The 54,823-nt window shown below is 68.7% G+C and carries 55 protein-coding genes and 4 pseudogenes (1 of these 59 only partly in view); 36 read left to right on the top strand and 23 right to left on the bottom strand.

The window, feature by feature from the left end; all coding sequences use genetic code 11:
• Positions 1-33 precede the first annotated feature (33 nt).
• Positions 34-567, top strand: a pseudogene (locus tag DES41_RS17870) (transposase); the annotation flags it as partial.
• 30 nt (positions 568-597) lie between these two features.
• Here the strand turns inward: DES41_RS17870 and DES41_RS17865 are convergent.
• A pseudogene (locus tag DES41_RS17865) lies at positions 598-1,780 on the bottom strand (IS3 family transposase).
• An 83-nt stretch (positions 1,781-1,863) separates the two neighbouring features.
• Between DES41_RS17865 and DES41_RS37810 the strand changes: the two are divergent.
• Positions 1,864-2,118, top strand: a complete 255-nt coding sequence (locus tag DES41_RS37810; RefSeq protein ID WP_147282875.1) for a hypothetical protein — start codon at positions 1,864-1,866, stop codon at positions 2,116-2,118.
• A gap of 128 nt (positions 2,119-2,246) precedes the next feature.
• On the opposite strand, the gene DES41_RS17860 is transcribed toward DES41_RS37810, so the two are convergent.
• Positions 2,247-5,858, bottom strand: coding sequence for an indolepyruvate ferredoxin oxidoreductase family protein (locus tag DES41_RS17860; RefSeq protein ID WP_425466370.1), 3,612 nt, complete (start codon positions 5,856-5,858; stop codon positions 2,247-2,249).
• A gap of 192 nt (positions 5,859-6,050) precedes the next feature.
• Here DES41_RS17860 and DES41_RS17855 point away from each other — a divergent pair, with 192 nt between their 5' ends.
• Both DES41_RS17855 and DES41_RS17850 read left to right on the top strand, forming a co-directional pair.
• Positions 6,051-6,833: a GntR family transcriptional regulator gene (locus DES41_RS17855; protein WP_114468973.1), complete on the top strand. Its 783-nt coding sequence runs from the start codon at positions 6,051-6,053 to the stop codon at positions 6,831-6,833.
• A gap of 95 nt (positions 6,834-6,928) precedes the next feature.
• A complete protein-coding gene (locus DES41_RS17850; protein ID WP_170168204.1) occupies positions 6,929-7,705 on the top strand; it encodes an AraC family transcriptional regulator in 777 nt (258 codons plus the stop codon).
• A gap of 82 nt (positions 7,706-7,787) precedes the next feature.
• On the opposite strand, the gene DES41_RS17845 is transcribed toward DES41_RS17850, so the two are convergent.
• The 3 genes from DES41_RS17845 to DES41_RS38445 all read right to left on the bottom strand — a co-directional run bounded on the left by DES41_RS17845 (position 7,788) and on the right by DES41_RS38445 (position 9,621).
• Positions 7,788-8,150: a cupin domain-containing protein gene (locus tag DES41_RS17845; protein ID WP_114468971.1), complete on the bottom strand. Its 363-nt coding sequence runs from the start codon at positions 8,148-8,150 to the stop codon at positions 7,788-7,790.
• 241 nt (positions 8,151-8,391) lie between these two features.
• Positions 8,392-9,126, bottom strand: a complete 735-nt coding sequence (locus DES41_RS17840; RefSeq protein WP_114468970.1) for an SDR family oxidoreductase — start codon at positions 9,124-9,126, stop codon at positions 8,392-8,394.
• A gap of 183 nt (positions 9,127-9,309) precedes the next feature.
• The gene (locus DES41_RS38445) at positions 9,310-9,621 is read right to left on the bottom strand and encodes a hypothetical protein (RefSeq protein ID WP_170168184.1); all 312 of its coding nucleotides are present in this window, start codon (positions 9,619-9,621) and stop codon (positions 9,310-9,312) included.
• On the opposite strand from DES41_RS38445, the pseudogene DES41_RS17835 reads away from it, so the two are divergent.
• A pseudogene (locus DES41_RS17835) lies at positions 9,503-10,069 on the top strand (pyruvate dehydrogenase (acetyl-transferring), homodimeric type); the annotation flags it as partial. The gene DES41_RS38445 and the pseudogene DES41_RS17835 overlap by 119 nt on opposite strands.
• A gap of 26 nt (positions 10,070-10,095) precedes the next feature.
• Here DES41_RS17835 and DES41_RS17830 read toward each other — a convergent pair.
• The 4 genes from DES41_RS17830 to DES41_RS37805 are packed head-to-tail and all read right to left on the bottom strand — an operon-like array spanning position 10,096 to position 11,898.
• Positions 10,096-10,479 carry a hypothetical protein gene (locus DES41_RS17830; protein WP_114468969.1) on the bottom strand — a complete coding sequence of 128 codons (384 nt, stop codon included), beginning with the start codon at positions 10,477-10,479 and terminating at the stop codon, positions 10,096-10,098.
• Positions 10,476-10,814, bottom strand: coding sequence for a hypothetical protein (locus tag DES41_RS17825; RefSeq protein ID WP_114468968.1), 339 nt, complete (start codon positions 10,812-10,814; stop codon positions 10,476-10,478). The genes DES41_RS17830 and DES41_RS17825 overlap by 4 nt, the downstream gene beginning before the upstream one ends.
• 28 nt (positions 10,815-10,842) lie before the next feature.
• Positions 10,843-11,418 (bottom strand): HAD domain-containing protein, encoded by a 576-nt coding sequence (locus DES41_RS17820; RefSeq protein ID WP_114468967.1) that lies wholly within the window; start codon positions 11,416-11,418, stop codon positions 10,843-10,845.
• Positions 11,419-11,454: 36 nt separating this feature from the next.
• Entirely contained in the window at positions 11,455-11,898 is a 444-nt protein-coding gene (locus tag DES41_RS37805) for a hypothetical protein (protein ID WP_147282874.1), read from the bottom strand.
• 169 nt (positions 11,899-12,067) lie between these two features.
• Here DES41_RS37805 and DES41_RS17810 point away from each other — a divergent pair, with 169 nt between their 5' ends.
• Entirely contained in the window at positions 12,068-12,346 is a 279-nt protein-coding gene (locus tag DES41_RS17810; protein ID WP_114468965.1) for a helix-turn-helix domain-containing protein, read from the top strand.
• 156 nt (positions 12,347-12,502) lie between these two features.
• Here DES41_RS17810 and DES41_RS17805 read toward each other — a convergent pair.
• Positions 12,503-12,715, bottom strand: a pseudogene (locus tag DES41_RS17805) (magnesium chelatase domain-containing protein); the annotation flags it as partial.
• 207 nt (positions 12,716-12,922) lie between these two features.
• Between DES41_RS17805 and DES41_RS17800 the strand changes: the two are divergent.
• The 5 genes from DES41_RS17800 to glcF all read left to right on the top strand — a co-directional run bounded on the left by DES41_RS17800 (position 12,923) and on the right by glcF (position 18,003).
• Positions 12,923-13,669, top strand: coding sequence for a TorF family putative porin (locus DES41_RS17800; RefSeq protein ID WP_114468964.1), 747 nt, complete (start codon positions 12,923-12,925; stop codon positions 13,667-13,669).
• A gap of 23 nt (positions 13,670-13,692) precedes the next feature.
• On the top strand, positions 13,693-14,031 hold the full coding sequence (gene glnK / locus DES41_RS17795) for a P-II family nitrogen regulator (protein WP_056671108.1): 339 nt from the start codon (positions 13,693-13,695) through the stop codon (positions 14,029-14,031).
• Between the two features lie 32 nt (positions 14,032-14,063).
• Entirely contained in the window at positions 14,064-15,479 is a 1,416-nt protein-coding gene (locus tag DES41_RS17790) for an ammonium transporter (protein ID WP_114468963.1), read from the top strand.
• 161 nt (positions 15,480-15,640) lie between these two features.
• Positions 15,641-16,762, top strand: a complete 1,122-nt coding sequence (glcE, locus tag DES41_RS17785) for a glycolate oxidase subunit GlcE (RefSeq protein WP_114469046.1) — start codon at positions 15,641-15,643, stop codon at positions 16,760-16,762.
• Complete coding sequence (gene glcF / locus DES41_RS17780; RefSeq protein ID WP_114468962.1) at positions 16,762-18,003, top strand: glycolate oxidase subunit GlcF; 1,242 nt, start codon at positions 16,762-16,764, stop codon at positions 18,001-18,003. Before glcE ends, glcF begins: the two co-directional genes overlap by 1 nt.
• Positions 18,004-18,006: 3 nt before the next feature.
• Here glcF and DES41_RS17775 read toward each other — a convergent pair whose 3' ends face one another.
• Complete coding sequence (locus tag DES41_RS17775; RefSeq protein ID WP_114468961.1) at positions 18,007-18,492, bottom strand: glutathione peroxidase; 486 nt, start codon at positions 18,490-18,492, stop codon at positions 18,007-18,009.
• Between the two features lie 10 nt (positions 18,493-18,502).
• Positions 18,503-19,783, bottom strand: coding sequence for a lysophospholipid transporter LplT (gene lplT / locus DES41_RS17770; protein WP_114468960.1), 1,281 nt, complete (start codon positions 19,781-19,783; stop codon positions 18,503-18,505).
• A 149-nt stretch (positions 19,784-19,932) separates the two neighbouring features.
• Between lplT and alr the strand changes: the two genes are divergently transcribed.
• Positions 19,933-21,033, top strand: coding sequence for an alanine racemase (gene alr, locus DES41_RS17765; RefSeq protein ID WP_114468959.1), 1,101 nt, complete (start codon positions 19,933-19,935; stop codon positions 21,031-21,033).
• A gap of 7 nt (positions 21,034-21,040) precedes the next feature.
• On the opposite strand, the gene DES41_RS17760 is transcribed toward alr, so the two are convergent.
• Positions 21,041-21,958 (bottom strand): LysR family transcriptional regulator, encoded by a 918-nt coding sequence (locus DES41_RS17760; protein WP_114468958.1) that lies wholly within the window; start codon positions 21,956-21,958, stop codon positions 21,041-21,043.
• Positions 21,959-22,047: 89 nt separating this feature from the next.
• On the opposite strand from DES41_RS17760, the gene DES41_RS17755 reads away from it, so the two are divergent.
• The 11 genes from DES41_RS17755 to rutF all read left to right on the top strand — a co-directional run bounded on the left by DES41_RS17755 (position 22,048) and on the right by rutF (position 33,165).
• Entirely contained in the window at positions 22,048-23,406 is a 1,359-nt protein-coding gene (locus DES41_RS17755; RefSeq protein ID WP_245965753.1) for an acyclic terpene utilization AtuA family protein, read from the top strand.
• Between the two features lie 62 nt (positions 23,407-23,468).
• Positions 23,469-23,840, top strand: a complete 372-nt coding sequence (locus tag DES41_RS17750; protein ID WP_114468956.1) for an AtuA-related protein — start codon at positions 23,469-23,471, stop codon at positions 23,838-23,840.
• A gap of 28 nt (positions 23,841-23,868) precedes the next feature.
• Positions 23,869-24,861 carry a Bug family tripartite tricarboxylate transporter substrate binding protein gene (locus DES41_RS17745; RefSeq protein ID WP_114468955.1) on the top strand — a complete coding sequence of 331 codons (993 nt, stop codon included), beginning with the start codon at positions 23,869-23,871 and terminating at the stop codon, positions 24,859-24,861.
• Positions 24,862-24,994: 133 nt separating this feature from the next.
• Positions 24,995-26,605 carry a tannase/feruloyl esterase family alpha/beta hydrolase gene (locus tag DES41_RS17740; protein ID WP_114468954.1) on the top strand — a complete coding sequence of 537 codons (1,611 nt, stop codon included), beginning with the start codon at positions 24,995-24,997 and terminating at the stop codon, positions 26,603-26,605.
• 24 nt (positions 26,606-26,629) lie between these two features.
• A complete protein-coding gene (locus tag DES41_RS17735; protein WP_114468953.1) occupies positions 26,630-28,747 on the top strand; it encodes an alpha/beta hydrolase domain-containing protein in 2,118 nt (705 codons plus the stop codon).
• Positions 28,748-28,976: 229 nt separating this feature from the next.
• Entirely contained in the window at positions 28,977-30,098 is a 1,122-nt protein-coding gene (gene rutA / locus DES41_RS17730; RefSeq protein ID WP_114468952.1) for a pyrimidine utilization protein A, read from the top strand.
• Positions 30,095-30,835: a pyrimidine utilization protein B gene (rutB, locus tag DES41_RS17725; protein ID WP_281277211.1), complete on the top strand. Its 741-nt coding sequence runs from the start codon at positions 30,095-30,097 to the stop codon at positions 30,833-30,835. Before rutA ends, rutB begins: the two co-directional genes overlap by 4 nt.
• A 30-nt stretch (positions 30,836-30,865) precedes the next feature.
• Positions 30,866-31,258, top strand: a complete 393-nt coding sequence (rutC, locus tag DES41_RS17720; protein ID WP_114468951.1) for a pyrimidine utilization protein C — start codon at positions 30,866-30,868, stop codon at positions 31,256-31,258.
• 5 nt (positions 31,259-31,263) lie between these two features.
• Positions 31,264-32,067 (top strand): pyrimidine utilization protein D, encoded by an 804-nt coding sequence (gene rutD, locus DES41_RS17715; protein WP_114468950.1) that lies wholly within the window; start codon positions 31,264-31,266, stop codon positions 32,065-32,067.
• On the top strand, positions 32,064-32,654 hold the full coding sequence (locus DES41_RS17710) for a malonic semialdehyde reductase (protein ID WP_114468949.1): 591 nt from the start codon (positions 32,064-32,066) through the stop codon (positions 32,652-32,654). The genes rutD and DES41_RS17710 overlap by 4 nt, the downstream gene beginning before the upstream one ends.
• Before the next feature lie 10 nt (positions 32,655-32,664).
• Positions 32,665-33,165, top strand: a complete 501-nt coding sequence (rutF, locus tag DES41_RS17705) for an NADH-dependent FMN reductase RutF (RefSeq protein ID WP_114468948.1) — start codon at positions 32,665-32,667, stop codon at positions 33,163-33,165.
• 6 nt (positions 33,166-33,171) lie between these two features.
• Here rutF and rutR read toward each other — a convergent pair whose 3' ends face one another.
• A complete protein-coding gene (gene rutR / locus DES41_RS17700; RefSeq protein WP_114469044.1) occupies positions 33,172-33,912 on the bottom strand; it encodes an HTH-type transcriptional regulator RutR in 741 nt (246 codons plus the stop codon).
• 197 nt (positions 33,913-34,109) lie between these two features.
• Here rutR and DES41_RS17695 point away from each other — a divergent pair, with 197 nt between their 5' ends.
• The 8 genes from DES41_RS17695 to DES41_RS17660 all read left to right on the top strand — a co-directional run bounded on the left by DES41_RS17695 (position 34,110) and on the right by DES41_RS17660 (position 41,899).
• A complete protein-coding gene (locus tag DES41_RS17695; RefSeq protein WP_114468947.1) occupies positions 34,110-35,117 on the top strand; it encodes an isopenicillin N synthase family dioxygenase in 1,008 nt (335 codons plus the stop codon).
• Between the two features lies 1 nt (position 35,118).
• Positions 35,119-35,511 (top strand): VOC family protein, encoded by a 393-nt coding sequence (locus DES41_RS17690; RefSeq protein WP_114468946.1) that lies wholly within the window; start codon positions 35,119-35,121, stop codon positions 35,509-35,511.
• A 14-nt stretch (positions 35,512-35,525) separates the two neighbouring features.
• Positions 35,526-36,617 carry a BMP family ABC transporter substrate-binding protein gene (locus DES41_RS17685; protein WP_114468945.1) on the top strand — a complete coding sequence of 364 codons (1,092 nt, stop codon included), beginning with the start codon at positions 35,526-35,528 and terminating at the stop codon, positions 36,615-36,617.
• Complete coding sequence (locus DES41_RS17680; RefSeq protein ID WP_114468944.1) at positions 36,614-38,131, top strand: ABC transporter ATP-binding protein; 1,518 nt, start codon at positions 36,614-36,616, stop codon at positions 38,129-38,131. Before DES41_RS17685 ends, DES41_RS17680 begins: the two co-directional genes overlap by 4 nt.
• Positions 38,124-39,233 (top strand): ABC transporter permease, encoded by a 1,110-nt coding sequence (locus DES41_RS17675; RefSeq protein WP_114468943.1) that lies wholly within the window; start codon positions 38,124-38,126, stop codon positions 39,231-39,233. The genes DES41_RS17680 and DES41_RS17675 overlap by 8 nt, the downstream gene beginning before the upstream one ends.
• Positions 39,234-39,237: 4 nt before the next feature.
• Complete coding sequence (locus tag DES41_RS17670) at positions 39,238-40,173, top strand: ABC transporter permease (protein WP_114468942.1); 936 nt, start codon at positions 39,238-39,240, stop codon at positions 40,171-40,173.
• On the top strand, positions 40,173-40,853 hold the full coding sequence (locus DES41_RS17665) for a cysteine hydrolase family protein (RefSeq protein WP_114468941.1): 681 nt from the start codon (positions 40,173-40,175) through the stop codon (positions 40,851-40,853). Before DES41_RS17670 ends, DES41_RS17665 begins: the two co-directional genes overlap by 1 nt.
• 71 nt (positions 40,854-40,924) lie before the next feature.
• On the top strand, positions 40,925-41,899 hold the full coding sequence (locus DES41_RS17660) for a Bug family tripartite tricarboxylate transporter substrate binding protein (RefSeq protein WP_114468940.1): 975 nt from the start codon (positions 40,925-40,927) through the stop codon (positions 41,897-41,899).
• 1 nt (position 41,900) lies between these two features.
• Here DES41_RS17660 and DES41_RS17655 read toward each other — a convergent pair whose 3' ends face one another.
• The 3 genes from DES41_RS17655 to DES41_RS17645 all read right to left on the bottom strand — a co-directional run bounded on the left by DES41_RS17655 (position 41,901) and on the right by DES41_RS17645 (position 44,420).
• Positions 41,901-42,890, bottom strand: a complete 990-nt coding sequence (locus tag DES41_RS17655; protein WP_114468939.1) for a 2-dehydropantoate 2-reductase — start codon at positions 42,888-42,890, stop codon at positions 41,901-41,903.
• Positions 42,890-43,879: a Bug family tripartite tricarboxylate transporter substrate binding protein gene (locus DES41_RS17650; RefSeq protein ID WP_114468938.1), complete on the bottom strand. Its 990-nt coding sequence runs from the start codon at positions 43,877-43,879 to the stop codon at positions 42,890-42,892. Before DES41_RS17650 ends, DES41_RS17655 begins: the two co-directional genes overlap by 1 nt.
• 133 nt (positions 43,880-44,012) lie before the next feature.
• Positions 44,013-44,420 (bottom strand): 5-carboxymethyl-2-hydroxymuconate Delta-isomerase, encoded by a 408-nt coding sequence (locus DES41_RS17645; RefSeq protein WP_114468937.1) that lies wholly within the window; start codon positions 44,418-44,420, stop codon positions 44,013-44,015.
• 164 nt (positions 44,421-44,584) lie between these two features.
• On the opposite strand from DES41_RS17645, the gene DES41_RS17640 reads away from it, so the two are divergent.
• From DES41_RS17640 to DES41_RS17630, 3 genes are all read left to right on the top strand, one after another.
• The gene (locus tag DES41_RS17640) at positions 44,585-44,776 is read left to right on the top strand and encodes a hypothetical protein (protein ID WP_114468936.1); all 192 of its coding nucleotides are present in this window, start codon (positions 44,585-44,587) and stop codon (positions 44,774-44,776) included.
• A 133-nt stretch (positions 44,777-44,909) separates the two neighbouring features.
• On the top strand, positions 44,910-46,349 hold the full coding sequence (locus tag DES41_RS17635) for an NAD-dependent succinate-semialdehyde dehydrogenase (RefSeq protein ID WP_114468935.1): 1,440 nt from the start codon (positions 44,910-44,912) through the stop codon (positions 46,347-46,349).
• A gap of 38 nt (positions 46,350-46,387) precedes the next feature.
• Positions 46,388-47,356 (top strand): Bug family tripartite tricarboxylate transporter substrate binding protein, encoded by a 969-nt coding sequence (locus DES41_RS17630; RefSeq protein ID WP_114468934.1) that lies wholly within the window; start codon positions 46,388-46,390, stop codon positions 47,354-47,356.
• A gap of 38 nt (positions 47,357-47,394) precedes the next feature.
• Here DES41_RS17630 and DES41_RS17625 read toward each other — a convergent pair whose 3' ends face one another.
• Positions 47,395-48,858 carry an aminotransferase-like domain-containing protein gene (locus DES41_RS17625; protein ID WP_114468933.1) on the bottom strand — a complete coding sequence of 488 codons (1,464 nt, stop codon included), beginning with the start codon at positions 48,856-48,858 and terminating at the stop codon, positions 47,395-47,397.
• 198 nt (positions 48,859-49,056) lie between these two features.
• On the opposite strand from DES41_RS17625, the gene DES41_RS17620 reads away from it, so the two are divergent.
• Positions 49,057-49,380 (top strand): hypothetical protein, encoded by a 324-nt coding sequence (locus DES41_RS17620; RefSeq protein ID WP_114468932.1) that lies wholly within the window; start codon positions 49,057-49,059, stop codon positions 49,378-49,380.
• A gap of 6 nt (positions 49,381-49,386) precedes the next feature.
• On the opposite strand, the gene DES41_RS17615 is transcribed toward DES41_RS17620, so the two are convergent.
• The 5 genes from DES41_RS17615 to DES41_RS17595 all read right to left on the bottom strand — a co-directional run bounded on the left by DES41_RS17615 (position 49,387) and on the right by DES41_RS17595 (position 54,067).
• Positions 49,387-50,229: a hypothetical protein gene (locus DES41_RS17615; protein ID WP_114468931.1), complete on the bottom strand. Its 843-nt coding sequence runs from the start codon at positions 50,227-50,229 to the stop codon at positions 49,387-49,389.
• Positions 50,230-50,233: 4 nt separating this feature from the next.
• Positions 50,234-50,848, bottom strand: coding sequence for a hypothetical protein (locus DES41_RS17610; RefSeq protein WP_114468930.1), 615 nt, complete (start codon positions 50,846-50,848; stop codon positions 50,234-50,236).
• A gap of 153 nt (positions 50,849-51,001) precedes the next feature.
• Complete coding sequence (locus DES41_RS17605) at positions 51,002-51,328, bottom strand: hypothetical protein (protein WP_170168203.1); 327 nt, start codon at positions 51,326-51,328, stop codon at positions 51,002-51,004.
• 106 nt (positions 51,329-51,434) lie between these two features.
• The gene (locus DES41_RS17600) at positions 51,435-52,880 is read right to left on the bottom strand and encodes an MFS transporter (protein ID WP_114468929.1); all 1,446 of its coding nucleotides are present in this window, start codon (positions 52,878-52,880) and stop codon (positions 51,435-51,437) included.
• A 137-nt stretch (positions 52,881-53,017) separates the two neighbouring features.
• A complete protein-coding gene (locus DES41_RS17595; RefSeq protein ID WP_245965752.1) occupies positions 53,018-54,067 on the bottom strand; it encodes a Kelch repeat-containing protein in 1,050 nt (349 codons plus the stop codon).
• A gap of 75 nt (positions 54,068-54,142) precedes the next feature.
• Between DES41_RS17595 and DES41_RS17590 the strand changes: the two genes are divergently transcribed.
• Positions 54,143-54,823, top strand: the 5' portion of a protein-coding gene (locus tag DES41_RS17590) for a LysR family transcriptional regulator (RefSeq protein WP_114468928.1). 228 nt of this gene lie beyond the right edge of the window; 681 of the gene's 909 nt are visible here — the first part of the coding sequence; its start codon is at positions 54,143-54,145; its stop codon lies beyond the right edge, outside the window.

The following is a 54,823-nucleotide window of genomic DNA, read 5'->3' as shown; positions in this document are numbered from 1 at the left end:
ACACCCAACCCATCTCACCGAAGGCCAGCCAGCATGGATCGGAGGGCGCGAGACGAGATACATCAACGCCGTCGGCGCATCGCCCGACGCTCCGAGCGCACCGAGGCGGTGGAGTTCTTCAACATGCTGACCAGCCAGGAGATGCTGCAGGCCACCGAGGCGCTGCTGCCCGAGCACCGCGAGCGGCTGTACCCGCCCACGGTTGCGCTGTCCATGTTCATGCGCCAGACGCTGGAGGCTGACGGGTCGTGCCAGAAGGCGGTCAACGGCTGGGCCGCGCAACGCGCCGCCGATGGTCTGCGCGCGTGCAGCGTTCGCACCGGCGGGTACTGCCGGGCGCGTCAGCGCTTGCCGCTGGCGATGGTCAGCGGGCTGGCCCGGCACACCGGCCGGCTGCTCAGTCAGAAGGCGCACCAGCGTTGGCTGTGGCGCGGGCGATCCGTTAAGCTGGTGGACGGCACTGGGCTGTCCATGCCCGATACACCCGAGAACCAAGCTGCGTATCCCCAACCCAGCACGCAGGCGCACGGTGTGGGGTTCCCATTGGCGCGGCTTGTCGTAGTGATCTGACCCTGCCTCGTTTCCACGTACACCAAGTCATGCAGCCAAACGAGCGTTCTCCCAGGTCACTGGGGGCAGGAAGCCGTTGGCCGAGTGCAGGCGCTGGCGGTTGTACCAGCCCTCGATCCAATCGACTATGTCCAGCCTGGCCTGCGCTCGCGTGTCGTAGCGTACCTGATGGATGCGCTCGACCTTCAGCGTCTTGAAGAAGCTCTCCATCGGCGCGTTGTCCCAGGCATTGGCCTTCCTGCTCATGGACATCGTGATGCCCAGCTCGGCGGCCAGTGCCCGGTAGCGCCCGCCGGCATACTGCGACCCGCGGTCGGTGTGGACCAGCAGCCCCTTGGCAGGTTTGCGCAGCCACCATGCCGACTTCAAAGCGGAGCACACCAGCGTGGCGTCGATGGTCTCGGACATCGACCAGCCGACGATGCGCCGACTGGCCAGGTCCAGCACGGCGGCCAGGTACAGCCAGCCCTCGCAGGTGGGCACGTACGTGATGTCCGCCACCCACGCCTGGTCGCTCTGCCAACCATCAAAGCGCCGATCCAGCAGATTCGGCGCCACCGGCAAACGGTGCGCCGAGTCGGTGGTCGTCACGAACGGCTTTCTGTACACCGGGCGCAGGCCCTGGCGCCGCAGGCTCTTTCGCACTCGCTCGGCGCTGACGACCTCTCCCTGCTGGCGCAGCTTGTGAACGATCCGAGGGCGGCCATAGCTTCGACGGCTGGCATCGTGGATGGCCGCCACCTTGGCGTCCAGAGCCTGGTTGGCCAGCGTGTTGGGACTGGGCGGGCGCACGCGCCATTGGCAGTAGCCGCTGCGAGACACCTGCAGCACGCGGCAAAGCCGACTGACGGTGTATTGTCGCGATGCTCGTCGATCCAGGCGTACTTCATCGCGACCCCCTGGCGAAGTACGCCGTCGCTTTTCGAAGGACTTCCACATCCAGCTTCGCGTCGGCCAGTTCTCTGCGCAGGCGGCTGTTCTCCGCCTCCAGTTCACTCACGGGGCGGCGCGCAGGCGCCTCGGTGGGCGGCACAGCCGCGCCACTGCCGCCGCTCGCTGCGACACCTCGCCTGGACCAGTTGCCCAACGTTGCCACCGGCACGCCCAGGCGACGTGCTGCCTCGTGTCCGCCGACTGACGCCGCGAGTCTGACGGCCTCAGCCTTGAATTCCTGTGTGTACTGCCGCTTGGGCAGCTTGCCTTCTTTCATTTCGATTCTCCGTACCTCTGAAGTTATCAACTTCTTGCTGTACGTGAAATCGAGGCAGGGTCAATGCTCAAGATGAACGCGTGGTGGACGACGAACTGCGGGACCTCGGCGACGGCAACGTCGCCGAGATTCGAGAATTTCTTCAAGGCTGGCTAGAGCAGTCGCGCTCTATGCTTGCCGGCATCAATCGCTGGATGGGGCTACGAAATCTGTCCTGCGTTGAAGCGCAGCGCGGCGATGCCGCACCACCACAAGGCCGAAACGAACATCTGAACTCTCAAGATACTGAACAAGCTAAGGTCGTCCAAGCGACGACCAGTCGAGCAGAAACTTTCTAGTGAGGTAACGAACTGACTTTATATTCTAGGCCGCGCAAGACCGGCGTCGCGGAAGCTCAACGGTAACCGGAACCCGCTTTCCTGTGGCGCGCTAACCAAGCCGCAAACCCACTTGCCCCTGAGCCGCATTACGCAGCCTTCTGCAAGCTGATAACGCGACGATTCAGCGCCTCAAGAAGCTCCCCTTCCTGCGGTTTGGCCGCCTCGATGCTGCGGGCTCGAACGTGGCCGTAGCCGCGGATGTGCTCGGGAAGCGTCGCCAGTTTCAACGCCGTGTCGTGGTGGCCTGCGTCGCGCGACGCGGTCAGTACCTTCAAGGCCTGGGCGATGTTGGACTCGTAGCGCTCAATCAGGTTGCGTTCCATCCGCCGCTCTTGCGAGTAGCCGAACACATCGAGGGCGGTCCCACGGAGGAAGCGTAGTTTCGCGAGAAACCGCAAGGCGGGAAGCAGCCATGGACCGAACTCTCGCTTTTGCGGCTCGCCGGTCTCGCGGCCTCGCTTGGCGAGCAGGGGAGGTGCGAGGTTGAAGACCAACTTGTACTCGCCTTCGAAGTTGCGCTCCACGCTCTTGAGGAACTCTGTCTCGGTGTAGAGGCGGGCCACCTCGTACTCATCCTTGATGGCCAGCAGCTTGAAGTAGTACTTCGCGACGGCCCGCGTCAGTTCAGTTCGGCCTGGGAAGCTGCTCTGCTCGGTGGCACGCACGCGCTCCACAAGGGCAAGATAACGCTTTGCGTATCGCTCGTCCTGATACTCCGTCAGGAAGGCTCTCCGCCAGGCAATGGCCTCGTCCAGGTCTGCGATTGCAGACGGTGCCAAGGTCGAGACCAGCGAGGCCTGCGTCGAGCTGAGCGCCCGGTCAACGGCCTTGGGGTCAACGGCTGTCCGGCGCCCCCAGAGGAACGCCTCGTGGTTCATTTGCGGCTGTGACCCGTTCAGTTCGATGGCCTTCTCGATGGCCTCGCTCGCTAACGGAACCAGGCCCTGCTGGTAGGCATATCCCAGCATGAAAAGGTTGGTCGCGATGCTGTCGCCCATCAACGCTGTGGCGATGCGTCCAGCTTCGATGAAGCGCGCATGGTCTTCGCCGACGGCGTCTACAACGTTGCGTTGAAGGCTGCCACGCGGGTACTGCATGTCGGCCTTCCGGGAGAACTCTCCGGGCATGGTCTCCTGCGTGTTGACCAGCATGTGCGTACGCCCGGAGCGCGCCGCAGCCAGCGTCTTTGAGTTGCCCGCGACAATCATGTCGCATCCCAGAATCAAGTCGGCGCCACCCGCAGCGATGCGGATTGTCTTGATGGCGCCCGGCGTCGCTCCGAAGCGCAGGTGGCTCCACACGGAGCCGCCTTTCTGGGCAAGTCCCGCCATGTCCAAAATGCCGCATCCCAGGCCCTGGAGATGCGCTGCCATGCCAAGGATGGCGCCAATCGTGACCACGCCGGTGCCGCCCATGCCCGCGACCAGGATGCTGTAGACACGACCGTCGAGAGACGGGAGCGCTGGCTCGGGAAGCGCCACGAACAGTCGGCTCTGGTCGCCGGCGCGCTGTGGCTTGCGCAGCTTGCCACCCACGACTGTCACGAAGCTCGGACAAAAGCCTTTGACGCACGAGAAGTCCTTGTTGCAGGACGACTGGTCGATGGTGCGCTTACGACCGAGCTCCGTCTCAAGGGGTTGCACCGACACGCAGTTGGATTTCGCCCCGCAGTCGCCACAGCCTTCGCAGACCAGGTCGTTGATGACGACCCGCTTTGCGGGGTCAGGCATCACGCCCCGCTTGCGGCGGCGGCGCTTCTCGGCCGCGCAGGTCTGGTCGTAGATGAGAGCCGACACCCCCTGAACCTCCCGAAGCTCGCGCTGCACCACATCGAGGTGGTCACGGTGGTGGACCGTCACTCCATTTGGCCAGTCGATGTCCTTCGGGTACTTCTCGGGTTCGTCAGTGACCACAGCAATGCGCTGGATGCCCTCCGCCCGGACTTGTCGCGCGATGGTCGGCACATCCAAGGAGCCGTCGTGTCGCTGCCCACCGGTCATGGCGACCGCGTCGTTGAACAGAATCTTGTAGGTGATGTTGGTCTTCGCGGCGACGGCAGCGCGAATGGCCAGCAAGCCCGAATGAAAGTACGTCCCGTCGCCGATGTTCTGGAACATGTGCGTTCGCTTCGAGAAGGGGGCCTCCCCAACCCACGCCAGCCCCTCAGCGCCCATCTGCGTGTATCCGGTGGTCGAACGGTCCATCGATTGCGCCATCCAGCTACAGCCGATGCCCGCATACCCCTTGCTGCCTTCGGGCAGGACCGTCGACGAGTTGTGCGGACATCCGCTGCAGAAGTAGAAGCTGCGAGACAGGATATCGATGACCCCCTTGGGAGAACGCATAGCGCGAATTTGCTCGATGCGCCGCTGGAGAGATTCAAGCCCGCCGTTGTGGAGTTCCAGCAGCCGCTGGCCCAGGGCAACGGCAATCTGATTGGAGTCGAGGGCGAGCTCCGACTGGAACAGGGTGCCCCCTTGTTCATCGCGCTTGCCGATGATGGTCGGGACACCTGGCTTGCCGTACAGCTGCTCTTTGAGCTGCTGCTCCAACAGGCTGCGCTTTTCCTCGACGACGATGACCTTGTCCAGGCCCTTCGCGAAGAGCGCGGCACCGGTGGGCTCGAGCGGCCAAGTCATGCCAACCTTGTAGATGCGCAGGCCGAGCTTGCCCGCCTGCTCCTCGCTGAGGTCAAGGTCATGCAATGCTTGAAGCACATCCAGGTAGCTCTTGCCGTGCGTGATGATGCCGAGCTTGGCGCCCTCCCCATCGACGACGGTGCGGTCGATGGCGTTTACCCTGGCGAAGGCCTTCACAGCCTCCAGCTTGTGCCGGTGAAGCCGCGCCTCCTGCGCATGCGGCGTGTCTGGCTGCCGGAGATTCAAGCCGTCCGCAGGCATCTCAAGGTCCTCAGGCAGGTTGATGCGCACACGGTCGATATCGACTTCAATCGACGCGGTCGCCTCCACCGTGTCCTTGACGCACTTCATCCCAACCCAGCACCCGCTGTAGCGCGACATCGCCCAGCCCACTACGCCGAAGTCGAGGATTTCCTGGACGCCAGCAGGACTGAGCACCGGAATCATCGCGTCGACCATTGCGAACTCGCTCTGGTGGCAGGTCGTCGACGACTCGCACGTATGGTCGTCGCCCATCAGGACGAGGACGCCGCCATTCTTCGATGAGCCGGCCAAGTTCCCATGTCGGAACGCATCGCCCGTGCGGTCGACGCCAGGGCCCTTGCCGTACCACATCGCAAAGACACCGTCGTACTTGCCTTCCCCGGCGGCTTCGGCCTGCTGAGAGCCCCACACCGCCGTCGCGGCAAGGTCCTCGTTCACCCCAGGCACGAACACGACGTCGTGCGCGCCGAGGTGGCTGGAAGCCTTGGTGATTTGCTCGTCGAATGTGCCAAGCGGCGACCCGCGGTAGCCCGTGATGTATCCGGCGGTGCTCAGACCTGCAGCTCTGTCGCGCAGCTGCTGCGTCAAAGGCAGCCGTACCAGAGCCTGCGTTCCCGTGATGAAAACACGCCCGCTGCGCAGCGTGTACTTGTCGTCAAGGCTCACCGTACGAAGGTTCATTTGCAAAGTCCACAAAACAGGGCGCAGTGCCCGAATCGGCTGAGCGGCAATGCCGCTCGGTGCCGGCCTGACTCCCACTCGCGGCAGAGACCCCACCCCAGGGAAACCACGCACTTGAACCGCAGCCGGAGCGGTTCTATAACTCTATGCCGGCAGAAGTGTCGACACTTATCTTTCCGGCTCACCAACGTTCTAAGGACCTCATGGAAATCCCTCGGTTGCTCGCGCCAATGGACTGGTCACACCCGAACCGCACGAGCGTGCGCGCGGTCCCGCCGGTGACCGCGGATAGGCAGGCGTGGGACCATGCGAATAGCCAGCCCTAGAGCCTCGAAGAAGCTGCCAACCGTTCGCGACGAAAGCAGCGTTGAGCGCCTCTACTACGAGCTGCGTGACCGCGCCATGCGGTACGACTTCAAGCCGGGGTCGCGCATCAACGAGAAGGGCCTCAGCGAGGAGCTTGGCGTCGCCCGTGCCACGCTGCGAGAAGCCCTGAACCGACTCTCGTCGGAAGGCCTCTTCGAGTTCGTGCTGAACAAGGGTTTCTTCCGCAAGGCCATCAGCGTGGACGAGGTGTTTGACCTCTACCAGGTCCGAATCGCACTGGAGCGGCGAGCAGTCCATCTGGCGGTTTTGCGTGCCTCGGACGCGGACATCGCTGCGGTCAAGGCCTACTGGGTTGGCGTCATGCAACGGGCTCAGGACCTGTCAACTGGCGACCTCGTCCTTGCGGACGAGGAGTTCCATCGAAGGCTTGTGGCCCTTTCCAAGAACAAGGAGCTGGTCTCCTTCGCCGAGATGGTGACCCGCCGCATCCATGTCGCACGGCACATCGATATCGAGCAGCTGTCAGCATGGAATCTGAAGGCCTTCGACGCTCACATCAACGTCATCGACTTGGTCGCCCACAGGAGGACTGAGGAGGCGCTTCAAGTTCTCACTGAGCACATTGACGTCAGCCTCAAGCGAGCCGTTGAAATCGCCAAGGAGATGGTCTCGCGATTTTTCTTGGTCGACGCGTCGACATCGCTGCGAGCGGCAGACGCAACCCCACAGGGCGGTGCAGTCCTGGAGGCCAACACCGCGTGAACGACTGGACCCGTAGAGGAGCAGCTATGTCAGACCCACTTCGCATCATCCACGGGACGTTTGGAAGAGTCGTGCTGGTCCGCTTGGACCATTCCATGGCGCTTCACGCGCACCGGGAATGCCACATCGTCTTCAAGATTGGCGGCGCCGACATCGACATCGACTTCGGCATCGGCCGCAAGGAATACCCCGTCACGGCTCACAGCGCGCTGTTGATTAACGCCTGGGAGCCGCACTTCTACAACTTTCGCGAGACCGAGCAGAAGACCGTTCTCCTCGCGCTCTACCTCAACCCACATTGGTTGAAGCAGGTGGACCGGCGATTCGCGTACAGCGCGCACCCAAAGTTCTTCGCGAGACCAGTCCAAGTGCTGACGCCGCTACTCGAGCGCGGTCGCGACGATGTGATGGACGCGCTGGCTCAGCGAGAGCCGCCAAGTCCCCGCGACATGGAGAACCTCATCGCATCCATCTTCGCCGAGATTCTGACGCTCGCACCGCCTCGCGACCTTCTGCACTTTGCCGGCGAGCGTGGCGAACTGGACTACGACGCGCGCATCAGGCGCATCGTCGAGCGCATGCTGTCCTGCGAGGAACCCACTGCGACACCGGAAGACATGGCGGTGGAATCCGGCCTGTCGCGAGCGCAGTTCTTCCGGCTCTTCAGAAAATCCACAGGCATGCCGCCCGCACTATTCATCAACATGCTGAAGATGGAGTGCGGGCTGCGCAAAGTGGCTCAGCGCGACATCAAGCTGCAGGACATCGCATACGACCTTGGCTTCGACACCGCTGGAAACTTCACGCGCTTCTTCGTCGGCATGCAGGGCTTCGCCCCCAGCAAGTACCGCAGAATTGTCGAGTTGATGTAGCCCGGGCTCCGGTGTACTGCCGCTGACGAGGCGCTCGGCCCTCGCCGGGCAGCCTCCACAGCCTACGCCAGCAGCGGCTTGGCTACTTCCACTCCACCAGAATTTCGCGGTACGTCTCGTTGCCCACGTTCTTGGCTTTGTGCCTGGACGGGACCTTCACGCCCTTGCCGATGTCCGACATGACCTCGATGGTGTCGCCTTCGACCTTGAGTTCGAAGACGCCGTCGGTGGGGACGGGGAACAGTCCCACGTCGTTGCCGTGCTCGTCATAGATTTGAAGCGGGGCACCCTGAACCGCAAACCACATGTACGAGTGGTTGTGCATGTGGACGGGGGTTTCCTGCCCGGCCGGAAGTACGAAGTCCCAAACGATGACCTTGTCGTTCTCGAAGAGCTTCTTGCTGCCTACGCCTGCTTCTGCGGGCGTCTCAATGACGTTGTCCATGGTTGTCTCGCTCATTGTCGGGTTGCTAGCTGGAATGGCGAACGGACGCAGACTGCGCCCGCTCGCAGGCGGGTCGTGGCGAAGAACCCTGAGGTGCAACTCCATCGACTGCCCGGCTCCATGCTCCAGCAACACCGGCAACGGGGCTTATCAATGGCCCTCGCCCCTTATCGCAGGGGCTCGCAACTTATCGTGGCGTCTCATCACATCGCAGGCCTGCGCGGGCGCTGCGACGGCGGGCTTACCAGGGCAACGGCTTCCCGAGGTGGGTGAATGTGCCCGACGGACCATCCTCCGCGAGAAGCGCCATCTCCACGCTGCTCTTCGCCCCTTCCGGCACCGAAATCTCGCCGTGACCGCCGTTCATGTCGGTCTGGACGTAGCCGGGGTGGATGGCGTTCACCTTGATGGGGGTGTCGCGCAGCTCGTAAGCAAGGTGCACCGTCCACGAGTTCACCACGCTCTTGGAGGCGTTGTAGGCGGGAATCTTGAAGTTGTAGATGGGCGAGCTGGGGTCCGTGTGCCATCCGAACGAGGCCAGTTGGCTCGATACGTTGACGATGCGCGCCGCCGGCGCCGAGCGGAGCAAGGGCAGGAACGCCTGCGTGACCTCCACCACGGCGAACACGTTGGTCTCGAACGTGTCCTTCCAGACCTTCAGCGTCTGTTCCGAAGGTTTGACAGAAAGGTTGTCGAGCAGGACCCCGGCGTTGTTGACCAGAATGTCCAGGCGGCCGAAGCGCTTCTTGATGTCGGCTGCCAAAGCTTCAGCATGCGCCGCGTTCGTCACATCGAGCGTCACCGGCTCGACGGTGAGGCCGTCCGCCTTCAGACGCGCAGCAGCCTCGGCTGCGCTGGACGCGCTGCGGCCAGCGAGGAGTACCAAAGCACCAGCCTGTGCGAGCTGGCGGCAGGTCTCGAGGCCAATGCCGCGGGTGGCACCGGTCACCAAAGCAATCTTCTGGGTCGTTGTCATAGGTGTGCCAGGTTGAACGAAGGTGTGATGTGGCGGCTTGGGTGCGCCGGCGCCATTGAAGCGCCTTTCGAAGGCCCTGGCTGCCTTGGGGCATTGCTGGCCTGGTCCAGCGCTCCGTCTCTGGTGTGTCCGGTGTGGAGGACGCGGACAGAGAGCGGAAAGCCAGGGCCCTGCCTTGCAGCGTCAGTCCGCGGCTGTCGCCGACATTGCAACCGCCTTCTGCTTTGGCTTGGCCAGGAACAGGAAGACGATGGCCGCGGACGCCACGGTGATGCCAGTCATCATCAGAAGCATGCTTCGGAACGCGTTCTCGTAGCTCGATGCCAGCGCGGCACGACCGATGCCATCGCACTCGTCTTTGGTATCCCGAAGATGCCTGCCCAAGCGCGACACCGATTGCGACAGCCCGCCCGTGCCGCCGCTGGCCGGCTGTGCCCAGTTCGCGCTGGCCGCCGACGGCAAGGAGATGAGCACCACCATGGCCTTCGTGCGCATGCTGGGCCAGCTGCTTAAGGACAAGGACCTGGGCCCGCGCATCGTGCCCATCGTCGCCGACGAGGCGCGCACCTTCGGCATGGCCAACCTGTTCAAGCAGGTCGGCATCTACAGCAGCGTGGGCCAGCGCTACGCGCCCGAGGACATAGGCTCGGTCCTGTCATACCGCGAAGCGCTGGACGGCCAGATCCTGGAAGAGGGTATCAGCGAGGCCGGCGCCATCGCCAGCTGGACGGCGGCAGCCACCAGCTACAGCGTGCACGGCCTGGCGATGCTGCCGTTCTATATCTATTACTCGATGTTCGGCTTCCAGCGCGTGGGCGACGCGATCTGGGCCGCAGCCGACCAGCGCGCGCGCGGCTTCCTGCTGGGCGCCACCTCGGGCCGCACCACGCTGGGCGGCGAGGGACTGCAGCACCAGGACGGCAGCAGCCACCTAGTGGCCGCCAAGCGCAGCGTGAAGTCCCGTTTGCATCACGACTCGGCATAGGCCGCCGCAAGTCGCAAGATCGTTTCCAGCCACCCTGCGGCCAGCGCCTCGAGCGGCGTCTGGCCGTTCAATGACCCTTTGCGCGATCCAAAAAACTGCAGCTTCGCGCCACCCGGCAAGTCACCAAGCTGCTTCGTCACCGCCGCGAGGTGCCTGCGGCTGTAGATGGCGTCTGCGAAGAAAGCCGGAAAGTACGGTTGCCCTTCGACGTCCATGGCGAAGATTCGCTGGGCGACCAGCGCCCTCGCGACCGACCGCGATGAGGTCCAGCCCATCAGCGCCTGAAAATCCCGCAACGGAACCAGATGCCCCTGAAGGATTAGGTTCTCGATGGTGTCAAGGAGAGGCGGCTGCGCGAAGGACTTCATGCGAGTTCCTGCCGATCCGAATACACCATGACAAGGCCCTCGGCTCGCCATCGCAATGACGAGACATGTCGTTTGCCGCCGAGATGTCGATGCATCAAGTGAATACTCAGTGTCTCGCCCTCCAACAGAGCGTGCGCATAGGCCACTTGTTCGGCCGATGGACGCGAACTGACATAGCTGCCAAAGTACGGACCGCCGATCAGCTTGCCCTCGCAGGTCAGCAGCATCCAGCCTCGGACACCGAGCAGCCTCTCGCCCTCTGCATGCGCCACCGCAAGCTCAGAGAGGGTCTCCCGCCGCGGTCTCATGGTCACGAACTCGCGCAGCTTGCGCAATGCCTTCCTCAACGACGTTCGCATCGAGTCAGCTCCGGTCGGAACAGCCGTCCAATTCGCTGCGCCAACGTGCTTCTTTCTCGATCTCATGGACGCACCAATGCAATTTGTGTTGAAGCTCTTGCTGCACTTCGATGCTCGACACTCCGGTGTTGCCGTCGCACGCGATCAACCGTGGACGCGCCCATTCCGGCCAGTTTTCAGTGTCGTCATCGATGGCAAGCCACTGGACTGGCTTTCTCCGCAGCACGTCTGCGCAAACCTGAGCGCCGCGCGACATTGTCCGAAAGGCTTCTTTGACGCGCGGGTCGGACCCATGCTCTCGCTGGTGGTAAGTGCCGCCAACAAACCGTTCCTGCAAGCCTTGCGGAAGCTTCCGCAGGGTTTTGCCGTAGCCAGGCCAGACACACCAACTGGAACTCAAGACCAGCGCCACCTGCGGGAAGGGTGCCAACGCCCGCTCAAGGTGCGGCACCCACTCGAACAGCGTTCGATGCGGCTCGGCCATGTAGATGCCTTTCTTCCGACTCCACCGCACGTTCTCGTGCTGGACGACTCCGTCCAAATCACAGTACACCGCAATTGGCCTGTATGACTTGTTCATCGGTGACGGTATTTCGACTTGGGCAACATCGAGCAGTCAAGGCTTCTGGTGCCTCACCACTGCCATGAGCGCGGCTTCGGCGTAGGAAGAGCCTTCAGTCGCTCGACCGCTTATCTCGCAGTGGACCGCGCCATCGACGACACTGAAGCTGGCATTCAGAGCCTGAGCCATGTCCAGAGCGTCCTTTGCCGCCTGCTCCTCGAACTTGATGCTGTGCGCGACTCGCAGGTCCCCAAACACTGCAATCCACTTTCGCCCATCCAGATCGTCCAGTAGCACAGCAAAGGCATTCTCCGTCCCGACCATCGCGTAGCCAGCTGCCACCGCAAATTCATACGCGGACCGAGCGGATGAAGAACCGGCGTGCTGCGATCCTGGCGGAATCAAAAGAGGCCCTTCCGGCCGCTGAAGCCTTCCGCTGAAGGGCGGCTCGAAATCACTTTCGGAGCCGGCGTTTAAGGCGGGGCAGTCCAACTGCATAGCTTTCTCCATCCGCTGCAGGCATGAACGTTGAAGCACGGCCTATCTGGGCCAGCACCTATCTGGTGCCTGCATCTACGTGCTGGTGCGATAGTCGAAATTAGAATAGTCTAATTTGGACTATACCAAAACGGCATGCATTCTCACGAGGTTTTGCTCGACCTCAGGAATGTCAAAGTCGCTTCATAGCCGTGAGTACGCTGTCTTTGTTCGCGTGCTACGTGGCACGCGGGAGCGTCTTGGGCTTACACAAGTCGAGCTCGCAAAGAGGCTCTCGGTCACTCAGGTCTTCGTGAGCAAGTGCGAGAGAGGCGAACGACGGCTAGACATCGTTGAGTTGCGACGCTGGTGCGCCGCGCTCGGCGTCGGCTTTGTTGAGCTAGCCGAAGAGTTACAGGCCAACCTGGACACCGAGCTTGCTTCTCCAGCGGCAGCTGGGCTTGGTTAGGCCACGAGTACGTGGGCCAACCGGGGGGCGCCTCCGGCGGCCTGGCAGGGGCCTTTCTAGTCTCCTATTGGTGATTCCGGGCCGTCATCCGGAGCCTGGGGTCTCCTGCAGCGTGGCAAAGCCGCCGCCCGCTACCTTGCTTAAAAAAGCAAAAAGCGCTTGACTACATAGGATCCTCTTGTTGTGCGGAAACGCCAGCCCTGCGTTCTGAATGGCAGAGCGCACCCGCTCGCGCGCTTCCTTGACCTCGGTGTGCGCCAAACCCACCAGCGTGAAGCTGGGCAGGCCATTGGCCAGATGCACCTCGACGGTGACCGCAGGTGCTTGCAGGCCGATCAACACACGGCTTTGCACCAAAGACAGGCTCATCGCTGAAATCCTCCCCATTCCGGTGCTCTGCTGACCATGATGGCGCGCATGGCCACAGATTGCACCAAACCCGTGCATTCACGAGAACTTGCGTGTACTGCACAACGCCCCAAACCCTTGCGCAGCGGGCGGGAAAGCCCGGCTTCGATTGGCACGCTCCGTGCATTGAGGACAGGCGCCACCTTTTTACATCCCGGAGAACGACCCATGACCGTGAGCCTCACCAAGAGCCTGATCCTTGCCGGCCTCGCCCTGTCGGGCACCGCATTCGCACAGACCGCTGCCCCTGCTGCACCCGCCCCGGATTACACGCTGAGCTACAACGCCGGTGTGGTGACCGATTACCGCTACCGCGGCCTGACGCAGACGCGTCACCAGGCCGCCGTGCAAGGCGGCATCGATTTCGCGCATTCCAGCGGCTTTTACGTGGGCACTTGGGCCTCCTCGATCAAGTGGGTCAAGGACGGCGGCGGCGATGCGCCGGTCGAGATCGACTTCTATGGCGGCTACAAGGGCACGGCGGGCGCCATCAGCTACGACGTGGGCGCGCTGCGCTACCAGTACCCCGGCCACGATCTGGAAGCCAGCCCCAACACCACTGAGCTGTATGGCGCCGTGACCTACAGCATGTTCACGCTGAAGTACTCGCATGCCATCAGCGACCTGTTCGGCTTCGACGACAGCAAGAACAGCTACTACGTGGACCTGTCGGCCGCGTTCGACCTGGGCAACGGCTGGTCGCTGACGCCGCACGTCGGCTACCAGAAGGTCAAGAACTACAGCGACAACTCCTACACCGACTATTCGCTGACGCTGGGCAAGGACCTGGGCAACGGCTGGTCCACCTCTGCGGCGCTGATCGGCACCAACGCCGACAAGGCCCTGTACCGCACGGTCAACGACAAGTTCGCCGGCAAGACCATGGTCGTGGTCGGCATCAAGTACGCATTCTGATTTTTGTTCCTGAGGAGCCAGCCATGAAACTCGTAACGGCGGTCATCAAACCGTTCAAGCTCGACGAGGTCCGCGAGGCCTTGTCCGGCATTGGTGTCCAAGGTATCACCGTGACCGAAGTCAAGGGCTTCGGGCGCCAGAAGGGCCACACCGAGCTGTACCGCGGCGCGGAGTACGTGGTCGACTTCCTGCCCAAGGTCAAGATCGAAGCGGCCGTGTCCGACGACCTCGTCGACCGCGTGATCGAGGCGGTCGAGAGCGCAGCGCGCACCGGCAAGATCGGCGACGGCAAGATCTTCGTCTACGACGTCGAACAGGTCGTGCGCATCCGCACCGGCGAAACCGGCAAGGAGGCGCTGTAAACAGCGTGCTCCCTTCAGAAAGAACATCGGCAATGAAAAAACTGTTTGCTTCCTTCCTTCTCGGCGTCGGCGTGTGGATCGGGGGATCCATGGCGCTGGCCCAGACGCCGGCCGCTGAGCCGGCATCCGCCGCAGCACCCGCGGCCGAGGCACCTGCCGCAGCCGCACCGGCTGCAGCACCCGCCGCAGCCGAGGCTGCACCGGCCGCCGCTGCACCGACGCCCAAGGTCGATTCCGGCGACACCGCCTGGATGCTGACCTCCACGCTGCTGGTCATCCTGATGACGCTGCCCGGCCTGGCACTGTTCTACGGCGGCCTGGCGCGTTCCAAGAACATGCTGTCGGTGCTGATGCAGGTCTTCGTGATCTTCTCGCTGATCAGCATCCTGTGGGCCGTCTACGGCTACAGCCTGGCGTTCTCGGGCGACGGCAACTTCTTCGGCGGGTTCGACAAGATCTTCCTGAAGAGCGTCACCACCGAGACCTTCGGCGCGCTGATCACGATTCCCGAATACGTGTTCGTGGCCTTCCAGGGCACGTTCGCGGCCATCACTGTGGCGCTGATCGTCGGCTCCTTCGCCGAACGCATCAAGTTCGCTGGCGTGCTGGTGTTCGCCGTGCTGTGGTTCACGTTCAGCTACGTGCCGATGGCCCACATCGTGTGGGGCGGCGGCCTGCTGGGCAAGGACGGCGCGCTGGACTTCGCCGGCGGCACCGTGGTGCACATCAACGCCGGTGTCGCCGGCCTGGTGGGTGCCTACGTGCTGGGCAAGCGCATCGGCTACGGCCGCGAAGCCTTCACGCCGCACTCGCTGACGCTGACCATGGTCGGTGCCTCGCTGCTGTGGGTGGGCTGGTTCGGCTTCAACGCCGGCTCCGCCGGTGCGGCCAACGGCGCCGCCGGCCTGGCCTTCGTCAACACCGTGCTGGCCACCGCCGCCGCCACGCTGTCCTGGATCCTGGGTGAGAGCCTGCACAAGGGCAAGGCCTCGATGCTGGGTGCTGCCTCCGGTGCCGTCGCCGGCCTGGTCGCGGTGACGCCGGCAGCCGGCTTCGTCGGTCCGATGGGCTCCATCGTGCTGGGCCTGATCGCCGGCCTGGTCTGCCTGTGGGGCGTGGGTGGCTTGAAGCGCATGCTGGGTGCCGACGACTCGTTCGACGTGTTCGGCGTGCACGGCGTGGGCGGCATCGTCGGTGCCATCCTGACCGGCGTCTTCGCAGCCCAGAGCCTGGGTGGCACGGGCGGCCTGACGCCCGACACCTTCGCCATGGGCGCCCAGGTCTGGATCCAGATCAAGAGCGTGCTGTTCACCATCGTGTGGTCCGGTGTGGTCTCCTTCATCGCCTACAAGATCGCCGACATGACGGTGGGTCTGCGGGTCACGGAAGAGGAAGAGCGCGAAGGCCTGGACATCTCGTCGCACGGCGAGACGGCCTACAACCGCTGAGGGGAGTGGCGCGGCGGACCACCCGGCGCGCCTGACACGAGCGAGGTCTCCTGAAGAGGTTGGGCCCGCGGAGCAAGCGCTCTGCGGGCCTTTTTTTTGCTCATGCGCGGGCTGAAAAAAGCTCAAGGCGTCCGTTGGATGCGCGCCTTACCATCGCCCGCATGACAACAACGCCCCCCCTGGAGGAGACCGTCGCGCGGGTGCGCGCTGCTGCCGCGCACGGCCAGCCGCTGCGCATCGTCGGCGGCGGCAGCAAGGACGGCTACGGCCAGTCGCTCGTGGGCGAGCCCCTCGAGGTGCGCGGCCTGGCTGGCATCGTGAGTTACGAGCCCAGCGAACTGGTCGTGACGGTGCGCCCCGGCACGGCGCTAGCGGAACTCGAAGCCGTGCTGGCCGAACGCGGCCAGTGCCTGCCCTTCGAGCCCCCGCACCATCTGCCCGGCAGCGACGCAGCCCAGCCCAGCCGCGCCACCTGCGGCGGCATGCTGGCCGCGGGACTTTCTGGGCCGGCGCGCGCCAGCAGCGGCGCCGTGCGCGACTTCGTGCTGGGGCTGGAACTGCTCAACGGCCGCGGCGAACTGCTGCGCTTCGGCGGCCAGGTCATGAAGAACGTGGCCGGCTACGACGTCTCGCGCCTGATGGCCGGCGCCCTGGGCACGCTGGGCGTGGTCACCGAGATGAGCCTCAAGGTGTTGCCCGTGGCGCCGGCCGAGGCCACGCTGCGCTTCGACCTGGCGCAGCACGATGCGCTGCGCCAGCTGCATGCCTGGGGTGGCCAGCCGCTGCCGCTCAACGCCAGCTGCTGGCAGGCGGGCGAGGGCCTCACGCTGCGCCTGCGCGGTGCCGTGGCAGCGGTCGACGCCGCCTGCAGCCGCCTCGGCGGCTTGGCGCTGGCGCCCGACGAAGCCGCGCGCTTCTGGCAGGCACGGCGCGACCTGCGCATGCCCTGGTCCGATGTGGGCCGTGCGCGCGACCTGTGGCGCCTGTCCGTTCCGCAGACGGCGCCGGTGCTGGACCTGGTCGGCGACACCCTCGTCGAATGGCACGGGGGTCAGCGCTGGCTGGCCGCAGCTCCGGCACAGGCGCAGGCCGTGCGCCAGACCGCGCACGCGGTGGGTGGCAGCGCCACCTTGTTCCTGGCCGCGGCTGGCGAACGCAGCGGCGCACGCACCGCCTTCTTCGATCCGCTGCCGCCAGCGCTCGCGCGCATCCATGCCGCGCTCAAGGCCTCGTTCGATCCGGCCGGCATCTTCAACCGCGGCCGCCTGTACCCGGACTTCTGATGCAAACCAATCTCTCCCCCGAATACCAGGGCACGCCCGACGGCATCGCGGCCGAGGCCATCCTGCGCAAGTGCGTGCACTGCGGCTTCTGCACCGCCACCTGCCCGACCTACCAGCTGCTGGGCGACGAGCTGGACGGCCCGCGCGGCCGCATCTACCTCATGAAGCAGGTGCTCGAAGGCGCCGAGCCCACGCGCGCCACGCAGCTGCACCTGGACCGCTGCCTGACCTGCCGCAACTGCGAGAGCACCTGCCCCTCGGGCGTGGACTACGGCCACCTGGTCGACATCGGCCGCAAGCTGGTCGACGCCAAAGTCCCGCGCCCGGCCGGCGAACGCGCCGTGCGCTGGGCGCTCAAGGAAGGCCTGCCTTCCGCCGGCTTCGGGCCGGCCATGCGTGTGGGCCAGGCCGTGCGCGGCCTGCTGCCCGGCAAGCTGCGCGCCAAGGTGCCCGAGCGTCGCCATCCCGGCGCCTGGCCGCAGCGGCGCCACACGCGCAAGGTGCTGCTGCCCGAGGGCTGCGTGCAGCCGTCGATGGCGCCCGGCATCGACCGCGCCACGGCGCGCGTGCTCGATGCCGTCGGCATCACAGCCGTGCGCGTGCCGGCGGGCGGCTGCTGCGGCGCCGTCAAGTTCCACCTCAACGACCAGGACGCCGCCAAGGCGCAGATGCGCGCCAACATCGACGCCTGGTGGCCCTATGTGCAGGGCGCGGGCGATGCAGCGGTCGAAGCCATCGTCGTCAACGCCTCGGGCTGCAGCGTGATGGTCAAGGACTACGGCCACGTGCTGCGCGACGACCCGGCCTATGCCGAGAAGGCGCGCCGCGTGAGCAGCCTCGCGCGTGACCTCACCGAACTGCTGCCGCAGATCTCCGAGGGGCTGGCCAAACGCTTCGCGGGCAGGAAGCCGTCGGGCGTCGTCGCCTTCCATCCGCCCTGCACGCTGCAGCACGGCCAACAGCTGCGCGGCTTGGTCGAGCGGCACATGGGCGCACTGGGCTTCGATGTGCAGGTCGCCGCCAACGAATCGCACCTGTGCTGCGGCTCGGCCGGCACCTACTCCGTGCTGCAGCCCGAGATCTCGCTGCAGCTGCGCGACCGCAAGCTCGGCCACCTGCAGGCGCTGGCGCCCGAGACCATCGTGTCGGCCAACATCGGCTGCATCACGCACCTGCAGGGCGGCTGCAGCACGCCCGTGCGGCACTGGATCGAGGTGCTCGACGAAGCCCTGCCGGGCTGAGGATCAGGCCGCGAGCGCGGCCGCGATGTCCTCGCCCAGGCTCTCGGGCTTGTCGGTCGGCGCGTAGCGCTTGCGCACCTCGCCGTCCTTGCCGACCAGGAACTTGGTGAAGTTCCACTTGATGGCCTTGGTGCCCAGCAGGCCCGGCGCCTCGCGCGTGAGCCACTGGTACAGCGGATGCGCGTCGTCGCCGTTGACGTCGATCTTGCCCATCATCTGGAAGCTCACGCCGTAGTTCTTCTGGCAGAACGCGCCAATCTCGTCGTTGCTGCCCGGGTCCTGCCGGCCGAACTGGTTGCACGGAAAGCCCAGCACCACCAGGCCCTGGCCGCCGTAGGTCTTGTGCAGCTGCTCGAGCCCCGCGAACTGCGGCGTGAAGCCGCAGGCGCTGGCGGTGTTGACGATGAGCAGCGGCCGGCCCTTGAACTGCGCCAGCGCGATGGGCCGGCCAGCGATGTCCAGGGCTTCGAAGTCGTAGACGGTGGCCATGGTTGGTGCCTCAGTGCGTGTGGTCGTTGCGGGCGATCTCGAGCAGGTGCTCGACTTCGTCGGTGTGTACGCGGCAGTTGTGCTGGTGCCAGCGCTGGATCACGAACATGAAGCCTGCCACCACCACGCCGAAGGCCGTGATGGCCGCGAACGCCGACAGGCCCAGACCCGTCGACAGGCTGTAGAACGCGCCCAGGCCCAGGATGCAGGCCTGCTCGTTGAAGTTCTGCACCGCAATCGAGCGGCCGGCACCCATGAGGTTGTGGCCGCGGTGCTGCAGTAGTGCGTTCATGGGCACGACGAGGAAGCCACCCAGCCCGCCCAGCAGGATCAGGAAGGGCGCGGCCACCCACACGCTGTCGATGAAGTTCATGCCGATCACAAGCAGGCCCATGGCGATGCCCAGCGGCATCACACGCGTGGCCATGTCCAGCTTCATGCGCAGGGAGGCGATCACCGCGCCGACCGCCGTGCCGATGGCCACCACGCCCACGAGCGAGGAGGCCTGGGTCGTGCTGTAGCCCAGCGCGGCCGCGGCCCAGGCCAGCACGATGTAGCGCAGGTTCCCGGAGACACCCCAGAACAAAGTGGTGGTGGACAGCGAGATCTGGCCGAGCCGGTCGTTCCACAAGCGCGAGTTGCAGCGCCAGAAATCGGGCAGCAGCGCCAGCGTGTTCTTGGGCATGGGCCGCATCGGCACGCCGGTGTCGGGGATGCGCGTGTTGATCCAGGCCGCGATGGCGTAGATGACCACCAACACCGCGATGGCGCCTTCGGCCGGCGTGTCGATGCCGGTGTCCACGAAGGGCAGGTCGATCGACAGCAGGCGGTCGGAAATGGCATGGCCGACCAGTTGGCCGCCCAGCAGCACGCCGAGGATGATGGAGCCGATGGTCAGCCCCTCGATCCAGCCATTGGCCTTGACCAGTTGGGACGGCGGCAGCAGTTCGGTCAGGATGCCGTACTTGGCCGGCGAGTAAGCCGCCGCGCCCAGGCCCACGATGGCGTAGGCCATCAGCGGATGGCTGCCGAACAGCATCATGAGGCAGCCGATCACCTTGATCGCATTGCTCACGAACATCACCTTGCCCTTGGGCAGGGCGTCGGCGAACGCACCCACGAACGGCGCCAGGATCACATAGAACAGCGCGAACATCGGCACCAGGGCGGCGCGTTGCCAGTCGGGCGCACCGCCGGCGCGCAGCAACTCGATCGCGGCAATGAAGATCGCGTTGTCGGCCAGCGACGAAAAGAACTGGGCCGACATGATGGTGAAAAAACCGCGCTTCATCGCATGTCGTGGGGGCGATCAGTTGAGCTGATGCAAAGTGATAAGAGCTTGTCTGTTCAATTGGCCGGCGGTTATATCACGGGGCCAATGCGAGAATTCTTCAAGTCCTTGCCACCGTTGCGCGGTTGCACGCCGCAGCGCTTCCTGCCATGCCACGTCCCATCCAAGCCACGATCCACCATGCTGCACTGCGCCATAACCTGCAGCGTGCGCGCCGCGCGGCCGGCGACGCCAAGGTCTGGGCCGTGGTCAAGGCCAACGCCTATGGCCACGGCATCGAGCGTGTGTTCGAGGCCTTGCGCGGGGCCGATGGCTTCGCGCTGCTGGACCTGGCCGAGGCCGAGCGCGTGCGGGCGCTCGGCTGGCGCGGCCCCATCCTGCTGCTCGAAGGCGTGTTCGAGCCGCGCGACCTGGAACTGTGCTCGCGCCTGTCGCTGTGGCATGCCGTGCACTGCGAGGCGCAGATCGACTGGCTGGCCGCGCACAAGACCCAGCAGGGCCACCGCGTGTTCCTCAAGCTCAACTCGGGCATGAACCGCCTGGGCTTTGCGCCGGCCAGCTTCCGCACCGCCTGGATGCGGCTGGATTCGCTGCCCCAGGTCGAAGAGATCTCGCTGATGACGCACTTCAGCGATGCCGATGGCAGCAAGGGCATCGCCGCGCAGATGGCCGCCTTCGACGAGGCCACGCGCGACCTGCCCGGCGAGCGCAGCGTGGCCAACAGCGCGGCCACCCTGCGCCATGCCGAGAGCCCCGGTGTGCGTGGCGACTGGGTGCGCCCGGGCATCGCCGTCTACGGCGGCGCGCCCGACCACCCGGGCTTCAACGCCGCGCACTGGGAGCTGCAGCCCGCCATGACGCTGGCCTCCAGGGTCATCGGCCTGCAGGACCTGCTGCCCGGCGACAGCGTGGGCTATGGCTCCAGCTTCGTGGCCGACACACCCATGCGCATCGGCGTCGTGGCCTGCGGCTACGCCGACGGCTACCCGCGCCACTGCGGCACCGGCACGCCGGTGCTGGTGGACGGTGTGCGCACGCGCCTGGTCGGCCGCGTCAGCATGGACATGGTGACCGTGGACCTCACGCCCGTGCCGCAGGCCACGCTGGGCAGCGCGGTCACGCTGTGGGGCCAGGCCGGCAACGGCACCGTGCTGCCGATCGACGAGGTCGCCCACGCGGCCGGCACCGTGGGCTACGAGCTCATGTGCGCACTGGCACCGCGCGTGCCGGTGGTCGTCGCCACCGACTGAACCCCCGTCAGGCCGCCAGCGCCAGGCTGGGCGGATTGGCTTTCACGCGTTCGTACAGATCCTGCGCGGCCAGCGACAGGCTGCGCTCGCGCCGGCGCACCAGGTAGATGCGGCGCTTGAGCCCGCTCCAGGCCAGCGGCCGCGTCACCAGCCCCGGCTGCGCGAAGTGGAACAGCGTCAGCGCCGGCATCATGCTCACGCCCAGGCCGGCGCGCACCATGCCCATCGCGGTGGCGAGCTGGTCCACCTCCATGAGCGTCTGCATCTGCAGCGGGTGCAGCGCCGCGTCCAGGTACTGACGCACGCTGGAGCTGCGCGCCATGTGCACGAAGGGGTAGGCGGCCACGTCGCGCGGGCGGATGTCGCGCAGCCGCGCCAGGGGGTGGTCGGCCGGGCACACCAGGTGGAAGTCGTCGCTGCAGAAGGGCTCGGCACGCAGCTCCTGCGTGTCGGCGCGCACGGCGGCCAGCGCGAAATCGGCCTGCCCCTGGCGCACCAGTTCCACGCAGGGCTCGGACAGCACATCGGCCACGGTGATCTCCACGCCCGGGTGGGCGGCGCGGTAGTCGCGCAGGATGCCCGGCAACCAGCCTGCGGCCAACGAGGGCAGCAGCGCGATCGATACGCGCCCGCGCCGCAGCGCCAGCTGGTCCGACACCCCCGCCAGCGCCGCGTCGAACTCGGCCAGCACGCGCCGCGCCGACGCCTCGAACTCCAGCCCTTCGGGCGTGGGCGCCACGTGGCGGGTGCTACGGTCGAACAGGCGCAAGCCCACGGCCGCCTCGAGCTGGCCGATCAGTGCGCTGAAGGCCGGCTGCGACAGATGGCATTGCGCCGCCGCCCGCGTGAAGCTGCGCTGCTCGGCCAGCGCCACGAAGGCCTGCAGCTGGCGCACGGAGACGTTGGATCGGGCCGGCTGATTCATTTGAGTCGCAGATGAATTGATCCGAACTTTCGAATTCACAGATGAAGGGCCGGACTCTACATTGCGCCCGGGAACAGACAAGGAGACACGTGGACCACAACATCCTGCGCATCGGCTGCGCGGCCGGCTTCTCGGGCGACCGCACCGACGCGGCTGCGCCCGTGGTGCAGGCCCTCATCGCGGCCGGCGGCCCCGCGTTCCTGATCTTCGAGACCCTGGCGGAGCGCACGCTGGCGCTGGCCCAGCTGGCACGCCGCGCCGACCCCGAGGCCGGCTACGAGCCGCTGCTGCCCGACCTGCTGCGCCCCGTGCTGGCGGATTGCCTCGCCCACGGCGTGCGCATCGTCAGCAACTTCGGCGCGGCCAACCCCGAAAGCGCCGCGCGCCGCATCCATGCGCTGGCGCGCGAACTGGGCCTGCCGGCCCCGCGCATCGCCATCGTGGAGGGCGACGACGTCTCGGGCGCCGCCCACCGCCCGCTGCTGCAAGCCGCGCTGGGCCCGGTGCTGGACGGCCTGGACCTGGTCTCGGCCAACGCCTACCAGGGCGCCGAGGCCATTGCCGATGCACTGCTGGCCGGCGCCGAGATCGTGGTCTGCGGCCGCGTGGCCGACCCCTCGCTGGCGGTGGGCCCGGCGCTCGCCCACTTCGGCTGGGCGCGCGACGACTGGACGCGCCTGGCGCGCGCCACCATGGCCGGCCACCTGCTCGAATGCGGCACCCAGGTCTCGGGCGGCTACTACGCTGACCCGGGCTACAAGGACGTGCCCGGCATGGCCACGCTGGGCTACCCCATCGCCGAGATCGACGCCGACGGCCACTGCACCATCACCAAGCCGGCCGGCACCGGCGGGCGCATCGATGCGCACACCGTCAAGGAGCAACTGCTCTACGAGGTGCACGACCCGGCCGCCTACCTCACGCCCGACGTGGTGGCCGACATCACCGAGGCCGAGGTCGCCGAACTGGGCCCCGACCGCGTGCGCCTCACCGGCGTGCGCGGCCACGCCCGGCCGGCCACGCTCAAGGTCAACGTCTGCCACGCCACGGGCTGGCTGGCCGAGGGCGAGATCTCGTACGCCGGCGCACGCGCCGAGGGCCGGGCCCGGCTCGCCGCGCAAGTCCTGCGCGAACGCCTGGCTGGCCTGGGCACGCTGCGCGCCGACCTGATCGGCGTGGCCAGCGTGTTCGCCGACGACGGCGGCCAATGGCTGAGCCAGTTGCCCGACGGCGGCGCCCAGGACGTGCGCCTGCGCGTGGCCATGAACCACCGCGACCGCGCCAGTGCCGAGCGCCTGGCGCGCGAGGTCACCGCGCTGTACTGCTGCGGCCCCGCTGGCGGCGGCGGCGTGCGCACCGGACTGCGCCAGCGCCTGGGCACGGTCTCGTGCGTGCTGCCGCGCGCGCAGGCGCCCACTTCGTTCCGCTTCATCGAAAGCGCTGCATGAGCGCTGCGCCGGGCCGCCCCAAGCAAGCTCGCACCGTAGGCCGACAGGCCGGAGGTCCTTCATTGCACGACGTCACCGTCCCCCTCTACCGCGCCGCCCACGGCCGCACCGGCGACAAGGGCAACCGTTCCAACATCAGCGTGATCGCCTGGCACCCGGAGCTGTGGCCGCTGCTGCTGGCGCAGGTGACCGAAGCGGCCGTCGCCGCCCGGTTCGCGCACCGCCAACCGACCCGCGTCACGCGCCATGTGCTGCCGCGCCTGCAGGCCATGAACTTCGTGCTCGACGAGGTGCTGGACGGCGGCGTCAACGACGCGCTGAACCTGGACAGCCACGGCAAGGCGCTGTCCTTCCTGCTGCTGGAGCTGCCCATCCAGGTCCCGGCGGCGCTGCTGCCGCTGCTGGCCGGCCCGCCCCTCGAACAACCCGACTGACCCACCCATCCCCTTGGAGACAACACCGATGCAAGAACAATCCCGCCCCCGCCCCCGCCGCACCTGGCTCGCCGCCGCTCTGGCGCTGAGCGCCGGCAGCCTGCTGCCGCAGCTGGCCGCTGCCCAGGCCTTCCCGGCCAAGCCGATCACCTTCGTCGTGCCGTTCGCGGCGGGCAGCGCGACCGACCAGATCGCCCGCGCACTGGGCCAGTCCGTCACCGACCAGACCAAGCAGCCCGTGGTCGTGGACAACAAGGGCGGCGCCAGCGGCCAGATCGCCGCCAGCCAGGTGGCGCGTGCGCCGGCCGACGGCTACACCGTTCTGATCACCACCAACACCACGCACGCGGCCAACGAGCACCTCTACAAGAAGCTCAGCTACGACCCGGTGAAGGACTTCGCGCCCATCACGGGCCTGGGCAAGGGCGGCCAGGTGATGGTGGTGCGGCCCGACGCGCCGTACAAGAACGTCATGGACCTCGTGGCCGCGGCCAAGAAGACGCCCGGCAAGCTCAGCTTCGGCAGCGGCAGCTCCTCCAGCCGCATGGCCGGCGAGATGTTCAAGCAGCTCTCGGGCACCGACATCCTGCACGTGCCCTACAAGAGCAACCCGAACGCGATCACCGACCTCATGGGCGGGCAGATCGACTTCATGATCACCGACACCTCCACCGGCGTGCCGCAGGTCAAGGGCGGCAAGCTCAAGGCGCTGGGCATCTCCACCGTCGAGCGCAACCCGCTGCTGCCCGAGGTGCCCACGATCGCCGAGGCCGGCGTCAAGGGCTACGACATGGGCTACTGGTTCGCCGCCTACGCGCCGGCCGGCACGCCGCCCGCGGTGGTCGCCAAGCTGCAGGAACTGCTGGCCGCCGCCACCAAGAGCGCCGCGGCCAAGAGCTTCTTCGAAGGCAGCGGCTCGGTGGCCTGGAGCACCAGCCCAGACGAACTCGCCAGGTTCCAGGCGGCCGAGACGGCCAAGTGGGGCAAGGTGATCAAGGCGGCGGGCATCGAGCCCGAGTAAGCCACGAGGCCGGCAGCACCGGCCCGCTGCGGGACACAAGAACCATCACCGTCCCGCTTCCGTCAGCAAGAGCGAATGCACGGCTGCGCAGTGCAGGGCGCAGCCATGCCCGGACCACACAGAGGAGACAACGATGCGAATTCAATGCACGCGCGGCCTGGTCGGCTGCGCCACCCTGGCCGTCCTGAGCGCCTGCGGCGGCTCCGGCGACGACGCAGGCACCCCGGTCGCCACGCCCAAGGGCTGCGACGCCGCGGCCCTGGCCACGGTGCAGCTCAGCGGCGCCACCGTCACGGGTGCCACGCCGGTCGCGGCCGGCAGCTACACGCCGCCCGGCAGCCGCACCGCCATCGCCGACCTGCCGGCGTTCTGCCGCATCACCGGCCAGGCCATGCCGACCGGCGATTCGCGCATCGACTTCGAGGCCTGGGTGCCCGCGGGCACGGCCTGGAACGGCAAGATGGTGGTCACGGGCAACGGCGGCTACAGCCCCGCCCTCAGCACCAACGACATGGCCTATGCCATGCGCCAGGGCTATGCGGTGGTGGGCGGCGACACCGGCCACCAGTCCACCGACCCGAACGAGATGTTCTGGGGCGTCGGCCATCCCGAGAAGATCGCCGACTGGGGCTCGCGCTCCATCCACGCCATCACCGCACCGTCCCGCGCGCTGATCGCGGGCCTGGCGGCCAAGGAGCCGACCCGCGCCTACTACTACGGCTGCTCCACGGGCGGCCACCAGGGCTACGCCGAGATGCAGCGCTACCCGGACGATTTCGACGGCGTGATCGCCGGTGCGCCCGGCAACAACCGCACGCGCTTGAACGTGGAGTTCCTGCACCGCTACCTGTCCAACCGGGCCACCGGCACCAGCGGCCCGGTGATCCTCACCGCGGCCAAGGCCAGCCTGATCACGCAGCGCGCCGTCGCCGCCTGCGATGCGCTGGACGGCGTCACCGACGGCGTGATGGAGAACCCGCTGGCCTGCACGGCCGACAGGTTCGATGTGGCCAGCCTGCAATGCACGGGCGCCGATGCCGCCGACTGCCTGACCGCCGAACAGGTGGCCGCGGCGCAGAAGATCTATGCCGGCCCGAAGAACGCACGCACCGGCGAGCAGATCTACCCCGGCCTGCCGGTCGGCAGCGAAGCCGGCTGGTCCGGCTACTGGGGCGGCGCCGAGCCCGTGCGCGCCGATTACTGGCGGCTGTGGGTCTTCGACAACCCGCAGTGGAACTGGTGGACCTTCGACTACGACCGCGACATCGCCTACGCCGACGCCAAGGTCGGCCCGCTGGTGGACCAGACCAGCGCCAACCTGGCGGCCTTCAAGGCGTCCGGCGGCAAGGCCATCGTCTTCCAGGGCTGGCAGGACGCCGTGGTCAACCCGGTCGACACCATCGCCTATGCCGAGCGCGTGAAGGCGGCCCAGGGCTCGCAGGCCGCGCTCGACAGCTTCTACCGCCTGTTCCTGGTGCCGGGCATGGGCCACTGCGGTGGCGGCAGCGGCGCCACCACCTTCGGCAACAGCGGCGGCCAGGCGCCCAACGCCAGTGCGTCCAACGACCTGCTGATGGCACTGGACCGCTGGGTGGAGCAGGGCGTCGCGCCCGACAGCATCGTGGCTTCACGCTTGGCCAGCGGCGCCGTGGTGCGCACGCGCCCGCTGTGCGCCTGGCCCAAGACCGCCGTCTACCAAGGCAGCGGCAGCACCGACGACGCTGCCAGCTTCCGCTGCCAGTGAAGCATTGACACCAGGAGACCTCCCATGAAGACCATCACCACCACCACGGCCCTGCTGGCCACCGTGCTGCTCGCCGCTTGCGGCGGCAGCGACGGCGACGACGCCCCCGCACCGGCCAGCACGCCGCAACTCAAGCTCAGCGTGACCGCGACCGAGGACTTTCCCGGCAGCTACGGCAGCGTGGGCGCCTACGAGAAGCTGACCGGCAGCATCAGCGGCGAGGTCGACCCCAAGGACCCGAAGAACGCCGTGATCCAGGACCTTGCGCTGGCACCCGTGAATGCGCGCGGCATGGTCGATTACAGCGCCGAGTTCGTGTTGCTCAAGCCCAAGGACATGACCAAGGCCGGCGGCGTGCTGCGCTACGACGCGCCCAACCGCGGCAACATCCTCACGATGCTGAACCCCGCGGCCACGCCCAGCGACGCCGTGTACCTGGAGCGCGGCTACGTGCTGCTGTACTCGGCCTGGCAGGGCGATGTGCCCAAGAGCAACGCGGCGCGACTGACGGCCACGGTGCCGGTGGCCAAGAACCCCGATGGCAGCAGCATCACCGGCACCTACCGTGCCGAGCTGGTGCCCACGGCCGCCACGCCCGCCATGGCGCTGCCCGGCGGCGTGTTCAACGGCAGCATGATCCCGTACGCCCCGGCCAGCCTGGACAACACCCTGCCCGGCCACTCGCTCACGCGCCGCGCCAACGAGACCGATGCGCGCCAGCTGATTCCCGCCAGCGACTGGAAGTTCGCCGACTGCAGCGCGGCCAACGCCTTCCCCGGCACGGCGGACGGCAGCAAGGTCTGCCTGAAGGGCGGCTTCGATCCCAAGTACCTGTACGAGCTGGTCTATGTCGCCAAGGACCCCAAGGTCATGGGCGTGGGCCTGGCCGCGCTGCGCGACACGGTGAGCTTCTTCCGCAAGGCCGCGGCCGACAGCGTCGGCACGGCCAACCCGCTGGCCGGCCGCATCACGCACGCGATCGGCCAGGGCACCTCGCAGTCGGGCAACGCGATGAAGACCTTCCTGCACCTGGGCTTCAACCAGGCGCTGGACGGCGGCAAGGTCTTCGACGGCATGTACGCCCACGTGGCCGCGCGCCAGACCAACATCAACACGCGCTTCGCCGTGCCGGGCGGCGGTGGCGGCCTGCGCACCGACCACACGGCCTTCGGGCAGACGGCGCCGCGCGGCCTGGCGGCCGACTACGTGGACGACGTGAGCGGGCGCCAGGGCGGCGTGATGAAGCGCTGCGCTGCCACCTCCACCTGCCCCAAGTTCTTCCTCGGCCTGTCGGGCACGGAGTTCTGGCAGCTGCAGGGTTCGCCCGTGCTGACCGACGCGTTCGGCCTGCGTGATCTGGCACAGCCCGACAACGCGCGCATCTACTACTACGCCAGCACCCAGCACGGCGGCAACGGCGGCACGGCCAGCATCGGCTACGCGCCCACGCGCAACGTCTACCCGGCCGGCACCGTGGTGCACTTCACCGACACCTTCCGCGCGCTCTTCGTCGCGCTGGAGGACTGGGTGGTGCGCGGCACCGAGCCGCCGGCCAGCCAGGTGCCCCGTCTTGCGGATGGCACGCTGGCGCGGCCGGACCAGCTGGTGTTCCCCACGATGAAGGGCCTGACGTGGCCGGTGTCCAACGTGGCCACCGTCATCCCGGACTTCAACTACCTGGCGCGCTACAACGGCTTCCCGCTGTTCGACTTCGGCCCGCAGTACATCGCGCAGGACGAGTCGGGCATCGCCACGCTGCTGCCGCCCTACTACACGGGCCGCGACTACGCGATCCTGGTGCCGCAGGTGGACCCCACCACGGGCCTGACCCGCGCCGGCATCAAGAGCGTGGAAGCGCGTGCGCCGCTGGGCACCAGCATCGAGTTCAACTACGTGGCCACGCCGGGCATCGTCGACCTGTCGAACCTCACGGGCAGCTTCATTCCGTTCCACACGACGGAAGCGGCGCGCATGGCCGCGGGCGACACGCGGCCGTCGCTGGAATCCCTGTACGGCACGCAGGCCGGCTATGTGGCGGCGGTCACGGCGGCGGCCAGCCAGCTGGTGGGCGAGCGCTTGCTGTTGCAGCGCGACGCAGACCTGCGCATCCAGCAGGCCGCCAGCGCCAACGTGTTGCCCTGAGACCGCACGCACCGCCTGCGCGCAGGCCATGCACCATGCCGGCACCGCGGCAGTGCTGGCCTGCGCCAATCTGGACCATTTGGTCAGATTGTTTTTGGGAAATGCAAGTACGCCATTGATTTGAAAAGACTTTCATGACTGGCACAGCGCCTGCTAGGTGTTCCTGGCGAACAGGCGCTGCGCGGTGGTGCGGTGCCTGAGCTCCTCTTCCTACCGAGCAAGGCAATCCATGAAAGTCGGCGTCTTCATCCCCATCGGCAACAACGGCTGGCTGCTGTCGGAGAACGCTCCGCAGTACCAGCCCAGCTTCGCGCTCAACAAGCAGATCACGCTCTCGGCCGAGCGCTACGGCATGGACTTCGCGCTGTCCATGATCAAGCTGCGCGGCTTCGGCGGCAAGACCGAGTTCTGGGACCACAACCTGGAGTCGTTCACGCTGATGGCCGGCCTGGCCGCCGTGACCAGCAAGATCAAGCTGTTCGCGACCGCGGCTTCGCTCGTGATGCCGCCGGCCATCGTGGCGCGCATGGCCTCCACCATCGATTCGATCTCGAACGGCCGCTTCGGGCTGAACCTGGTCACGGGCTGGCAGCGGCCCGAATACGCGCAGATGGGCATGTGGCCGGGCGACCAGTTCTTCGGCACGCGCTACCAGTACCTGTCCGAATACATCCAGGTGCTGCGCGACCTGTGGGGCACGGGCCAGTCCGATTTCAAGGGCGAGCATTTCAAGATGGACGACTGCCGGCTCAGCCCGCGTCCGCAGGCCGACATGAAGGTCATCTGCGCTGGCCAGAGCGATGCCGGCATGGCGTTCTCGGCCCAGTACGCCGACTACAACTTCTGCTTCGGCAAGGGCGTGAACACGCCCACCGCGTTCAAGCCCGCGGCCGACAAGCTGATCGAGGCCACGGCCAAGACCGGCCGCACGGTCACCACCTACGTGCTCATGATGGTCATCGCCGCTGAGACCGACGAGGCCGCCCGCGCCAAGTGGGAGCACTACAAGGCCGGCGCCGACCAGGAGGCCATCCGCTGGCTGGGCGAGCAGGGCGCGGCCGACACCAAATCCGGCGCCGACACCAACGTGCGCCAGATGGCCGACCCGACTTCGGCCGTCAACATCAACATGGGCACGCTGGTGGGCTCCTTCGCCAGCGTGGCCCGCATGCTCGACGAGGTGGCCACGGTGCCCGGCACCGAGGGCGTGCTGCTGACCTTCGACGACTTCGTGCAGGGCGTGCACGATTTCGGCGAACACATCCAGCCGCTCATGGCCAGCCGCGCCGGGGTGGAGAGCCCCGTGCCCACGCGCGTTCCCTCGCATGCACCGCTGCAGGAGGCCGCGTGAAAACCAACCAGACCCTGACCTCGACCACGCCCGTCGGCATCCCCGCGCCGGCCGGCGCACCACCGGCCCTGGTGCTGCCCGCACGGCCCGAGCCGCTGCTGCTGCAGCCGTCCAACACCGCGCTGGTCGTGGTCGACATGCAGAACGCCTACGCTTCGCTGGGCGGCTACGTGGACTCCGCAGGCTTCGACATCTCTGGCGCGCAGGGCACCATCGCCAGCATCGGCCGTTGCATCGCCGCGGCCCGCAAGGCCGGCGTGCTGGTGGTGTTCCTGCAGAACGGCTGGGACGCGCAGTACGTCGAGGCCGGCGGCCCCGGCTCGCCCAACTACTACAAGTCCAACGCGCTCAAGACCATGCGCGCCAGGCCCGAGCTGGCCGGCAAGTTCCTCGCCAAGGGCGGCTGGGACTACGAGCTCGTGGACGCATTGCAGCCCGCGCCGGGCGACATCGTCGTGCCCAAGACGCGCTACAGCGGCTTCTTCAACAGCACGCTCGACAGCACGCTGCGCGCGCGCGGGATCCGCAACCTGGCGTTCACGGGCATCGCCACCAACGTCTGCGTGGAGTCCACGCTGCGCGACGCCTTCCACCTCGAGTACTTCGCGGTGCTGCTGGAAGACGCCACGCACCAGCTGGGCGCGCCCGAGATCCAGCAGGGCGTGGTCTACAACGTGCAGACCTTCTTCGGCTGGGTGGCGGGCGTCGATGCCTTCTGCGCCACGCTGGCCGGTTGATTTCCCTTTTTCTTCACAGGAGCTTCTCCCATGCCCCAGACCGCAGTCATTCCTCCCGGCACCGGTGTGCCGCTGGCCCCCTACGTTCCCGGCACGCTGGCCGATGGCGTGCTCTACGTCTCCGGCACGCTGCCCTTCGACAAGGACAACAACGTGGTCCACGTCGGCGATGCCGCCGCGCAGACGCGCCATGTGCTGACCACCATCCAGGGCGTGGTCGAGGCTGCCGGCGGCACCATGGCCGACGTGACGATGAACCACATCTTCATCACCGACTGGGCCCACTACGGCGCCGTCAACACCGTCTATGCCGAGTTCTTCCCGGGCAGCAAGCCGGCGCGCTTTTGCATCCTGTGCGGCCTCGTCAAGCCCGACGCACTGGTCGAGATCGCCACCGTGGCCCACGTCGGCAAGAAGGGCTGAGCGCGATGGCCGTCGTCGCGCACGATGTCCATGGCCCGGCGCATGGCCAGGCCGATCGGCCGACCGTGCTGCTCAGCTCCGGCCTGGGCGGCGCCGCCGCGTTCTGGAAGCCGCAGGTCGAGGGGCTGGTCGCGGCCGGCTGGCGTGTGATCGCCTACGACCAGCGCGGCACCGGGCGCACCGGCGGCACGCTGCCCACGCCCTACAGCATCGCCCACATGGCCGAGGATGTGCGCGAGCTGCTCGACGCCACGCAGACCGACCGCTGCCACCTGGTCGGGCACGCGCTGGGCGGCCTGGTGGGCCTGCAGCTCGCGCTGGATGCGCCCGGCCGTGTGGCCAGCCTGGCGCTGGTCAACGCCTGGTCCCGGCCCAACCCGCACTCGGCGCGCTGCTTCGACGCGCGGCTGGCGCTGCTGGCGGCCGGCGGCGCGCGCGCCTACTGCGAAGCCCAGCCGATCTTCCTGTACCCGGCCGACTGGTGCGCTGCGCATCCCGCGCGCGTGCAGGCCGAGGTCGACCACGCGGTCGACCATTTCCCCGGCGCCGACACCATGCGTGCGCGCATCGCCGCGTTGCGCGCCTTCGATGTCGACGCGCTGCTGGCGCGCATCTCTGCGCCGGTCTGGATCAGCGCCGCGCAGGACGACGTGCTCGTGCCGTGGACCTGCTCGCAGCGCCTGGCCGAAGGCCTGCCGCGCGCCGAATTGCACCGCCTGCCGCACGGCGGCCACGCGCACAGCGTGACCCAGGCAGAGGCCTTCAACACCGCGCTGCTGGCCTTCCTGGCACGGCACAAGACACCATGAACCCAACCCTGGATGCGGCCGCACTGGCCGCGCTGTTCCTCGATGCCCGCACGCACAACGGCTGGACCGACGCGCCCGTTTCAGACGCCACGCTGCAGCAGCTCTACGCGCTCGTGCGCATGGGCCCGACCTCGGCCAACTGCTCGCCCGCGCGCTTCGTCTTCGTGCGCACGCCCGAGGGCAAGGCCCTGCTCGCGCCGGCACTGTCCAAGGGCAACCTGGACAAGACCATGGCCGCGCCGGTCACCGTCATCGCCGCCTGGGACATGGCCTTCTACGAGCAGCTGCCGCGCCTGTTTCCGCACGCCGATGCGAAGAGCTGGTTCACCGGCAGCCCGGCCATGGCGCACGAGACCGCGTTCCGCAACGCCTCGCTGCAGGCCGGCTACCTGATCCTGGCCGCGCGCGCGCTCGGGCTGGATGCCGGCCCCATGTCCGGCTTCGACAAGCCCAAGGTCGACGCGGCCTTCTTCGCCGGCAGCACCTGGACCACCAATTTCCTGATCAACCTGGGGCACGGCGACGCCAGCCGCCTGTTCGGCCGCTCGCCCAGGCTGGCATTCGAAGAAGCCTGCCGCTTCGCGTGAGGAGCCCACCATGCAGCAGACCCCGATCGCCGTGCCCCGCAACGACTACCGCGACGCCATGGCGCGCCTGGGTGCGGCGGTCAACATCATCACGACCGACGGGCCCGGCGGGCGCGCCGGCTTCACGGCATCGGCCGTCTGCAGCGTGACCGACGACCCGCCCACGCTGCTGGTCTGCCTGAACCGCAACGCCTCGGTGTACCCCGCGTTCCAGGCCAATGGCGTGCTGTGCGTCAACGTGCTGGCGGCGGGCCAGCAGGCTTTGTCGGCGCTGTTCGGCGGCAAGACGCCGATGGACGAGCGCTTCGCCGCCTGCCGCTGGGGTGCGCTGGTCACCGGCGCGCCGGTGCTCGACGGCGCGGCCGTGTCGTTCGACTGCCGCGTGGTGCGCAGCACCGCCGTGGGCACGCACGACGTGCTCTTCTGCGAGGCCGTGGCCATCCGCAGCGGCGACACGGCGCACGGCCTGGTCTACTTCGACCGGCGCTACCACGACCTGTTGGCCGCCTGAACCGGTTCAGGCCGCCGCGCCCGGCGTGCGCGCGATCCCGTCGAGCACGATGGCCTGCACGTTGCGCACGGTCTCCTCGAAGAAGCCGGCATCGGCCAGCGTGCGGCCGGTCAGCGTCTCCACCTGCACCGCGAAGTCGGCGTAGTGCTGGGTCATGGCCCACAGCGCGAACACCAGGTGGTGCGGCTCCACCGGTGCCAGCCGGCCATCGGCCACCCAGGCGCGGATCACTTCGGACTTGCGCTCGATCAGGTCGCGCAGCTCGCGCCCGAGCTCGTCGCGCAGCAGCGGCGCACCCTGCACCATCTCCAGGCAGAACAGGCGCGAGGCGTCGGGCAGGTCGCGCGAGATGGTGAGCTTGTTGCGGATGTAGCCGGCGATGGCCTCGCGCGGGTCCTGCTCGGCGCTGAAGCCGCGCAGCGGCTCCAGCCAGATGTGCAGCAGATCGCGCAGCACCGAGACGTAGAGCTCTTCCTTGTTGGGGAAGTGGTAGAGCAGGTTGCTCTTGGAGACCTCGGCCCGCGCGGCCACTTGGTCGACCGTGGTGCCGTGCAGGCCGAAGCGCGAGAACAGGCTCAGCGCAGCACCCAGGATCACGCTGCGCTTGTCCTCGATCTTGCGGCCGCGCCGCTTGGTGGCCGGCACCGGTGTGCCGTGCGCCGCGCGCTTCCTGGCGGCGGGCGTGCCGCTTGCGGTGGTCTTTTTGCGCGGCGGGTTGCTGGGCTTGCGTGCGGGGGATGCGGGCATGGCGGTCTCTCTGGCTGCCGATGATGCATGAACCATGCGCGCAGGCCGCACCAGCGCGGCGCGCCCGCGCACCAGGGCGGCGCGGCCCGGCGTGCTGAACGGCGCGTGGCATGCCCCGCAACGCGATTTGTCCAACTGGTCCAATTGGCATGGACGTTGCAAGCGGCACCGGATCGCCCGTTGCTCCGGAGCCTCCCATGCCCGCGCTGAATGTCCCTGTGATCGACCTGCAACCCTGGTTCTCCGGCACGCCGGAGGGCAAGGCCGCCGTGGCCCGTGCCGTCGACGATGCCTGCCGCAGCATCGGCTTTCTGGTCATCACCCACCACCAGATCGATGCGGCGTTGATCCGCCGCGTGTCCGACGCATCGCGTGCGTTCTTCGCATTGCCGCTGGCCGACAAGCGCAAGGTCGACCGCCCGCGCGACGACGCCGTGCGCGGCTACAGCGCGGTCGGCGAAGAGGGGCTGTCGTACAGCCTCGAAGAAGCCGCGCCGGGCGACCTCAAGGAGTCGTTCTCGATCGGCCCCAGCGGCGTGCCCGACGACGACTACCACCGCGGCCCCGCGGCCGGCGCGCATTTCGAGCCGAACCAGTGGCCCGTGGGCGTGGCCGGTTTCCAGGCCGCCTACGAAGAGTATTTCGCGGCGATGAGCGGGCTCGCGCGCGAACTCATGTGCATGTTCGCGGTCGGCCTGCAACTGCCCGAAACCTTCTTCGACGACAAGATCGACAAGCACATCAGCATGTTCCGTGTGCTGAGCTACCCGGCGCAGACTGAGGCCCCGCTGCCGGGCCAGATGCGCGCCGGTGCGCACAGCGACTACGGCAGCCTGACGGTGGTGCTGCCCGACGGCCCCGGCCTGCAGGTCTTCAACAAGGCCGGTCAGTGGGTCGATGTGCCGCAGGTGGCGGACAGCCTGGTCGTGAACATCGCCGACCTCATGATGCAGTGGACCAACGACGAGTGGGTCTCCACGCTGCACCGCGTGGTGAATCCGCCGTTCGACGACAGCATGAAGAACACGCGGCGCCAGTCGCTGGTGTTCTTCCACCAGCCCAACTACGACGCGGTGATCGAATGCCTGCCGAGTTGCCTGGCCGAAGGCGCCGTGGCCAAGTACGCGCCCGTCACCTCGGGCGACCACCTCACGGCCAAGTTCGTCAAGCAGACGACCTTCGGCGGCACCAAGGCGGCGGCCTGACATGGCGGCCCAGCTGTCGTATGTGAACGTCTTCGCCCGGGACGTGGTGGCGTTGAGCGGCTTCTACCAGCGCGTGTTCGGCTTCCCCGAGATCGAGGCGATCCGCTCGCCGATCTTCCGGGGCCTGGACACCGGCAAGTCCCACCTCGGCTTCAACGCGCTCGACGCCTACGCGCTGCTGCAGCTGTCCGAGTTCTCGGACACGCGCGGCATCAAGTTCCTGCTCAACATCGACGTGGACAGCCAGCCCGAGGTCGACCGCATGGTGCCCGTCGCGGTGGAGGCCGGCGCCACGTTGGTCAAGCCGCCCTACGTGACCTACTACCACTGGTACCAGGCCGTGCTGCTCGACCCCGAGGGCAACGTGTTCCGTATCAACTTCATGATGTCCTGAAAGGCCTGTCTGCCATGCTGCGCACCCTGTTCTCCACCACCGCGCTGAGCCTTGCGGCCATCGCCGTCGTGCCCACCGTCGCTTTCGCCCAGGAGGGCTTCACGCTCAAGGGCAAGCCCGTCATCGCGATGCTGTACTACGGCCCCAAGAACGACGGCGGCTGGACGCAGGCCTTCGACGAGGCCCGCGTGAAGATCGAGAAGGAGCTGGGCCAGAAGATCCAGTTCGTCGAGAACATCACCGAGGACGCCTCCGTCATCAAGCCGGCGGCCGAGCGCTTCATCTCGCGCGGCGCCAACATCGTGATCGGTACCGCCTTCGGCCACTCCGATGCCTTCAAGGACCTCGCGGCCAAGCACCCCACGGTGGCCTTCCTGAACGCATCGGGCACCACCAACGGCGCCAACCTCGAGTCGTTCTACGGCCGCACCTACGAAAGCCAGTACCTGTGCGGCATGGCGGCCGGCGCGGCGTCCAAGAGCGGCAAGCTGGGCTTCGTCGCGGCCAACCCCTTCGGCGTCGTCAACTGGACCGTCAACGCCTTCGCGCTGGGCGCGCAGAAGATGAACCCCGCCGCCACCGTCAACGTGATCTACACCGGCACCTGGAACGACCCGGTCAAGGAGCGCGCAGCCGCGTCGGCGCTGATCGACCAGGGCGCCGACGTGATCGGCCAGCACGTCGACAGCCCGACGCCGCAGATCGTCGCGCAGGAGCGCGGCGTCTACGGCACCGGCCACCACCGCGACCTGCGCCAGTTCGCACCCAAGGCCACGCTGTGCTCGTCGGTCTGGGTCTGGGACAAGTTCCTCGTGACCGAACTCAAGAAGGTCATCGCCGGCGGCTGGAAGCCGGCCCCTTACGGCGCCTTCATCCCGATGAGTGCCGGCGGCACCGACATCGCCGGCTTCGGCGCTGCCGTGCCGGCCGACAAGGCCAAGCTGATCCAGGCCGAGCGCGATGCTCTGCTGAAGGGCAAGCAGATCTACGCCGGCCCGCTGGCCGACCGCGAGGGCAAGGAGCGCGTGGCCGCGGGTGCCGTGCTGTCCGATGCCGACCTGTGGAAGATGGACTGGTTCGTCAAGGGCGTGACCACGCAGAAATGACCAATGCTCTCGCGCTGACCGGCATCCGCAAGAGCTTCGACGGTTTCCTCGCACTGAACGAAGCGCACGTCACCGTGCGCTGGGGCGAGGTGCACGCCCTGCTCGGCGAGAACGGCGCCGGAAAGTCTTCGTTGATGAACATCGCGGCCGGGCTGTACAAGCCCGAGGCCGGCGAGTTGCTGGTGGACGACAACCCCGTGCGCCTGCAGGGGCCGCGCGATGCCGCACGCCACCGGATCGGCATGGTGCACCAGCACTTCAAGCTGGTGCGGCCGTTCACCGTGGCCGAGAACATCCTGCTGGGCCTGGCCGAACCCGATCCGCCGCAGGGCTACCGGCAGCGCCTGGCCGAGGTGGCGCAGCGCATCCGCACACAGGCCGAGGCGCTGGGCTTCGCCATCGATCCACTGGCGCGCGTGGACAGCCTGTCGATCGCCGAGCAGCAGCGTGTGGAGATCTTGAAGGTGCTGCTGGCCGGTGCGCGCATCCTGATCCTGGACGAGCCCACCGCCGTGCTGACCGACCAGGAGGCCGCGAACTTGCTGACCACCGTGCGCACGCTGTCGCGCCAGGGCGCGGCCGTGGTGCTGGTCACGCACAAGATGGCCGACGTGAAGGCCTATGCCGACCGTGTGACCGTGATGCGCGGCGGCCGCACGGTCGCCACCGTGGACCCGGCCGCCACGCCGGTGGCCGAACTCGTGCGGCTGACGGTGGGCGAGGGCGTGCCCGCAGCCGCTGGGCCGACCGGTGCGCGCACGCGCGGTGCGCCCCTGCTCTCGGTGCGTGGCCTGGCCACGACCGCCAGTGGAGGCCAACGCGCGCTCGACGGCGTGGACCTCACCGTGCACGCGGGCGAGATCTATGGCATCGCCGGTGTCGGCGGCAACGGCCAGGGCGAACTGGCCGGCGCGGTCATGGGGCTGGCCCGCGATCTGAACGGCGAGCTGCGCCTGGACGGCGCGGACCTCACGCGCGTGCCGCCCTCGGCACGCCACGCGCTGCGCATCGCCGCGATCCCGGCCGACCGTTACAGCCATGCACTGGCCGGCACGCTGTCGGTGGCCGAGAACTTCGGCATCGGCCAGGTGCAGTCCGGCCGCTACGGGCCCTTCGCCTGGCTGCGCCAGCGCCGCATGGCTCTCGATGCACGCGAGGCCGTCGCCGCCTTCGATGTGCTGGGGGTTCGTTCGGTGGCGCAGAAGGCCGCGCTGCTCTCCGGCGGCAACGCGCAGAAGCTCGTCATCGCGCGCGAGTTCAGCCGCGCGCCGCGGCTGGTGCTGGCGCACAGCCCCAGCCGCGGGCTGGACGTGCGCGCCAGCGCCCAGGTGCATGCGCGGCTGCGCGCGGCACGCGACGGTGGCGCCGCCGTGCTGCTGATCAGCGAAGACCTGGACGAAGTGCTGGCGCTGGCCGACCGCATCGGGGTGATGGCGCGCGGGCGCATCGTGGCCGAGTTCGACGCACCCGCCGACCGCCAAGCCGTTGGCCAGGCCATGACCCACCATGACTGAATCCGTTCTTGCCGCGCCGGCCCCGCGCCGCTTCGAGCCCCTCGCCAGCCGGCGCTACACGCTGGAGATCCGCCAGCAGATGCCGTGGCAGCAGCAGGCGCTGGTCCTCGCCCTGGCCGTGCTGGTGGGCCTGGCCATCTCGGGCGCCATCCTGGTCGCGGCCGGCGTGCCGGCCGGCGAGCTGTTCCAGGAGTTCATCGTCGCCACGGTGTTCGATGCGCAAAGCCTGCAGGCCGTGCTGTTCCAGGCCGCGCCGATGATCATGGTCGGGCTGGCCGCGTCCATCGCATTCCGCGCGCGCTTCTGGAACCTGGGGCTGGAGGGGCAGATGGTGTGGGGTGCCATCGGCGCCACGGCGGTGTCGATCTTCGAGGTCGGCCCGCCCGCGCTGCGCCTGCCGCTCATGATGGCCGTGGCGGCCGGCTGCGGCCTGCTGTGGGCCTGGGGGCCGGCGCTGCTCAAGCTGCGGCTCGGGGTGAACGAGATCATCGCCACGCTGATGCTGAACTACGTGGCCGGCAACTTCCTGCTGCACCTGCTGTACGGCGCCTGGAAGGATCCACAAAGTTCGTTCCCGCATTCGCCGCAGTTCCAGGCCTTCGAGCGGCTGCCGGAGTTCTTCGGCCCCTCGGGCGCGGCCGTCGCGCTGGCGCTGCTGGCGATGGTGCTGGCCTGGTGGTTCGTCAACGCCAGCCGCGCGGGTCTGTACCTGCGCTTCGTGCACGCCAACCCGACCATGGCCGGCGCGGCCGGCGTGCCGGTGGCGCGCATGGTGCTGGCGGCGGTGCTGGTGTCGGGCGCGCTGGCCGGCATCGCGGGCTTCCTCGTGGCGGCCGGGCAGGAGGGGCGGCTCACGCAGGCCTTCCACCATGGCTACGGCTTCTCGGGCATCCTGATCGCCTTCCTCGCGCGCAACCACCCGGTGGCGGCCACGGTGGTGGCCGTGCTGATCGCCTTGCTGTTCGTGGCCGGCCGCAGCCTGCAGGTTTTCTACCAGATCCCGTTCGCGATGGTGCAGCTGATCCAGGCCATCGTCGTCATCAGCGTGGCGTCTTCCGATTTCTTCATCCGGCACCGCCTGCGCCGGATTCTCCCGTCGTGATCCCATGGAATTGATTGGCCACTGGCTGGGCAGCGTCCCCGATTTCGCCGTGCCCTACGCGCTCGCCGCGCTGGGCCTGATCCTGACCGAACGCGCCGGGGTGCTCGCGCTGGGCGCCGAGGGGCTGATGCTGGTCGGCGCGCTGGTCGCCATCGGCGCGCAACTCGCCTTCGGCGCCACCGGCGTGTCGCTGGTGCTGGCCATGGCCGCGGCCAGCGCGGTCTCGGCGCTGTTCGCGGTGATGGTGGTGTGGCTGCGCATCCACCAGGTCATCGCCGGGCTGGCGCTGGTGTTCTTCTGCCAGGGGCTGTCGAGCCTGCTCGGCACGCTGCTGGGCTGGACCAACCAGCCCGTCACGGCGCAGGGTGCGGTGGCGCTGTGGCCGCTGTCCGGACTGCCGGTCGTGGGCGGGCTGTTCCGGCAGAACCCGGTGGCCTTCCTCACGCCGTTCATCTTCCTCGCGGTGGTGCTGTTCCTGAACCGCTCGGCCATGGGCCTGAAGCTGCGCGCGGTGGGCGAGAACCCGCAGGCGGCGGACGCGGCCGGCATCCCGGTCAGCGGCATGCGCTTCCTGGCGATCCTGGCCGGCGCCGCGCTGGTCGGCCTGGCCGGCGCCTACATCTCGCTGCTGTCGACCAAGCTGTGGATCGCCGGCATGACCGGCGGGCGCGGCTGGATCGCCGTGGGCCTGGTGATCTTCGCGCGCTGGTCGCCGTGGAAGGCGCTGGCCGGTGCCGTGCTGTTCGGCTGCATCGAGGCGCTGATCCCCCAACTGGCCGCGGCCGGCGTGCAGTTGCCGCAGTACTTCGTGCTCATGACGCCCTATGTGGTCACGCTGGGCGTGATGGTCTGGGTGGCCGTCGGCCAGCGTGGCGGCAGCGGTGGCGTGGGCAGCCAGCCCGGCGCCTTGGGCGAACCCTATGTCCGTGAGGAACGGTGATGCAGATCCATGTCTATGAACAAACCCGCGAGGTCGCCCCCGCGGACTTCGCCGACTACCTCGATCCGGCGACCACCGCGGTCATCTCCATCGACATGCACCGCGGCCACCTGGAGGACAGCCCCGACTGCCCCTGCCCGGCCCCGCGCGCCCGCGACGTGGTGGCTCCCATCGACGCCTTCCACCGTGCGGCGCGCGCGCTGGCCGTGCCCATCGTGCATGTGAAGTCGGTGCTGCGCCCGGGCGGCGCGGACGACCTGGCCGGCATTCCCGCGGCCTGGCGCCGCACCTTCCCGCTGCACGTCGGCCCGATCCCGAACGCCGACGCGCACGCCATCGAGGGCAGCCGCTGGACCGAGTGGGTCACCGAGGTGCTTCCGCAGGATCTGCGCGTGGAGAACAAGCGCCGGCTGTCGGCCTTCTACCCGACCGACCTGGACTTCCTGCTGCGCAACCAGGGCATCACCACCGTGGTGCTGGACGGCGGCTTCACCGACTGCTGCGTGCTGAACACGGCCTTCGACGCCAACAACCACAACTACCGCGTGGTCGTGCTGCGCGACCTGGTGCGTGGCACGGACGACCACCTCGAGGCCGCGGCGCTGAGCATGGTCTCGCTGCACCTGGGGCTGGTGATGGATTCGGCGGCGCTGCTGGCGCAGTGGCGCGCCGGCCGCTGACGGATTGCGTGGTATGGCGCGCTTCTTGCGCCGGACCTGGCACCGTTGACCTCACTGCAAGGGCTCTGCCGATGTCCGTCTCCCGCCGCACCATCCTCGCCGCAGGCGCCGCCGCGCTGGCCACCTCCACCACGGGTCTCCACGCGCAGGACGCCTATCCGGCGCGCGCGATCCGCATGGTGGTGCCGTTCCCGCCCGCCGGCGCGGCCGACTTCCTGGGCCGCACCGTGGGCGAGAAGCTGGCGCAGTCGCTGGGCCAGCAGGTGCTGGTCGACAACCGGGCCGGCGCCGGCGGCAACATCGGCACGCAGGCGGCGGCGCAGGGCGACCGCGAGGGCTACACGCTGCTGCTGACCGGCGTGCCGCTGGCCGTCAACCGCTTCCTGTTCCGCACGCTGCCGTTCGATCCCGAGCGCGATTTCGAGCCCGTCGCGATGATCGCCACGGTGCCCAACCTCATGATCGTGCCGGCCGATTCGCCCGCCAACACGGTCGAGGAGTTCATCGCCTACGCGCGCAGGAAGCCGGGCGGCGCGACCTTCGCGTCGATCGGCAACGGCACCTCGCTGCACCTGGCCGGCGCGCAGTTCAGCAGCACGGCCAAGCTCGACATGGTGCACGTGCCCTACAAGGAAACCGGCACGGCCAACACCGACCTCATGGCGGGCCGCGTGGACGTGATGTTCCAGACCATCTCGGCCGCGGCCGGGCTGGCGCGTGGCGGCAAGGTCAAGGCGCTGGCCGTGACCAGCGACGTGCGTGTTGCGGCCTTCGCCAACGTGCCGACGCTGCGCGAGGCCGGCACCGACCTCGTCTCGGTGGGCTGGTTCGGCCTGCTGCTGCCGGCCAACGTGCCGCCGGCGCGCAAGGCGCTGCTGGAGGCGCAGGTGCTGGCGGCCGTGCGCGACCCGGCCGTCGCGGCGCGCATCGCCGACAGCGGCTGCATCCCGCGGCCGCTGGCCGGCGCGGCATTCGGCGCCTTCATCGCGGACGAGACGCGCCGCCTCGGCGAGGTGGTGCGCAACGCCGGCATCACCGCCAGCTGAGTCAGTACAGCCCGCGTCCGCGGGCGTGCAACCGGGCCAGGCCGAACAAGGCGTCGGTGAACGGTGTCGGCGTCTGCGTGATCTGGCCCAGCTCGCGCACGGCGCCGACCAGGGCGTCGAGTTCCACGGGCCGGCCGGCTTCCACGTCCTGCAGCATCGAGGTCTTGAACGCGCCGAGCTTGCGCGTCACGGCGTGGCGGTCTTCGGGCCGCTGCGCGATCGGGATGCCGATGCGCGCGCCGATCTCCTTGGCCTCCAGCATCACCTGGGTGACCAGGCCGCGTACCAGCTCGTCGTCCATGATCTGGTCGGTGGTCACGCCGGTGATCGCGCTGATCGGGTTCACGGTCATGTTGCCCCAGAGCTTGTACCAGCAGTCCTTCTGGATCTGCTCGGACACCTGGGTGTCGATGCCGGCCTTGGCCAGCAGCGCGGCCAGGGCCAGCACGCGTTCGCTTGCGCCGCCGGCCGGCTCGCCCAGGATCAACTGGTTGCCGAAGTGGTGCTTGACGAAGCCCGAGCCGTGCAGCGCGCAGCTGGCGTGCACGATGCAGCCGAGCACGTTTCCGGCCGGGATCGCAGCGGCGATGCGCCCGCCCGGGTCCACGCTTTCCAGGCTGCGGCCGGCGTAGGTGCCGCCGAAGCCCTGGAAGAACCACCACGGCACGCCGTTCATGGCCGTCAGCACCACGGTCTGCGGCCCCAGCAGCGGCGCGATGCGCTCGGCCACCTGGGCCATCGCGGGGGCCTTCACGGCCACCAGCACGAGGTCCTGCACGCCGAGCGTGGCCGGGTCGGCGCTGGCGCGGACGGGGGCGGTCAGCGTCTCGCCGCCCTGGTCCAGCCGCAGGCCATGGGCCTGCAGGGCGGCCAGCGTCTCGCCGCGCGCCACGGCGCTCAGGTCGCAGCCGGCCAGGGCCAGCCGGGCGCCGATCCAGCCGCCGATGGCGCCTGCGCCGAACACGCAGACGCGTTGGAAGCGCGCCGGCATCAGCCTTCGGCCGTGAAGCCCACGGCCTTCACGATCGGTCCCCACTTGGCCGTGTCGCGCGCCACCAGCTCGGCCAGTTCGGCCGGCGAGGACGACATGGCTTCCAGGCCGAAGCCGGCCAGGCCGTCGACCACGTCCTTGTTGGCCAGTGCGGTCTTCATCGCGGCATTCAGGTGGCTGACGGTGTCGGCCGGGGTCTTGGCGGGCAGGAAGAAGGCGAACCACTCGCTGTGCGTGCCCTCCTTGATGCCTTGCTCATCGTAGGTCGGCACGTCGGGCGCGAAGCGGTTGCGCTTGCTGCCCGAGGTGCCGAGGATGCGCACCTTGCCGCTGGGCAGGTGCTGCGTGAGGTCGCCGACCGGGCCCGACACCGCCGAGACGTTGCCGCCCAGCAGGTCCAGCATGGCGGGCTGGGTGCCGCGGTAGGCCGCGTGCTTCAGGTCCACGCCCGCGCTCTTGCCCAGCAGCGCACCGATGAAGTGCGGCGTGGAGCCGGCCGCAGGCGAACCGAAGTTGGCGCCGGCCGGGTTCGCCTTGGCCCAGGCCAGGAACTCGGGCACGCTCTTGACGCTGGCCGGCACGGCCGGGCCCACGGCCAGGCCGAAATCGAACACGCAGCCCAGCGAGACGGGCGCCAGGTCGGCCTTGGGGTCGTATGCCAGCTTCTTGTAGATGTGTGGGTAGATCGTCAGCATGGACGTGGGCGTCTGCAGCAGCGTGGCGCCGTCCGGCGCGGCCGACTTGACGAACTGGATGGCGATCTGGCCGCCCGCGCCGGTGCGGTTCTCCACCACAGCGGTCTTGGCGTAGCTGGGCGCCAGCTGCGTGGCGACACGCCGGCAGATGGTGTCCGAGGTGCCGCCGGCCGCGAAGCCGGTGATGATGCGCAGCAGCTCCGGGTGGGCCTGGGCCAGGGCCTGCTGGCCGATGGCCGACAGCAGGGCGCCGGCGCTGGCGGACTGCAGCAGTTGGCGGCGGTTCATGGACATTTTGTACTCCTCGGGTGGACAAGTGGTGCGCGGCATTGGTGCCGCTGGGCGCGCCATTGTGGGTGCGCGCCAGTGCCGCCGATACCCGTGTTTTCTAGTATGTTGCGGTGCGCCATGGTCTGGCGCCCGGGGTTCAGACCGGCGGGCCGAACAGCGGGTGCAGGTTGCTGTGCTTGGCGTCGAAGACCTCATGGCCTTCGTCGATCTGCAGCGTCACGCCGATGGGGCGGCTGCCGAAAACCGGCGCCAGCTGCTCGCGCACAGCGGCGATCAGCGCCTCGCCGATGCGCTGCTGCAGCGCCGCGGGCCGGCCCTTGGCCATGCGCAGGTTCAGGTAGATGAAGGCGTAGTCGCCCTGGTGGTCGGCCACGGCGTAGTGCGCCGCCGCGAAGGCCAGCACGCGCGTGCCGCCGGTCGGGAAGACCTGTTTGCCGGCGTCGTCGCGCTGCGCCAGCATGGTGTCTGACAGCTGGCGGCACAGCGCGCCCATGTCGGTGGCCGGTTCCACGTTGGGGCTGTAGAGCACGACGAGATGGGGCATGGGGCGGTCTCCGGCGGTGAAAGCCGGGCATTGTCGCTGTGGCGCGCTGTCGTCCCGCAGCCTACATGGCCGCTGGCCGCGGACCGACGCCGCGCCGGCAGCGCCGTTCCCACAATGGGCGCGTGCGGCCCTGTCGTCCGCCCCATCCCTCCGGGAGCCCCTCCATGCCCGACCACCGCCAGCCCGCACCCCGCCCCACGCCCAGCCTGCGCCAGGCCCGGCTGATCGGGCGCCTGCGCGCGACGCTGTTCGAGCTGCAGTGCGACGCCGATCCCGACCCGGTCGCCATCGACCGGCTCATGCGCCGGCTGGCGCGTGTGCGCGGGCACGGCAGCCGCTCCTTCCTGCGCGCCTGAATCCCGTCTCAGCCAGTCCCGTAGCCGCTGCGGGGCTGTGGCTGGCCACGTCCGTGGCCGCCAGCGAAACCATGGACAATCGCCGGCTTTCCGTCTTCCGACGCCTTGTCCAACACCTCTCCAGGAGCTTGTCATGACCTACCCCAGCACCCAACTCTTCATCGCCGGTGAATGGCAGGACGCCGCCGACGGCCGCACGCTGGCCGTGTTCAACCCGTCCACGGGCAAGGAAATCGGCCGCGTGGCGCATGCCGGCGTCAAGGACCTGGACCGCGCCCTGGCCGCTGCGCAGAAGGGCTTCGAAGTCTGGCGCGACATCCCGGCCATCGAGCGCGCCCGCACCATGCGCCGCGCCGCCGCGCTGATGCGCGAACGCGCCGCCGAGATCGGCGCCGTGCTGACCCAGGAAAACGGCAAGCCGCTGGCCGAGGCCAAGGGCGAAGCCATGGCCGCCGCGGACATCATCGAGTGGTTCGCCGACGAAGGCCAACGCGTGTACGGCCGCATCGTGCCCTCGCGCGGCAGCCTGGCCGTGCGCCAGCTGGTCGTGAAGGACCCGATCGGCCCGGTCGCCGCCTTCACGCCTTGGAACTTCCCGATCAACCAGGTGGTGCGCAAGCTGTCGGCTGCCCTGGCCAGCGGTTGTTCCATGCTGATCAAGGCCCCCGAAGAGACGCCGGCCTCGCCCGCCGCGCTGATCCAGGCGTTCGCCGATGCCGGCCTGCCTGCCGGCGTGGTCGGCCTGGTCTACGGCAACCCGGCCGAGATCTCCAACTACCTGATCCCGCACCCGATCATCCGCAAGGTCACGTTCACGGGCTCCACGCCGGTGGGCAAGATGCTGGCCGGCCTGGCGGGCCAGCACATGAAGCGCGTGACCATGGAACTGGGCGGCCACGCCCCCGTGATCGTCTGCGACGACGCCGACATCGCGCTGGCCGTCAAGGCCGCCGGTGCCGCCAAGTTCCGCAACGCCGGCCAGGTCTGCATCTCGCCCACGCGCTTCCTGGTGCACGGCAGCGTGCAGAAGGAATTCGCCGAGACGCTGGCCACCTACGCACGCGGCCTCAAGGTCGGTGACGGCCTGACCGAAGGCACCACCATGGGCCCGCTGGCCAACCCGCGCCGCCTGACCGCCATGGCCGAGTTCACGCAGGACGCGGTGAAGCAGGGCGCGACGCTGCTGGCCGGTGGCGAACGCATCGGCGATTCCGGCAACTTCTGGCAGCCCACCATCCTGAACGACGTGCCGCTGTCGGCCAAGGTCTTCAACGACGAGCCCTTCGGCCCCATGGCCGCGATCCGCCCGTTCGACAAGATCGAGGACGCCATCAGCGAAGCCAACCGCCTGTCCTTCGGCCTGGCCGGCTACGCGTTCACCAGCTCGCTGAAGAACGCGCACATCCTGTCGCAGCGCGTGGAAGTCGGCATGCTGTGGATCAACCAGCCCGCCACGCCCTCGGCCGAACTGCCGTTCGGCGGCATCAAGGATTCGGGCTACGGCTCCGAAGGCGGCCCGGAGGCCATGGAGGCCTACCTGAACACGCGTTCGGTGTCGATCACCAACGTCTGAGCGTGCGCCCGGTGAGCCATACCAACAAGGAGACTTCGATGTTCCGCCGCACCTTCTGCAGCGCGCTGGCCGCCGGCGCGCTGGCCCCGGGCCTGTCGCTCGCCCAGGCCTATCCGAGCAAGCCGATCCGTTTGATCGTGCCGTTCCCGCCCGGCGGCGGCACCGACATCCTGTCGCGCCTGGTGGCCACCAAGCTGACCGAGCACGTCAAGTGGACGGTGGTGGCCGACAACCGCGCCGGTGCCGGCGGCACCGTGGGCATCGGCGAGGCCGTGCGTGCCGCGCCCACGGGCTACGAGATGGTCATGGGCCAGAAGGACAACCTGGTCGTCGGGCCCTGGCTGTACAAGAACCTGCCGTGGGACCCCACGCGCGACCTGGTCGCGGTCTCGCACATCGCCTACACGCCGGTGGTCATCGTCACGTCCAGCACCTCGCGCTTTCGCACGCTGGGCGACGTGGTGGCCGCGGCGCGCAACGCGCCGGACACGATCACCTACGGCTCGCCCGGCAATGGCACCACCATCCACCTGGCCGGCGAGATCTTCAAGACCGCTGCCGGTATCAACATCCGCCATGTGCCGTACAAGGGCTCCAACCCGGCCATGATGGACGTGCTGGCCGGCAACGTGGACCTGATGGTGTCTTCGCTGCCCTCGGCCATCGGCCAGCTCAAGTCGGGCAAGCTGCGTGCACTGGCCGTGACCTCGGCCAAGCGCAGCTCCACCGCGCCCGAGATCCCGACCGTGGCCGAACTCGGCTACAAGGACTTCGACGTCAGCACCTGGTATGGCCTGTTCCTGCCGGCGGCCACGCCCAAGGAGATCGTTGCCACCGTGCACAACGAGGTCGACAAAGTCCTCGCCATGCCCGACATGGTGGCTGCGGTGCAGGCCCAGGGCGCCGAGATCCAGCGCATGACGGCCGATCAGTTCGGCGCGCTGGTCAAGAGCGACTACCAGAAGTGGAAGGGCATCGTCGAGGCTTCGGGCGCGAAGATCGAATAGGCGCCTGCGGCTGGGGCGCCGGCCCCGCCGCGCAGCGCCTACGCGGCGGCGCGCACCGCCCCGGCCGCGTACTGGGCGCACACGATCTCGCCCAGCCGCCGCAGGCCGGCCTCCAGCGCCGGTGTCCACGGCAGGCCGCAGTTGATGCGCACATAGTGGTCGCAGCGCGTGGTGTTGGAGAACAGCGTGCCCGGCGCCACCAGGATGTGCTCGCGCAGCGCCGCGTCGAACACCGCCACCGACGACAGCTGCCGCGGCAGCTCCACCCACAGCTGCAGCCCACCCGGTGGCAGGTTCAGCCGCGTGCCGGGCGGAAAGTGCTGCGTGATCGCCTCGGCCGTGCGCTCGCGCTGCGTGCGCAGGCTGGCGCGCAGCTGCTTGAGGTGCCTGTCGTAGCCGCCCGAGGCCATGAAGCCCCCGGCCGCCCACTGCGCCAGCGCCTCGTTGCTGCGCGACTGGGCGTACTTGAGCATCTCCACGCGCGCCTGCCAGCGGCCCGCGTTGATCCACCCCAGCCGCAACCCCGGCGCCAGCACCTTGTGCAGCGAAGCGCAGTGGATGATGTTGCCGCTGCGGTCGAAGGACTTGAGTGCGCGGGCCGGGGCTGGCGCGTCCAGCAGCTCGCTGTAGGTGTCGTCCTCGATCAGTGCCATGCCGTGCTGCTCGCACAGCGCCGCGAGCCGGGCCTTGTGCGCGTCCGGCATCACGCTGCCCAGCGGGTTCTGCAGGTGCGGCACCACCACCACCGCCTTGATGTCGCGGTAGGCCGCGATGGCCAGCTCCAGCGCCTCGATCGACAGGCCGGTCTGCGGGCTCGTAGGGATCTCCAGCGCGCGCATGCCCAGCGTCTCCAGCACCTGCAGCAGGCCGTAGAAGGTGGGCGACTCCACGGCCACCGTGTCGCCGGGCTGGGCCACGGCGCGCAGCGCCAGGTTCAGCGCCTCGATGCAGCCGTGCGTGGGCAGCACCTCCTCGGGCGACAAGGCCATGCCCACGCGCACGGCGCGCTGGGCCACGGCTTCGCGGAACGGCGTGCGCTCGCGCGAGGGCGTGGCCTGGGTCAGCAGTTCGGGATGCTGGCGCAGCGCCCGCGTGACGGCGTTGCGCATGGCCTCGGCCGGATACAGCGCGGGCGCGCCGCGTGCGGTCGACAGGTTCAGGTGCACCGCGTGCGCGCGCCGCTGCGTCACGAAGGCCGACACCTTCTCGTGGATGCCGACGAACTGCGCCGGGTCCGGCGCGCGGTCGGTGGCCGGCTCGTCCATGGGCACGATCTTCAGGCGCCGCGGCCGCGTCACGAAGTAGCCCGAGCGCTCGCGCGCCTCGGCCCAGCCCTCGCTCTCCAGGGTGCGGCACACCTGCAGCGCGGTGGACAGGCTCACGCCGTGCAGCTGCATGAGTTCGCGCAGCGAGGGCAGGCGGTCCCCCGGCTGCAGCGCATCGGCCCGGATGGCCTGCAGGTAGTGCTCGGCGATCTGGCGGTATCGGGGCGTGGAAGGCATGGGGCGGAGGGGAAGTGGGCGTGATCTTGCGCCGCAGGCTGGCGGCCGAACAGATGCAGATGGCGGGCCGAAGGACCATAACAGATGACTTTTCGGTGTCGCTGTTCCGGTGCAGATGGGTGGCTGCTGTGCCTGTTCCGCACAGAAGCCCCTGCCTACGATGTGCCCATGTTCTGACCCCTTGAACCGGAGCCCGCCATGGATGCCACCACCCCTCTTCAGACCACCCCTCTCGCCGCTGGCCAGCGCCTGTACCTGGCCGTGGACGCCGGCACCACGCTGCTCGCCGCGCGCGGCGCCGTGCGCATCGAAGAGGCGCCGCGCTGGCTGGCCGAGCGCATGCAGCCGGTCGCCCGGCAGGTGGGCGAGGGCCAGGCCTATGTGGTGGAGCAGGCCGGCTGGCTGTGCGTGCACGCCCTGGGCGAGGCGCAGCTGGTGCAGCTGCCTTCGCGCACGCCGCTGGCACGGCTGCAGGGCTGGCTGCTGCGCCGGCGCGGCGCGGTGCGGCCGGCGGCCTGCTGAGGCGCGCTACTGCGCCATCGCGGCCATGGTCTGGACGATCGGCACGTAGTCGATCACCGCGTCGGTCCGCGGACGCTGGCCACCATAGGCCTGCAGCGCATGCGCGGCCGGGTCGCTGCAGTCCGTGCAGGCCTGCATGGCCAGCAGGGCCGTCGCAAGCCCCAGTGCCCGGCACTCGTCGCCCAGGGCCAGCGCCAGGGCGTGGTCGTCCTGGCCGAGCGGACGCCATGCCGCGCCCCCGACCCCGGCCGCAACCAGGCGCCGCACCGCGGCAGGCCGGATCTGCGCCGGCCCCAGCGAGAGCTCTGGCAGGCGCCCGGTGAGGGCCAGCACGGACCGCGCGAGCGCCCATTCCAGCGTGCGGTGCACCGCGTGGCGGTTGAACTTCTCCACCGCCACGGCGGCGATGGCCAGGCCGCCGGCTTCGTCCAGAGGCAGCGCCGGCTTGGCCTGCGCGCCGGCCGGTGCGTCCTGCGGCACGCTGGCGCAGCCCCGCACTTCGGGCTGGAGCGACAGCGCATAGAGCGGCCGCCTGGTGGCCGGGTCGGTCTGCACGCTGGCGCGCGTCAGGTAGCCCGAGCGCAGCAGGATGTTGGCCGCCACCAGGTTGCGGGTGTCGGCCACGCGGTCGGCATCGGGCTGGTCGGCCACGCGGCCCTGCGCCTCCAGGCTTTGCACCAGGACGGGCAAAGACCGCTGCCCCTGGTCCTCCGGGGTGGAGAGGTCCAGGTACTGCGTCGCCGGGACACACAGCGTGGCGGCCAGCACCAGCGCGCCCAGCACCAGCGGCACGCGCAAGGCGCGCCGGCCGTCGGCGCTCAGGGATGCAGGTTCAGGAATGCGGGCCATGGGTTCAGCCTGTCAGCAGCTTCATGGCGGTCGCGGCCAGGCCTGAGTTGAACAGCCACAGGGCGCCGACCCGGGAGAGCTCCTTCATCGACACCGAGGCCGTGCCGGGCGGCCCGCCCTGCCAGTGCTCGTGCAGGTAGATGGCCAGCAGCAGGCCGAGCAGGCTCACATAGCCGAAGCCCAGCATGTACAGCACATAGAGCCCGAAGAACACGGGTTTGAGGTGGGCCACGGCGGGGTTGGCCATCAGGTCCCAATAGACCATGGCAGGCCAGGCCGACAGCAAGGCCGCGAAGAAGCCGGCCGCGAACAGCGTGGGGCCGAACTGCCCGCGCACGCGCCGCACGAAGCCGGGCCGCGGGCCCAGTGCCTGCCCGCTGCCCGGGCGCCAGCGCAGCGTGCACCAGAGCCCTGCGGCGAGGCCCGCCACCAGCGGCGCGGCGGTCTTGCCCAGCGCAGACCACAGCAGGTTCTGCGGGCTGCGGTCGGAGAACAGCGACTGGAACGTGAAGTAGAAGTCCGTCGGGATCACCAGCGAGAGCAGGCGCGACAAGGCCAGCGTGCCGAACACCACCACCGCGAACAGCGGCGCATGCAGTTGCGCGAACGGAACTCTCATGGCGGCGTCCCTCCCGGAATGCGCCATTGTGAGGGCAGTGCGGCGCGGCGGCAGTGCGCAGTGGCGCCCGCGGGTGGCCTTGCGTTCACCGTGCGCGCCCTCCCTGGCGCAGCGCGAGCCGCTGCGGCCTGCGCCAGCCCGGGCCCAGGCGCCTCAGTCGACCTTGCGCAGGCTGGACAACGCGATCTCGCCCTGCGCGGTCGAGAACACCGGTTCGGCGCCAGGCCCCTGGCCGCTCTGGCTTTGGCCGACACCCGAGATCGCCAGCTCGCCCGTGTCGTACTGCTGCACCGAGCCGCCACGGCGGATCGCCAGGCGCCGCTGCTGCGGAAAGAACGCGTACTGCAGGTCGTTCTGGGCGCCGGTGGACGAAGGGTTGGACAGGCCCTGGGGCCACCAGCTGTCGTCGCTCTGCATGGGCTGCATCGGTGCCATCGGCTTCATCGGCTTCATGGGTTCCATCGGCTTCATCGGTTCCATCGTGCGCTCCCGTCTGTGCAAATGACGCAGTGTGCGGCGCGCTTGCCGCGCCCGCGTCAGGGCCGCGCCGCTTCGCGCGTAGGCCCAGCGCGCTGCCGGTGGCAGCTCAAGGGGCGTGCGGCCCCTGCGGCGCGCTGCCCAGGGGCGGCGCGATGTCTTCCAGCGAACGCCCCTCGGCGTCGATGCCCCAACGCCAGGCGATGCCGGCCGCCACCACCACCAGCGCCGCGCCCACCGCGTAGCCCACGAACACATTGGCCCGGCTGCCGGTCTCGATCAGCGCGCCGAACAGCGCCGGCGCCGCGAAGCCGCCGATGCCCGCGCCCACCGCGAAGAAGATCGCGATGGCCATCGCGCGCATCTCCAGCGGGAACACCTCGCTGACGGTCAGGTAGGCCGAGCTGGCTGCGGCCGAGGCCAGGAAGAACACGGCGGACCAGGCCAGCGTCTGCGTGGTCGCGTCCAGCACGCCGTACAGGAAGCCCAGCCCGGTCAGCAGCAGCCCCAGGCCCGACAGCCCGTACGTGAGCGCGATCATGAAACGCCGCCCGATGCGGTCGAACAGAGGCCCCAGCAGCAGCGGCCCCAGCACGTTGCCCGCAGCGAACGGCAGGATGTACAGGCCCACGCTGGCCGGCTCCACCGCATAGAAGCGCGTGAGCACCAGCGCGTAGGTGAAGAAGATCGCGTTGTAGAAGAAGGCCTGCGACACCATCAGCGCCAGCACCACCGCGCTGCGCTGGCGGTAGTGGTGCAGCAGCACCCAGGCCACCTGGCGGAACCCCGGCAGCGTTGCGCGGGTGAAGTGCGGGCCGGTGTCGGCCGATGCGGCGGGCTGCCAGCCGGGCCGATCACTGCGCACCTCGGCCTCGATGGCCGAGACGATGGCTTCGGCCTCGTGCGCGCGGCCGTGTGCCATCAGCCAGCGCGGGCTCTCGGGCACGTGGCGCCGCACCACCAGCACCGCGACCGACAGCACGGCCCCCAGCAGAAACCCGAGCCGCCACCCCAGGTCCACGGCCAGCCAGCGGGTGTCGAGCAGCACCAGGCTCAGCGCCGCGCCCAGGCCGGCGCCGATCCAGAAGCTGCCGTTGATGGCCAGGCTCACACGGCCGCGCACGCGCGCCGGCACCAGCTCGTCGATGGCCGAGTTGATGGCCGCGTACTCGCCGCCGATGCCCACGCCCGTCATGAAGCGGCACACCGCGAACATGGCGAACCCCGGCGAGAACGCAGTGGCCATGGTGGCCAGCATGTACACGGCCAGCGTGATCAGGAACAGCTTCTTGCGCCCGAGCCGATCGGCCATGCGGCCGAACACCAGCGCACCGACCACCGTGCCGCCCACATAGAGCGACCCGGCCCAGCCGACCTGCGTGGCCGTCAGCGCCAGTGTGTCGGGCCGCTCCAGCATGCTGCCGAAGGAGCCGACGATGGTCACCTCCAGCCCGTCGAGCACCCAGGCGATGCCCAGCGCCAGCACCACGCGCCAATGCCAGCGCGACCAGGGCAGGTTGTCCAGGCGCGCGGGGATGGTGCTGGCTGCGGTCATGGGCTGCAGGTGTAGCGCAGCCCGGCGGGGTCGTCTGTCGGCCGATGTCGCCGGTCCGTCCGGCCGCGTGCAGGCACCGGCGCCGCTGTGCCGCTGCGCCAGCGCAGGCTGGCGCACGTGCCACCCGCCAGCCCTGTCTACCCGAGCACCAGCACCTCGTGCACATCGGTGGCCGCATCGCCGCCCACGCGCGTGCCACCGCCGAACACGTGGATGCGGTTGCCCACCGTGGCGGCGCCCAGGCCGTGGCGCCGCGTGGGCAGCGGCGGCAGCGCGGCCCACTGGTCGGTGCGGGGTGTGTAGACCCAGCAGTCGGCGAACACCTTCTGCTCGGGCACCCACTGCTCGCCGCCGAACACGTAGAGCCGGCCACCCCAGGCCGCCGCAGCCAGGCCGCCCTGGGCCTGGGGCATGGGCGCGCGCGTGGTCCAGCGGTCGCTGGCGGGGTCGTACACCTCCAGCTGCGGCACGTTCACCTGGCGCAGCGTGCCGTCCGGCTGCGGCAGGGCCTGGCGCCCGCCCACCACGTAGAGCCGCCCGTCGATGACGGCCGAGGCCGCGCTGTTGCGTGCGGTGGGCGCATCGGCAATGGCCGACCAGCGGCCCGCGGCGGGGTCGAACACCAGGGCGCGCGCGGTGTTCACATGCGCATTGAAGTGCCGCGCATCGGCCGTGCCACGCAGCCGCCCGCCCACCAGGTAGATCTTGCCCGCCACGGCGGCGGCCACGCCCTCGGCACCGGGCGCCGGCAGCGCCACCCCGTCGCGCCAGCGGTCGGCGGCCGGGTCGTACACATGGACCGAGGCCTGCGCCTGCCAGTTCGGAAAGCCGCCGCTGAAACCGCCCACGCCGTAGAGCAGGCCGCCGGCTGCAGCCAGCGCGATGTGGTGGCGCGCTTCGGGCAGCGTGGCCAGCCGCGTCCAGCGGTCGGTGGCGGGGTCGTAGGCCTCCAGGTGTGCGGAGTAGCCCGTGTTCGGGCTCAGCAGCCCACCCGCCACGTAGATCTTGCCGTCCAGCACCTCGGGGTACAGCTCCTGCCGCGCCAGCGAAGCGGGTGCGGCCGTGGTCCAGCGCGGGGAGGCATCCTGTGCGGTGGCGGGGCGCAGCAGCGGCGCTGCGGCAAGACCGGTGGCCAGGCGCAGGACATCGCGGCGGTGCATGGCGAAGGTGGGTGGGTGTGCGTGCATGCCCTACATCGTAGGCAGCCATGCGCAAAACACTAGATGCACAATGCTGCACAGATTCTTTAGCCTGTGTGAACAATGGCGAAACCGGCCCTGGGCGACCTGGACGCATTCGCCGCCGTGGCGCGGCACCGCAGCTTTCGCCGTGCCGCGCTGGAACGTGGTGTGTCGCCCGCTCTCATCAGCCAGACCCTGCGCAGGCTAGAGGAGCAGCTGGGCATGGTGCTGCTGCGCCGGACCACCCGCAGCGTGGCGCCCACTGCCGCGGGCGAGCAGCTGCTGCTGCAGCTGGCGCCCGCACTCGACCAGATCCGCGACGCGGTCGACCGCGTGAACCTGCACCGCGCATCGCCCATGGGCACGCTGCGCATCAACGCGCCCGCGCCTGTCGCCCAGTTCCTGCTGGCGCCGCTGGTGGCCGATTTCCTGCGCGCACATCCGCATGTGGAGATCGAGCTCACCGCCGACGCCGCCAAGATCGACATCGTGCAGGCCGGCTTCGACGCCGGCGTGCGCTTCGAGAGCGACCTGGACCAGGACATGGTGGCCGTGCCGATCGGCCCGCCGCAGCGCTACGCCGTGGTGGCGGCGCCGTCGTACCTGCTGAACCTGCCGCCGCCCCGGCGGCCGGCCGACCTGGCCGACCACGCCTGCATCCGCCGCCGCTTCCAGGGCGGCAGCATCTTCGTGTGGAGCTTTCGCAAGCATGGCGAAACCGTGCGCGTGGACCCTGCCGGCCCGCTGACCGTGAACGACGCG

The sequence above is a fragment of the Pseudorhodoferax soli genome, assembly GCF_003337555.1.
In the GTDB taxonomy this organism is placed as follows: domain Bacteria; phylum Pseudomonadota; class Gammaproteobacteria; order Burkholderiales; family Burkholderiaceae_C; genus Pseudorhodoferax; species Pseudorhodoferax soli.
The sequence above is the reverse complement of the archived record's forward strand: the minus strand, read 5'-3'. Positions and strand labels throughout refer to the sequence as shown.

What these genes read in the sequence shown, in the direction of transcription:
- DES41_RS17855 (WP_114468973.1), top strand. Translation starts at nt 6,051, where the DNA reads ATGCGAATAGCCAGCCCTAGAGCCTCGAAGAAGCTGCCAACCGTTCGC.
- DES41_RS17850 (WP_170168204.1), top strand. Translation starts at nt 6,929, where the DNA reads ATGGCGCTTCACGCGCACCGGGAATGCCACATCGTCTTCAAGATTGGC.
- DES41_RS17845 (WP_114468971.1), bottom strand. Translation starts at nt 8,150, where the DNA reads ATGGACAACGTCATTGAGACGCCCGCAGAAGCAGGCGTAGGCAGCAAG.
- DES41_RS17840 (WP_114468970.1), bottom strand. Translation starts at nt 9,126, where the DNA reads ATGACAACGACCCAGAAGATTGCTTTGGTGACCGGTGCCACCCGCGGC.
- DES41_RS38445 (WP_170168184.1), bottom strand. Translation starts at nt 9,621, where the DNA reads ATGCGCACGAAGGCCATGGTGGTGCTCATCTCCTTGCCGTCGGCGGCC.
- DES41_RS17830 (WP_114468969.1), bottom strand. Translation starts at nt 10,479, where the DNA reads ATGAAGTCCTTCGCGCAGCCGCCTCTCCTTGACACCATCGAGAACCTA.
- DES41_RS17820 (WP_114468967.1), bottom strand. Translation starts at nt 11,418, where the DNA reads ATGAACAAGTCATACAGGCCAATTGCGGTGTACTGTGATTTGGACGGA.
- DES41_RS37805 (WP_147282874.1), bottom strand. Translation starts at nt 11,898, where the DNA reads ATGCAGTTGGACTGCCCCGCCTTAAACGCCGGCTCCGAAAGTGATTTC.
- DES41_RS17810 (WP_114468965.1), top strand. Translation starts at nt 12,068, where the DNA reads ATGTCAAAGTCGCTTCATAGCCGTGAGTACGCTGTCTTTGTTCGCGTG.
- DES41_RS17800 (WP_114468964.1), top strand. Translation starts at nt 12,923, where the DNA reads ATGACCGTGAGCCTCACCAAGAGCCTGATCCTTGCCGGCCTCGCCCTG.
- glnK (WP_056671108.1), top strand. Translation starts at nt 13,693, where the DNA reads ATGAAACTCGTAACGGCGGTCATCAAACCGTTCAAGCTCGACGAGGTC.
- DES41_RS17790 (WP_114468963.1), top strand. Translation starts at nt 14,064, where the DNA reads ATGAAAAAACTGTTTGCTTCCTTCCTTCTCGGCGTCGGCGTGTGGATC.
- glcE (WP_114469046.1), top strand. Translation starts at nt 15,641, where the DNA reads ATGACAACAACGCCCCCCCTGGAGGAGACCGTCGCGCGGGTGCGCGCT.
- glcF (WP_114468962.1), top strand. Translation starts at nt 16,762, where the DNA reads ATGCAAACCAATCTCTCCCCCGAATACCAGGGCACGCCCGACGGCATC.
- DES41_RS17775 (WP_114468961.1), bottom strand. Translation starts at nt 18,492, where the DNA reads ATGGCCACCGTCTACGACTTCGAAGCCCTGGACATCGCTGGCCGGCCC.
- lplT (WP_114468960.1), bottom strand. Translation starts at nt 19,783, where the DNA reads ATGAAGCGCGGTTTTTTCACCATCATGTCGGCCCAGTTCTTTTCGTCG.
- alr (WP_114468959.1), top strand. Translation starts at nt 19,933, where the DNA reads ATGCCACGTCCCATCCAAGCCACGATCCACCATGCTGCACTGCGCCAT.
- DES41_RS17760 (WP_114468958.1), bottom strand. Translation starts at nt 21,958, where the DNA reads ATGAATCAGCCGGCCCGATCCAACGTCTCCGTGCGCCAGCTGCAGGCC.
- DES41_RS17745 (WP_114468955.1), top strand. Translation starts at nt 23,869, where the DNA reads ATGCAAGAACAATCCCGCCCCCGCCCCCGCCGCACCTGGCTCGCCGCC.
- DES41_RS17740 (WP_114468954.1), top strand. Translation starts at nt 24,995, where the DNA reads ATGCGAATTCAATGCACGCGCGGCCTGGTCGGCTGCGCCACCCTGGCC.
- DES41_RS17735 (WP_114468953.1), top strand. Translation starts at nt 26,630, where the DNA reads ATGAAGACCATCACCACCACCACGGCCCTGCTGGCCACCGTGCTGCTC.
- rutA (WP_114468952.1), top strand. Translation starts at nt 28,977, where the DNA reads ATGAAAGTCGGCGTCTTCATCCCCATCGGCAACAACGGCTGGCTGCTG.
- rutC (WP_114468951.1), top strand. Translation starts at nt 30,866, where the DNA reads ATGCCCCAGACCGCAGTCATTCCTCCCGGCACCGGTGTGCCGCTGGCC.
- rutD (WP_114468950.1), top strand. Translation starts at nt 31,264, where the DNA reads ATGGCCGTCGTCGCGCACGATGTCCATGGCCCGGCGCATGGCCAGGCC.
- DES41_RS17710 (WP_114468949.1), top strand. Translation starts at nt 32,064, where the DNA reads ATGAACCCAACCCTGGATGCGGCCGCACTGGCCGCGCTGTTCCTCGAT.
- rutF (WP_114468948.1), top strand. Translation starts at nt 32,665, where the DNA reads ATGCAGCAGACCCCGATCGCCGTGCCCCGCAACGACTACCGCGACGCC.
- rutR (WP_114469044.1), bottom strand. Translation starts at nt 33,912, where the DNA reads ATGCCCGCATCCCCCGCACGCAAGCCCAGCAACCCGCCGCGCAAAAAG.
- DES41_RS17695 (WP_114468947.1), top strand. Translation starts at nt 34,110, where the DNA reads ATGCCCGCGCTGAATGTCCCTGTGATCGACCTGCAACCCTGGTTCTCC.
- DES41_RS17690 (WP_114468946.1), top strand. Translation starts at nt 35,119, where the DNA reads ATGGCGGCCCAGCTGTCGTATGTGAACGTCTTCGCCCGGGACGTGGTG.
- DES41_RS17685 (WP_114468945.1), top strand. Translation starts at nt 35,526, where the DNA reads ATGCTGCGCACCCTGTTCTCCACCACCGCGCTGAGCCTTGCGGCCATC.
- DES41_RS17680 (WP_114468944.1), top strand. Translation starts at nt 36,614, where the DNA reads ATGACCAATGCTCTCGCGCTGACCGGCATCCGCAAGAGCTTCGACGGT.
- DES41_RS17675 (WP_114468943.1), top strand. Translation starts at nt 38,124, where the DNA reads ATGACTGAATCCGTTCTTGCCGCGCCGGCCCCGCGCCGCTTCGAGCCC.
- DES41_RS17670 (WP_114468942.1), top strand. Translation starts at nt 39,238, where the DNA reads ATGGAATTGATTGGCCACTGGCTGGGCAGCGTCCCCGATTTCGCCGTG.
- DES41_RS17665 (WP_114468941.1), top strand. Translation starts at nt 40,173, where the DNA reads ATGCAGATCCATGTCTATGAACAAACCCGCGAGGTCGCCCCCGCGGAC.
- DES41_RS17660 (WP_114468940.1), top strand. Translation starts at nt 40,925, where the DNA reads ATGTCCGTCTCCCGCCGCACCATCCTCGCCGCAGGCGCCGCCGCGCTG.
- DES41_RS17655 (WP_114468939.1), bottom strand. Translation starts at nt 42,890, where the DNA reads ATGCCGGCGCGCTTCCAACGCGTCTGCGTGTTCGGCGCAGGCGCCATC.
- DES41_RS17650 (WP_114468938.1), bottom strand. Translation starts at nt 43,879, where the DNA reads ATGTCCATGAACCGCCGCCAACTGCTGCAGTCCGCCAGCGCCGGCGCC.
- DES41_RS17645 (WP_114468937.1), bottom strand. Translation starts at nt 44,420, where the DNA reads ATGCCCCATCTCGTCGTGCTCTACAGCCCCAACGTGGAACCGGCCACC.
- DES41_RS17640 (WP_114468936.1), top strand. Translation starts at nt 44,585, where the DNA reads ATGCCCGACCACCGCCAGCCCGCACCCCGCCCCACGCCCAGCCTGCGC.
- DES41_RS17635 (WP_114468935.1), top strand. Translation starts at nt 44,910, where the DNA reads ATGACCTACCCCAGCACCCAACTCTTCATCGCCGGTGAATGGCAGGAC.
- DES41_RS17630 (WP_114468934.1), top strand. Translation starts at nt 46,388, where the DNA reads ATGTTCCGCCGCACCTTCTGCAGCGCGCTGGCCGCCGGCGCGCTGGCC.
- DES41_RS17625 (WP_114468933.1), bottom strand. Translation starts at nt 48,858, where the DNA reads ATGCCTTCCACGCCCCGATACCGCCAGATCGCCGAGCACTACCTGCAG.
- DES41_RS17620 (WP_114468932.1), top strand. Translation starts at nt 49,057, where the DNA reads ATGGATGCCACCACCCCTCTTCAGACCACCCCTCTCGCCGCTGGCCAG.
- DES41_RS17615 (WP_114468931.1), bottom strand. Translation starts at nt 50,229, where the DNA reads ATGGCCCGCATTCCTGAACCTGCATCCCTGAGCGCCGACGGCCGGCGC.
- DES41_RS17610 (WP_114468930.1), bottom strand. Translation starts at nt 50,848, where the DNA reads ATGAGAGTTCCGTTCGCGCAACTGCATGCGCCGCTGTTCGCGGTGGTG.
- DES41_RS17605 (WP_170168203.1), bottom strand. Translation starts at nt 51,328, where the DNA reads ATGGAACCGATGAAGCCGATGGAACCCATGAAGCCGATGAAGCCGATG.
- DES41_RS17600 (WP_114468929.1), bottom strand. Translation starts at nt 52,880, where the DNA reads ATGACCGCAGCCAGCACCATCCCCGCGCGCCTGGACAACCTGCCCTGG.
- DES41_RS17595 (WP_245965752.1), bottom strand. Translation starts at nt 54,067, where the DNA reads ATGCACGCACACCCACCCACCTTCGCCATGCACCGCCGCGATGTCCTG.